Source organism: Thauera linaloolentis 47Lol = DSM 12138 (assembly GCF_000310205.1).
In the GTDB taxonomy this organism is placed as follows: domain Bacteria; phylum Pseudomonadota; class Gammaproteobacteria; order Burkholderiales; family Rhodocyclaceae; genus Thauera; species Thauera linaloolentis.
Window position 1 is genome coordinate 1 of record NZ_AMXE01000023.1, and the last position, 47902, is coordinate 47902.

The 47902-nt window shown below is 66.1% G+C and carries 45 protein-coding genes and 1 pseudogene; 20 read left to right on the forward strand and 26 right to left on the reverse strand.

The genetic code is table 11. The features are described from left to right. The 3 genes from C666_RS20785 to C666_RS08220 all read left to right on the forward strand — a co-directional run. On the forward strand, nt 1–294 hold a 294-nt coding region (locus C666_RS20785), incomplete at its 5' end, for a permuted SH3 domain-containing protein (protein ID WP_004336543.1). Continuing rightward, the gene (locus tag C666_RS08215) at nt 291–2264 is read left to right on the forward strand and encodes a MacB family efflux pump subunit (protein WP_004336544.1); all 1974 of its coding nucleotides are present in this window, start codon (nt 291–293) and stop codon (nt 2262–2264) included. The genes C666_RS20785 and C666_RS08215, both read left to right, overlap by 4 nt. Nucleotides 2265–2365: 101 nt before the next feature. After that, a complete protein-coding gene (locus tag C666_RS08220; RefSeq protein WP_004336547.1) occupies nt 2366–3739 on the forward strand; it encodes an efflux transporter outer membrane subunit in 1374 nt (457 codons plus the stop codon). A gap of 48 nt (nt 3740–3787) precedes the next feature. Here C666_RS08220 and C666_RS08225 read toward each other — a convergent pair whose 3' ends face one another. Next, the gene (locus tag C666_RS08225; protein WP_004336549.1) at nt 3788–4216 is read right to left on the reverse strand and encodes a winged helix-turn-helix transcriptional regulator; all 429 of its coding nucleotides are present in this window, start codon (nt 4214–4216) and stop codon (nt 3788–3790) included. A gap of 110 nt (nt 4217–4326) precedes the next feature. On the opposite strand from C666_RS08225, the gene C666_RS08230 reads away from it, so the two are divergent. The 9 genes from C666_RS08230 to C666_RS08270 all read left to right on the forward strand — a co-directional run bounded on the left by C666_RS08230 (nt 4327) and on the right by C666_RS08270 (nt 15219). After that, nucleotides 4327–5181 (forward strand): SDR family oxidoreductase, encoded by an 855-nt coding sequence (locus C666_RS08230; RefSeq protein WP_004336551.1) that lies wholly within the window; start codon nt 4327–4329, stop codon nt 5179–5181. A gap of 291 nt (nt 5182–5472) precedes the next feature. After that, a complete protein-coding gene (locus C666_RS08235) occupies nt 5473–7806 on the forward strand; it encodes a TonB-dependent receptor domain-containing protein (RefSeq protein ID WP_004336553.1) in 2334 nt (777 codons plus the stop codon). Between the two features lie 296 nt (nt 7807–8102). Further along, nucleotides 8103–10265, forward strand: coding sequence for a TonB-dependent receptor domain-containing protein (locus C666_RS08240; RefSeq protein WP_028792112.1), 2163 nt, complete (start codon nt 8103–8105; stop codon nt 10263–10265). Nucleotides 10266–10597: 332 nt separating this feature from the next. Continuing rightward, nucleotides 10598–11305, forward strand: coding sequence for a PepSY-associated TM helix domain-containing protein (locus C666_RS08245; RefSeq protein WP_004336557.1), 708 nt, complete (start codon nt 10598–10600; stop codon nt 11303–11305). Between the two features lie 19 nt (nt 11306–11324). Beyond that, nucleotides 11325–11837, forward strand: a complete 513-nt coding sequence (locus tag C666_RS08250; protein ID WP_004336559.1) for a DUF2271 domain-containing protein — start codon at nt 11325–11327, stop codon at nt 11835–11837. Between the two features lie 24 nt (nt 11838–11861). Further along, the gene (locus C666_RS08255; protein ID WP_004336561.1) at nt 11862–12665 is read left to right on the forward strand and encodes a DUF4198 domain-containing protein; all 804 of its coding nucleotides are present in this window, start codon (nt 11862–11864) and stop codon (nt 12663–12665) included. Between the two features lie 37 nt (nt 12666–12702). Beyond that, nucleotides 12703–14070 carry a sulfite reductase subunit alpha gene (locus tag C666_RS08260; protein ID WP_004336563.1) on the forward strand — a complete coding sequence of 456 codons (1368 nt, stop codon included), beginning with the start codon at nt 12703–12705 and terminating at the stop codon, nt 14068–14070. A 64-nt stretch (nt 14071–14134) separates the two neighbouring features. Beyond that, the gene (locus tag C666_RS08265; protein ID WP_004336565.1) at nt 14135–14524 is read left to right on the forward strand and encodes a DUF6746 family protein; all 390 of its coding nucleotides are present in this window, start codon (nt 14135–14137) and stop codon (nt 14522–14524) included. A 263-nt stretch (nt 14525–14787) separates the two neighbouring features. Continuing rightward, the gene (locus tag C666_RS08270; RefSeq protein ID WP_004336567.1) at nt 14788–15219 is read left to right on the forward strand and encodes an HMA2 domain-containing protein; all 432 of its coding nucleotides are present in this window, start codon (nt 14788–14790) and stop codon (nt 15217–15219) included. Nucleotides 15220–15234: 15 nt separating this feature from the next. Here C666_RS08270 and C666_RS08275 read toward each other — a convergent pair whose 3' ends face one another. The 19 genes from C666_RS08275 to rpsD form a co-directional block, all read right to left on the reverse strand. Beyond that, a complete protein-coding gene (locus tag C666_RS08275; RefSeq protein ID WP_248637690.1) occupies nt 15235–15870 on the reverse strand; it encodes a hypothetical protein in 636 nt (211 codons plus the stop codon). Next, the gene (locus C666_RS08280; protein ID WP_004336571.1) at nt 15818–16093 is read right to left on the reverse strand and encodes a FeoC-like transcriptional regulator; all 276 of its coding nucleotides are present in this window, start codon (nt 16091–16093) and stop codon (nt 15818–15820) included. Before C666_RS08280 ends, C666_RS08275 begins: the two co-directional genes overlap by 53 nt. Before the next feature lie 10 nt (nt 16094–16103). After that, a complete protein-coding gene (feoB, locus tag C666_RS08285) occupies nt 16104–18431 on the reverse strand; it encodes a Fe(2+) transporter permease subunit FeoB (protein WP_004336573.1) in 2328 nt (775 codons plus the stop codon). Next, nucleotides 18431–18658, reverse strand: a complete 228-nt coding sequence (locus C666_RS08290; protein ID WP_004336575.1) for a FeoA family protein — start codon at nt 18656–18658, stop codon at nt 18431–18433. The genes feoB and C666_RS08290 overlap by 1 nt, the downstream gene beginning before the upstream one ends. A 35-nt stretch (nt 18659–18693) precedes the next feature. After that, nucleotides 18694–18945, reverse strand: coding sequence for a FeoA family protein (locus C666_RS08295; protein ID WP_004336577.1), 252 nt, complete (start codon nt 18943–18945; stop codon nt 18694–18696). Beyond that, nucleotides 18942–21083, reverse strand: a complete 2142-nt coding sequence (locus C666_RS08300) for a heavy metal translocating P-type ATPase (protein ID WP_004336578.1) — start codon at nt 21081–21083, stop codon at nt 18942–18944. Before C666_RS08300 ends, C666_RS08295 begins: the two co-directional genes overlap by 4 nt. After that, entirely contained in the window at nt 21083–21535 is a 453-nt protein-coding gene (locus C666_RS20910; RefSeq protein WP_004336580.1) for a hypothetical protein, read from the reverse strand. The genes C666_RS08300 and C666_RS20910 overlap by 1 nt, the downstream gene beginning before the upstream one ends. Then, on the reverse strand, nt 21528–21854 hold the full coding sequence (locus tag C666_RS08310; RefSeq protein ID WP_004336583.1) for a hypothetical protein: 327 nt from the start codon (nt 21852–21854) through the stop codon (nt 21528–21530). Before C666_RS08310 ends, C666_RS20910 begins: the two co-directional genes overlap by 8 nt. A gap of 11 nt (nt 21855–21865) precedes the next feature. Further along, entirely contained in the window at nt 21866–22231 is a 366-nt protein-coding gene (locus C666_RS08315; RefSeq protein ID WP_004336585.1) for a hypothetical protein, read from the reverse strand. A 1-nt stretch (nt 22232) separates the two neighbouring features. Beyond that, nucleotides 22233–22928, reverse strand: a complete 696-nt coding sequence (locus tag C666_RS08320) for a ferritin-like domain-containing protein (protein ID WP_004336587.1) — start codon at nt 22926–22928, stop codon at nt 22233–22235. After that, nucleotides 22915–23319 carry a heavy-metal-associated domain-containing protein gene (locus tag C666_RS08325; protein WP_245603906.1) on the reverse strand — a complete coding sequence of 135 codons (405 nt, stop codon included), beginning with the start codon at nt 23317–23319 and terminating at the stop codon, nt 22915–22917. Before C666_RS08325 ends, C666_RS08320 begins: the two co-directional genes overlap by 14 nt. A gap of 189 nt (nt 23320–23508) precedes the next feature. Beyond that, nucleotides 23509–24192: a PA4824 family protein gene (locus C666_RS08330; protein WP_004336594.1), complete on the reverse strand. Its 684-nt coding sequence runs from the start codon at nt 24190–24192 to the stop codon at nt 23509–23511. A gap of 138 nt (nt 24193–24330) precedes the next feature. Beyond that, nucleotides 24331–25635 carry an NnrS family protein gene (locus C666_RS08335; protein ID WP_004336597.1) on the reverse strand — a complete coding sequence of 435 codons (1305 nt, stop codon included), beginning with the start codon at nt 25633–25635 and terminating at the stop codon, nt 24331–24333. Between the two features lie 7 nt (nt 25636–25642). Continuing rightward, a complete protein-coding gene (locus C666_RS08340; protein WP_004336601.1) occupies nt 25643–26515 on the reverse strand; it encodes an ABC transporter ATP-binding protein in 873 nt (290 codons plus the stop codon). A 76-nt stretch (nt 26516–26591) separates the two neighbouring features. Next, complete coding sequence (locus tag C666_RS08345; RefSeq protein ID WP_004336605.1) at nt 26592–27383, reverse strand: ABC transporter permease; 792 nt, start codon at nt 27381–27383, stop codon at nt 26592–26594. After that, nucleotides 27380–28414, reverse strand: a complete 1035-nt coding sequence (locus C666_RS08350; protein WP_051019891.1) for an ABC transporter substrate-binding protein — start codon at nt 28412–28414, stop codon at nt 27380–27382. The genes C666_RS08345 and C666_RS08350 overlap by 4 nt, the downstream gene beginning before the upstream one ends. A 1-nt stretch (nt 28415) precedes the next feature. After that, nucleotides 28416–30476: a TonB-dependent receptor plug domain-containing protein gene (locus C666_RS08355; protein WP_004336611.1), complete on the reverse strand. Its 2061-nt coding sequence runs from the start codon at nt 30474–30476 to the stop codon at nt 28416–28418. A gap of 250 nt (nt 30477–30726) precedes the next feature. Continuing rightward, entirely contained in the window at nt 30727–31023 is a 297-nt protein-coding gene (locus C666_RS08360) for a hypothetical protein (RefSeq protein WP_004336614.1), read from the reverse strand. After that, nucleotides 31020–31631 (reverse strand): 30S ribosomal protein S4, encoded by a 612-nt coding sequence (rpsD, locus tag C666_RS08365; RefSeq protein ID WP_004336616.1) that lies wholly within the window; start codon nt 31629–31631, stop codon nt 31020–31022. The genes C666_RS08360 and rpsD overlap by 4 nt, the downstream gene beginning before the upstream one ends. 601 nt (nt 31632–32232) lie before the next feature. On the opposite strand from rpsD, the gene C666_RS08370 reads away from it, so the two are divergent. The 5 genes from C666_RS08370 to C666_RS08390 all read left to right on the forward strand — a co-directional run bounded on the left by C666_RS08370 (nt 32233) and on the right by C666_RS08390 (nt 38989). Beyond that, nucleotides 32233–33381 carry an imelysin family protein gene (locus tag C666_RS08370; protein ID WP_004336619.1) on the forward strand — a complete coding sequence of 383 codons (1149 nt, stop codon included), beginning with the start codon at nt 32233–32235 and terminating at the stop codon, nt 33379–33381. Between the two features lie 100 nt (nt 33382–33481). After that, nucleotides 33482–34942, forward strand: coding sequence for a di-heme oxidoreductase family protein (locus C666_RS08375; protein ID WP_004336622.1), 1461 nt, complete (start codon nt 33482–33484; stop codon nt 34940–34942). Further along, the gene (locus C666_RS08380) at nt 34939–35976 is read left to right on the forward strand and encodes an imelysin family protein (protein ID WP_004336628.1); all 1038 of its coding nucleotides are present in this window, start codon (nt 34939–34941) and stop codon (nt 35974–35976) included. The genes C666_RS08375 and C666_RS08380 overlap by 4 nt, the downstream gene beginning before the upstream one ends. After that, nucleotides 35966–37078 (forward strand): DUF1513 domain-containing protein, encoded by a 1113-nt coding sequence (locus C666_RS08385; protein ID WP_004336631.1) that lies wholly within the window; start codon nt 35966–35968, stop codon nt 37076–37078. Before C666_RS08380 ends, C666_RS08385 begins: the two co-directional genes overlap by 11 nt. Nucleotides 37079–37351: 273 nt before the next feature. Next, entirely contained in the window at nt 37352–38989 is a 1638-nt protein-coding gene (locus C666_RS08390) for an acyl-CoA synthetase (RefSeq protein ID WP_004336634.1), read from the forward strand. A 78-nt stretch (nt 38990–39067) separates the two neighbouring features. On the opposite strand, the gene C666_RS08395 is transcribed toward C666_RS08390, so the two are convergent. From C666_RS08395 to C666_RS08415, 5 genes are all read right to left on the reverse strand, one after another. Continuing rightward, nucleotides 39068–39394: an AzlD domain-containing protein gene (locus C666_RS08395; RefSeq protein ID WP_004336637.1), complete on the reverse strand. Its 327-nt coding sequence runs from the start codon at nt 39392–39394 to the stop codon at nt 39068–39070. Further along, nucleotides 39391–40095 carry an AzlC family ABC transporter permease gene (locus C666_RS08400; RefSeq protein WP_004336641.1) on the reverse strand — a complete coding sequence of 235 codons (705 nt, stop codon included), beginning with the start codon at nt 40093–40095 and terminating at the stop codon, nt 39391–39393. The genes C666_RS08395 and C666_RS08400 overlap by 4 nt, the downstream gene beginning before the upstream one ends. Before the next feature lie 59 nt (nt 40096–40154). Further along, nucleotides 40155–42446: a putative bifunctional diguanylate cyclase/phosphodiesterase gene (locus C666_RS08405; RefSeq protein ID WP_081593404.1), complete on the reverse strand. Its 2292-nt coding sequence runs from the start codon at nt 42444–42446 to the stop codon at nt 40155–40157. A 135-nt stretch (nt 42447–42581) separates the two neighbouring features. Further along, nucleotides 42582–43496: an adenylate/guanylate cyclase domain-containing protein gene (locus C666_RS08410; RefSeq protein WP_028792111.1), complete on the reverse strand. Its 915-nt coding sequence runs from the start codon at nt 43494–43496 to the stop codon at nt 42582–42584. A gap of 183 nt (nt 43497–43679) precedes the next feature. Beyond that, nucleotides 43680–44570, reverse strand: coding sequence for a ribose-phosphate diphosphokinase (locus C666_RS08415; protein WP_004336649.1), 891 nt, complete (start codon nt 44568–44570; stop codon nt 43680–43682). Between the two features lie 486 nt (nt 44571–45056). Between C666_RS08415 and C666_RS21175 the strand changes: the two are divergent. Together C666_RS21175 and C666_RS21180 are read left to right on the forward strand one after the other, a co-directional pair. Continuing rightward, nucleotides 45057–45536: pseudogene (locus C666_RS21175) on the forward strand (methyl-accepting chemotaxis protein); the annotation flags it as partial. Nucleotides 45537–45581: 45 nt separating this feature from the next. Next, a complete protein-coding gene (locus C666_RS21180) occupies nt 45582–45941 on the forward strand; it encodes a CZB domain-containing protein (RefSeq protein WP_245603912.1) in 360 nt (119 codons plus the stop codon). 22 nt (nt 45942–45963) lie between these two features. On the opposite strand, the gene C666_RS08425 is transcribed toward C666_RS21180, so the two are convergent. Continuing rightward, nucleotides 45964–46992, reverse strand: coding sequence for a DUF5924 family protein (locus C666_RS08425; RefSeq protein WP_004336653.1), 1029 nt, complete (start codon nt 46990–46992; stop codon nt 45964–45966). A gap of 220 nt (nt 46993–47212) precedes the next feature. Between C666_RS08425 and C666_RS08430 the strand changes: the two genes are divergently transcribed. After that, nucleotides 47213–47869: an HAD family hydrolase gene (locus C666_RS08430; RefSeq protein WP_028792110.1), complete on the forward strand. Its 657-nt coding sequence runs from the start codon at nt 47213–47215 to the stop codon at nt 47867–47869. The last annotated feature ends 33 nt before the right edge of the window (nt 47870–47902 follow it).

A 47902-nucleotide genomic window follows, 5' to 3' on the forward strand; every position in this document is an offset into this window, starting at 1 on the left:
GGCGAGGCCGGGGCGTGGCGCGCGAGCCGCGCGCCGCGTGAAGGCGGCGGCCCTCCGCGCGAAGGCATGCAGTTCGCGGGCGGTCCGCGCCAGGCCACGGTGAAGGTGCTCAGACCCGACAACACCATCGAAGAACGCGGCATCGCCATCGGCGTCTCCAACCGCGTCGCGGCGCAAGTGCTGTCCGGCCTGGAAGAAGGCGACAAGGTCGTGGCCGGCAGCGCCGCCTCGGGTGGCAGCGGCCAGCCAGGCGCCAACCGTCCGCCGATGATGGGTCCGGGGCCGCGGCTGTGAAGCGCGAAGCCTTCGCGCCCGACGGTGCGCATGCGGCGCAAGCCGCCCAGCCGCTGATCGAGCTGTCCGGCATCACCCGCAGCTTCGTCAACGGCGAGGTCGAAACACGTGTGTTGCATGGCATCGATCTCGTCATCCATCCAGGCGAATTCGTCGCCATCATGGGCGCATCCGGCTCGGGCAAGTCGACGCTGATGAACATCCTCGGCTGCCTCGACCGCCCCACGACCGGCACCTACCGCTTCACGGGCCAGGACGTTTCCCGCCTCGGCCGGGACGAACTCGCCCGCCTGCGGCGCGAAGCCTTCGGCTTCGTGTTCCAGAGCTACAACCTGATCGGTGGCGCCACCGCGCGCGAAAACGTCGAAGTGCCGGCGATCTACTCCGGCATGCCCCCGGTCGAGCGCCATGCCCGCGCGCAAGCCCTGCTCGGCATGCTCGGCCTCGAAGAACGCGGCCACCACCGCCCCAACCAGCTCTCCGGCGGCCAGCAGCAACGCGTTTCGATCGCGCGCGCGCTGATGAACGGCGGGCGCATCATCCTCGCCGACGAACCCACCGGCGCGCTCGACAGCAAGAGCGGCGAAGAAGTGATGAAGCTGCTGCGGCAACTGTCGGCAGAGGGCCACACCATCATCCTCATCACCCACGCCCGCGAAGTGGCGGAGCTAGCCCACCGCATCATCGAAATCCGCGACGGCCGCATCGTCTCCGACCCCGGCCCGCAAGCACCCGAAGGCCCCGAGCCGGACTTCGCCCCGCATGTGGACCGCAGCTCATCCCTGTCCGACATCGTCGAAGCCACCCGCACCGCGCTGCGCGCGCTGCGCGCCAACCTGTTCCGCGCCATCCTGACCCTGCTCGGCATCGTCATCGGCGTCGCCTCGGTGATCGCCATGCTCGCGATCGGCGACGGCGCCAAGCAGAAGGTGGTGGACCAGATCAGCGCCATGGGCACCGACCTGCTCACCATCCGCCCCGGCGCGCCCAACCAGCGCGGGCGCGACACCACCGCCACGCTCGTACCCGAGGATGTGGACGCCATCCGCGAACTGCCCAACATCCGCGCCGCCGTACCCGAGCAGTCGAGCAGCGTCACGCTGCGCCACGGCGGCAACGACCACCGCACCCAGATCAACGGCACCTCGGCGGACTACGTCGTCGCACGCAACTGGGCGGTCGCCACCGGCACCTTCTTCAGCGCCGACGACGTTTCCCGCTACGCCACCGTCGCCGTACTCGGCCAGACCGTCGCCAACGCGCTGTTCGCCGGCGCGGAGCCCATCGGCCAGTACGTGCTCGTCAACAACATCCCTTTCCAGGTCATCGGCACCATGACCGGCAAGGGCGCATCGTCCTTCGGCCAGGACCAGGACGACGTCATTTTCATGCCCCACACCACCGCCAGCCTGCGCATCACCGGCCAGCGCTTTCTGCGCAACGTCACCGTGGCGGTGGAAGACGTCGTCCGCATCGACGACACCCAGGCCGCGGTGCACGGCCTGCTGCTGACGCGCCACGGCGTAGAGGACTTCCAGATCCGCAACATGGCCTCGATCATCGACACCGTGTCGGAAACGCAGAACACGCTCACCATCCTGCTCGGCACGGTCGCGGCCATCTCGCTGCTGGTCGGCGGCATCGGCGTCATGAACATCATGCTGGTCTCGGTCACCGAGCGCACCCGCGAAATCGGCATCCGCATGGCCACAGGGGCGCGCATGAAGAACATCCTGCAGCAATTCCTCATCGAAGCGTTGGTGGTGTCGGCCATCGGCGGGGCCATCGGCGTCGCCGCCGGACTCGGCACCGCGGCCATCATCGCGTTCTTCGGCACCCAGGTGAAATACACCCTCCTGCCGGTCGTGCTCGCCTTCGGCTGCGCCTTTGCCACCGGCCTCATCTTCGGCTACCTTCCAGCGCGCAAGGCCGCACGGCTCGACCCGGTCGTCGCACTGGCCTCGGAATGACAAACGCCTCGCAACACGCCACACTTCGAGACCCCCACACCTCGCCATCCGCCATGCACGTCACCCAGCCGCAACACGCCCCCTGGCCCCGCACCCTCGCAATGGCCGTCGCCACCGCCCTTCTCACCGCCTGCGCCATCACCGAACCGGTCGCACGCCCCGACCTGGCCATGCCCGCCCAATGGAGCGAGGCCACGGAGGCCAGCCGTGCTGCAACGGCGGACATCTCCGACACCTGGTGGCAGAGTTTCGGCTCGCCGCAGCTCGACGCGCTGGTCGCCGAAGCCATGCTCAGTGCGCCGGACCTGCTGATCCAGGCCGAACGCGTCATCCAGGCCGAACTGGCGCTGCGCCAGGCCGGAGCCTCGCTGCTGCCCTCGTTGTCGCTGGGCGGCGGCAGCAGCGTGCAGAACGCCGAAGGCAAGGAATCGGGCTCCACCAACGCCAATCTCAGCGCGCGCTACGAAATCGACCTGTGGGGCCGGCTCGCCGCCACTCGCGACGCCAGCCGCGCCAGTCTTGCCGCAACGCGCTTCGACCGCGATGCAGCGCGCCTGTCGATGACGGCCAGCGTCGCCACCCTCTGGTTCCAGGCCCTGGCGCTCGACGAACGCGCCGACATCGCGCGCCAGAACCTGGCGATCGCCGAACGCGTGCTGAAAGTGGTCCAGGCGCGCTACGACAACGGCGCGGCCTCCGCACTCGAACTCAGCCAGCAGCGCAGCACCGTATTGTCGCAGCGCAAGGCCATCGAACCCCTGGAAATCACGCTGCGCCAGACGCGTTCGGCGCTCGCCATCCTGCTCGGCCGCAACCCGCAGGCCGGCTTCCTGGACGACGAGCGGCTCGCACAACTGCATATCCCCGCCGTCGAGGCCGGACTGCCCTCGGACCTGCTGCTGCGCCGCCCCGATCTCGCATCGAGCGAAGCCCGCCTCGTTGCCGCCTCCGCCAACCTTGCCGCGGCACGCGGCGCGCTGCTCCCCAGCATCAGCCTGTCTGCCGGCGCCAGCGCCGCCAGTGCCGAACTGCTGTCGCTGTCCGGCCACAACAGCGTGCTGTCGCTATCGGCCTCGCTGCTGCAAACCATCTTCGACGGCGGGCGCCTCGCCGCCGACGTCGACATCCAGCGCTCCCGCCAGCGCGAACTGGTCGAAACCCATCGGCAAACGGTGCTGGCCGCGCTGAAGGAAGTCGAGGACGCCCTCTCCAATGCCGTCCGCGACGCCAACCAGGAAACCGCCCAGCGCGAGATCCTGACCGAGGCCCAGCGCAGCCTGCGCCTGGCCGAGCTACGCTATCGCGAAGGCGCCGACAGCCTGCTGACGGTGCTGGATGCGCAGCGCGCCTTGTTCTCGGCTCAAGACCAGTTGGCGCAGTTGCGGCTCACGCGGCTGACGGACGCAGTGACGCTCTACCGCGTCCTGGGCGGCGGCTGGAACATGCCCGAAGCCCCCGCCCCCACGGCCGGCTGAGCCCGGCCGCAGCCGCGCCTCGCGGCTGGAGGCGGACAGGAGGCGAACCTAACGCCTCCCGTCCTCCTGCTGTGCAAGCGCGATCCTGGGCCAGTTGATTTCCACCCAGTCCGCCAGCGCCACCACTTTCTCCGCCGCCTCGCGCCCCAAGGGCGTCAGGCTGTACTCGACATGCGGAGGCACCACCGGGTAGGCCTTGCGCAACACCATGCCGTCGCCCTCGAGCCACTGCAGGGTCTGCGCCAGCATCCGCTCGCTCACGCCGTTGATGGCGTGGCGCAGTTCGCTGAAGCGGCAGGTCTTGCCCGACAGAGCGATCAGCACCAGCACACCCCAGCGGCTGGTCAGGTGGCGCAGCACATCCCGCGACGGACAGGTCGCCGCCATCAGGTTGCCGCGCGCCATCTGCTGTTCCAGCGTAATGCCCCGCAGCGCGGGATCGGCGCCGCCATGCGGTGTCTTGGCCATGTTCTTCATACTTACATCCACGTCAGTACTTACAAATAGTAAGTAAAGAAACTACAGTCCTTGCACGTTCATCCCCGAACGGACATCCACAACCCGACTTCACCGCAAAGGACTCCATCATGACCATCGCTGTCACTGGCGCAACCGGCCAACTGGGCCGCATCGTGGTACAAAAGCTGCTGGGCAAGACCTCGGCCCACGACATCGTCGCACTGGCCCGCGACCCCGCCAAAGCCGCCAACCTGGGCGTCGCCGCCAGAGCCGCAGACTACACCAATCCGCAATCGCTGGCCGCCGCCCTCGCCGGCGTCGACAAACTGCTGCTGATCTCATCCAGCGAGATCGGCCAGCGCGCAACACAGCACCGCAACGTGATCGCTGCCGCCCGGCAAGCGGGCGTCAGCCTGCTGGTCTACACCAGCCTCCTGCACGCGGACCGCTCCACTCTGGATCTGGCCGACGAACACCGGGCCACCGAGGCGGACCTGAAAGCCAGCGGTCTTCCTCATGTGATCCTGCGCAACGGCTGGTACACCGAAAACTACACCGGCTCGATCGGCGGTGCCCTGGTGGGCGGCGCCTTCCTGGGCAGCGCCGGCGACGGACGCATCGCCTCCGCCGCGCGCGCGGACTACGCCGAGGCCGCAGTGGCGGTGCTCACCAGCGCAGCGCACGAAGGCAAGACCTATGAACTCGCGGGCGACCATGCCTACACGCTGACGGACCTGGCCGCCGAAATTTCCAGGCAAACCGGCAAGGACACTCCCTACAAGGACCTGCCCGTGGCCGAATACGCGGCGGTATTGGCTGGCGTGGGCATACCGGAAGGCTTTGCCAAGGCCATCGCAGGCTGGGATGCCGAAGTCGCCAAGGGCGTGCTGTTCGACGACGGCCGCCAGCTTTCGCAACTGATCGGCCGACAAACCACCCCTCTGGCCGACACTGTCGCAGCGGCGCTCAAGGCATTGGTCTGAGCCTGACAGTCATGCAGCAGGTACGGAGCACAAGCTCCGCCCGCTGCATGAATGCCCATCGCGCACACCAAGCTCAATGCGCCCCAAACCCGCCGCATATGTGTCAATTACGCAACACATTTGGACATAAATCCGCCATATGGGCGGATATTGTTTTACAAAACTTGTTACGAATCATTATCATTTTGGAACGTCTTTTTAATAAACCTAGCCAGCCACCTGCTGCATAATTTTCAGTTATGCCTATGACAGGAAGCCAGCCAATCTTCCTGTCATAGAGGATCTTGTTTCATGGCACATACCGCAACGCCACGCCTCCGGCACACTGCCCTGCTGATCAGCCTGGCTTTTCCCGCAAGCACGGCCTTCGCCGATGACCAGCAACTCGGTTCGGTTGTCGTCAGCGCGACCGGCTTCGAACAGAAAGTCACCGATGCACCGGCCTCGATTTCCGTCGTCACCTCGGAAGAACTCGCCAAGAAGCCCTACACGACCCTGATCGATGCGGTTCGTGACCTTGAAGGCGTCGATGTCGGCGAAACCTCGGACAAGACCGGCCAAAAGACCATCAGCATGCGCGGCATGGGCTCGGACTACACCCTGATCCTGATCGACGGCAAACGCCAGAACAACCACGGCGACATCTACCCCAACAGCTTCGGTGGCAACCAGTTCAACCACATCCCGCCACTCGACTCCGTCGAGCGCATCGAAGTCATTCGCGGACCGGCGTCCACGCTGTACGGTGCCGATGCCATGGGCGGCGTGATCAACATCATCACCAAGAAAGACATCACGAAGTGGACCGGCTCGATCACCTACGGCCGCAGCCTGCAGACCAACAACGATTTCGGCGATGACATCACGACGGACTTCGCCGTCCGCGGTCCGATTCTCCCCGGAAAACTGGGCGTGGCCTTGCGCGGCAGCGTCTATGAACGCCAGGCTTCGACACCGGAGTTCAAGTCGACCACCGACCCCGACGGCATCGTGCACACCCGCGCGCTCGCTTTCGGCGGCGGCGGCAAAACGGTCGACAACACCAACAAGGCGTATGGCATCAGCCTGTTCTTCACGCCTACCGAACACCAACGCATCACTTTCGACTACGACGACTCGGTTCAGGAATACGACAACAAGCCTGTCTACGATCCAGCGAGCGGGGAGGTCGCCTATCCGCTGGGCACGGTTGACAGCATCGATACAATTTGGCGCAGGTCGAACTCCGGCGGCGGGCGCGCCGACCCCCGTGTCGGCTACCTCGACGAGCAGGAATTCACACGTGAATCGTGGTCGCTTTCGCACGAAGGAAAATGGGATTTCGGCACGAGCTTCGTTTCACTGTCTTATGTCGAAACCGACAACAACGGCCGCACGATGCCCTTCACCGTGGCTGAACGCAGGCAACTGCTCGAAATGATCGATGGTACGGGTGCCTATGCCGGCATGAGCCTGGCAGACCGCAAAGCTGCGGCCCAAAACACCTTCCTGCCGCGCAAGAAGCGCACGCTGCAGAGCAACCAGTACACGCTGGACGCGAAGCTGGACATTCCGTTGCAGAACCTCGCGGGCGACCATCTGCTGGTGCTTGGCGGCCAGGTCATCGACGGCGAATTGAAGGACGGCGTGTTCGGCATGGAATCCGGTACACCGGGCAAGATCCAGGAAAACAAGATGTGGTCCCTGTTCGTCGAGGACAACTGGATGCCGAACGACGCCTTCACGCTTACCGCGGGCGTGCGTTATGACGACCATGACGTATTCGGTGATCACATCTCACCGCGCCTCTATGGTGTCTACAAGGTCGCGCCGCAATGGACCGTGAAGGGCGGCGTCAGCACCGGCTACAAGACGCCCAAGACCACGCAGCTCTATGACGGCATCGTCGGCTTCGGCGGCCAGGGCACATCGCCGATGTACGGCAACCCCAACCTCGAACCGGAAACCAGCCGCAACACTGAGCTGGCGGTCTACTGGAACCACCCGGCCGGACACAACTTCAACGCCACCGTGTTCCGCAACGACTTCGAAGACAAGATTGCCAACCAGCCTTGCGGTCCCGGCACGCCGCAAGCTTGCGCAAGCGCGGGAGAGTACGCCGACATCGGCTACAACCCGGGCACCAACCGCGCCACGAACATTGACAAGGTCGTGATTCAGGGCGTGGAACTGGCGGGCCGCTGGCAGATCGCGGACAACTGGGCGCTGCGCGGCAACTACACCTATACGGACAGCGAACAGAAGAGCGGCGCACAAAAGGGACTCCCCCTGAACTACACCGCCAAGCACATGTTCAATACCACGCTGGACTGGCAGGCCCTGGACAACCTCAACGTTTTCCTGACCATGGAAGCGCGCTCGAAGCGCTATCGCGGCTTGGTCGACAACAAGGTTTCCCACTACAAGGACTACGAGGTGTTTCACCTGGGCGCAAGCCTGCGGGTGAACGAACACGTCACCATCAACGGTCGTATCAACAACCTGCTTGATGAGGACTTCACGACCTACAAGCACTCGTTTACGTACGATGCAGCCGAAGGTGCGTGGTCGCCCACCTACACCGACGACTACAACAACAAGGACAAGTCCCGCAACTTCTGGGTCAGCGTCAACGCCACCTTCTAAGCAGGACATCCCCATCACGACGGGCCGCGCCGATTTTCGGCGCGGCCCGTTTTTTTCGTCTGGCATCAACAGATCGATCCAACAGCACGCACGGCTCTCCTTCCAACCTCAAAAACCTCAAAGACGACACAGAAAACAGGCTTATCGAAATAATTGTCAACATTGAAACAGTTGATACAAATCATTATCATTATTTTGGATTTAATCGATCTTAGCGAAGCTCCTGCAGGATCATCATGCGGCTCACTTCTGCCAGGACGCCAAGCACCCCTATTGACATACAGGATTCCCCGTTCATGGCACAGACATCCACGCCACGCCTTCGACGCACAGCCCTGCTGTTGGGCCTCGCTTTTTCCACTGGTACAGCGTTCGCTCAAGAACAGGAACTCGGATCGGTGGTTGTTTCCGCCTCCGGCTTCGAACAGGACTTGAAGGAAGCGCCTGCTTCGATTTCGGTCGTTACCCGCGAAGAACTGGAAACGAAGCAGTTCCGCGATCTGGCAGAAGCTCTACAAGACGTCGAAGGCATCGACGTACGGGGCAGTACCGGCAAGACTGGCGGTCTGAACATCAGCATCCGCGGCATGCCAAGCGATTACACACTGATTCTGATCGACGGCCGTCGACAGAACGTTGCTGGTGATGTCACCCCCAACGGCTTTGGCGACGCGCTGACCAGCTTCATCCCTCCGATATCGGCCATCGAGCGCATCGAGGTCATTCGCGGCCCGATGTCTACGCTGTATGGCTCCGATGCCATGGGTGGCGTGGTCAATATCATCACGCGCAAGGTTGCAAAGGAGTGGAACGGCTCACTCGGAGTCGAAGCAGGCATCCCGCAAGACGGCGACTGGGGTGCATCGCAAAAGATCAACCTCTATGCGAATGGCCCTATCGCACAGGATCTACTGGGCATCGCCGTACGCGGCAGCCTGTTCCAGCGGGGCGAAACGGAGCGAATTCGTGATGCCACGGGTAATGCACGGGACCCCGCGCCGGCAAAGACTCGCCAACATAGCATCGGCACCCGCCTGACGCTCACGCCCAACGCAAGTCACGACATCTGGCTCGATATCGACCAAGCGCGCACGTGGTACGACAACGAAGACTGCCGGCTTGGTGGACGCGATTATCTGAACAGCAACTGCGTCACGGCCAACACGACCGTGACCGGCTACAAGGACTACATGCGTCTCGACCGGGAGCAGATTGCGATTGGCCATAGCAGCCGACTGTCGTTCGGCCTGTTCGAATCGAGCCTGATGCGCACGACCACCGAAACCAAAGGGCGCACCATTCCAACCGCCGCACGCCCGGCAGGAAGCCCAGACATCGGCGCGGATCGCGAACTCGAAACCGTCAATGTAGTGTTCGACACGAAACTCGTCGCCCCACTTGGAGAATCGCATGTAGCAACCGTTGGTGGCCAGTGGTGGGATGCCGAACTGACCGACAGCCTGCTGCCCGACGACCATGAACAGACCATGTGGTCGCTGTTCATCGAAGATGAATGGCGTCTCACCGACAGCCTGGCCGCAACCCTGGGCGCACGCTACGACCACCATGACGCCTTCGGCGGCGAGGTCAGCCCGCGTGCCTATCTGGTATGGAATGCCGCATCGAACTGGACAGTGAAAGGCGGCGTCAGCCAGGGCTTCAAAGCCCCCCGCCTGAACCAGCTCATCGACGGCATCAGCGGCATCAGCGGGCAAGGCACCTCGATCAGCATCGGCAATCCCGATCTCAAACCGGAAACCAGTACCAGTACCGAACTCGGCATCCTGTTCGACAACCAGGAAAACTTGAGTGCATCGGCAACCCTGTTCCACAACAAGATCGAAGACAAGATCAGCAGTGGCGGGGACTGCACGGTCAACTTCATCTCCAGTTGCGTCGCCAATCCGGACGCAACCTACTCGATCAACAATGATGAAGCCAAGACCTGGGGTATCGAACTGACATCCCGCATCGTGCTGGCGCCACGTTGGTCCCTGAATCTGAACTACACATGGACTGACAGCGAGGTAAGAGAAAACGGCCAGAAGAACGGCGAACTCAGCGATACCGCCAAACATATTGCTAACGCTCAGCTACGCTGGGATACGACCGATAAGCTGAGCCTGTGGGTGCGTGGAGAGTATCGTGGCGACAGCCGCCGCTTCGATGGCGATCCCGACAGCTTCTCCGGCAACACGCTACGGGAGTACCAGGCTCTCGGCGACCTCAAAGGCTACTCGCTGTTCCATCTGGGCGGCTCGTACAAGGTTGCCAGCAACGTGACGGTCAATGCGAACATTTTCAACCTGTTCGACAAGGACTTCACCAAGTTCAAGACGTGGACGAATGTAGCCGGCGTCGAGCAACTCGGCAGCGAATATTATCGGTCGGCACAATCCACCAAGGGCACGGTAACTGCCGGCCGCACGCTCTGGATCTCCGCGAACGTCAACTTCTGATCCTGCATGGCGGTACGTCGTCCAAGTGCCGCCGCACCACCGATCGCAACGAGTTCGAGCAAGCCACACCGGCCATGCCGGTGTGGCTTTTTTCTCATCCCATACTCATTCACATACGAGCCCGGGCACTTGCACGCCCACATTGCAGACATTGAAGCTCAGCCAGATATTGGCAGCCATGCTTCACAGACGTACAAAAAACTACAACAAATTTTGGAAGTTAGATTGTTGAGAATAATTATCAACATTAGAATGGCGGGCTCATGGTCCCGACATCCAGCGGATATATCCACCGCATCGGGCATTCGAACCGACGGAACCGCGCCTTACCGATGCCGACCTACCCCGAACCACTGAGCCGCCGCACGCCTCCCCCGACAAGCCCAGCGCCGGCATCCAGCCCGCAAGCCGTCGCGCGCCAGCAGGCCCGCCGAGGCAACTGGCTGAAGACGCTCCACCAGTGGCACTGGATCAGTTCCGCGGTTTCGCTGTTCGGCATGCTGATGTTCGCGATCACGGGCATCACGCTCAACCACTCCGGCGCCATCGAGGCCAAGCCCCGCATCGAGACCCGCAGCGCCGCCATGCCCGACACGCTTGCCGAGACGCTGCGCCGGATGGTGGCCGACGAGACGCCGCCGGAAAGCCCCCTGCCTGCCGACGCGGCCGACTGGGTGGCCGAGGCGCTGGGCGTCCAGGTATCGGGCAAGGCGGCGGAATGGTCGGAAGAAGAAATCTACCTTGCCCTGCCCCGCCCCGGCGGCGACGCCTGGCTGCGCCTCGACCTGCAAGGCAGCGAGGCGGAATACGAACTGACCGACCGTGGCTGGATCGCGTGGCTCAACGACCTCCACAAGGGGCGCAACTCCGGTGAAGCCTGGAGCTGGTTCATCGACATCTTCGCCGTGGCCTGTGTGGTGTTTTCGGTAACCGGCCTGCTCATCCTGCAGGTGCATGCCGCCAACCGCGCATCGGTATGGCCGGTCGTCGGCCTGGGCGTGGTGCTGCCGACCCTGCTCATCCTGCTTTTCGTCCATTGATTCATTTCTGGAGCCCTCCATGCACAAACCCCTGCTTCTCGCATTCGGCCTGCTGGCTACCGGCCCGGCGCTCGCCGCCGGCATCGAGGTGGAGATCGAACTGCCACGCATCGACGTGTCGGACTACCGCCGCCCCTACGTCGCCGCCTGGCTGGAACGTCCCGACAACTCGGTCGCCGCCAACCTGGCCGTGTGGTACGACGTCAAGATGCGCAACGCCGAGGGTGCCAAGTGGCTCAAGGACATGCGCCTGTGGTGGCGCCGCACCGGGCGCGACCTGGAGCAGCCGGTCGACGGCGTGACCAGCGCCACCCGCAACCCCGGCGTGCACAAGCTGAGCTTTACCGAAGGCCAGGTGCCGCTCGGCAAGCTGGCTGCCGGTGAATACCGCCTCGTCGTCGAGGCCTCGCGCGAACATGGCGGCCGTGAGGTGGTGACCGTGCCACTGCAGTGGCCGCCTGCCTCGGCGACGCGCAACGAAGCGCGCGGCGAGCACGAAATCGGCACCGTTGCCGTACAACTCAAGCCCTGACCCATCCGACCTGAGGAGATACCGATGAAACTGAACAAGCACCTCGCCGCGGCCGCCCTTGGCCTTGCCATCGCCGCACCGGCCGCGCAGGCACATGAGTTCTGGCTGCTGCCGTCTTCCACCGTGCTGTCCAGCCCAGGCTACATCACCGTGGACGCTGCCGTTTCCAACGACATCTTCTACTTCAACTACCGCCCGCTGGGCATCCGCGACAACCTGGTCATCTCGGCCCCCGACGGCAGCACGGTGGCCCCCGAGAGCCTGACTCAGGGCAAGCTGCGCACGGTGTTCGACGCCAATCTCCAAGCCACCGGCACCTACCGCCTGGCCATCGCCAACTCCAGCCTGATGGCGAGCTGGAAGGAAAACGGCGAAACCAAGCGCTGGCGCGGCACGCACGCCGAAATGGCGGAGAAGGTTCCGGCCAATGCCCAGGATCTGGTGGTGCGCGAAGGCATCTCGCGCCTGGAGACCTTCGTCACGGTCGGCCGCCCGAGCGAAATCAAGCCCACGGGCAAGGGCCTGGAACTGCTGCCGGTCACCCACCCCAACGACCTGTACGAAGGTTCGCCGGCGGTGTTCACCTTCGTCGTCGACGGCAAGCCCGCCGCCGGGGTCGAGGTGGAGATGATCCGTGCCGGCACCCGCTACCGCGACCAGTTGGAGAAGATCACCCTCGTCACCAATGCGGACGGGCAGGTGTCCTACACTTGGAAGGAGCCGGGCATGTACTACGTGAAGACCGGCGTCACAGGCAAGAGCGACACGATGGAGAACGTGGAGCGCCGCCTGTCCTACGTCACCACGCTGGAAGTCCTGGCGCAATGATCGCTGCCGGCCCGTCCGACGGGCGGCCTGACAGCCGATGATCAGCCTGGAGCTTTCCCGCGTCGGCCCGGCCGCCGGGGTGGTCGCCGCCTATGCGGCGTTCTGCCTGCGGATCTGGGCCGCGCACCGCAAACGCGCCGCCGCGCATAGCGCGACCGGCGCCGATGCCGTGCTCGTGGCCTATGCCAGCCAGAGCGGTTTTGGCCGAGAACTCTCGGAGGAAGCCGCCAAGGCGCTGGAGTCGACGGGCATCGGCGTGCGCCTGTGCCCGCTCGACGCACTCGATGCCGACGGCTTGAAGGCCTGTCGCCAGGCCTTGTTCGTCGTCAGCACCTGCGGCGAAGGCGACGCCCCCGACAACGCCGCAGGCTTCGTCAGGCGTGTGATGGAGCATGCGCCATCACTGCACGGCTTGCACTACGGCGTCCTTGCCCTGGGCGACAGCAGCTATACGCACTACTGCGGCTTTGGCCGCCGCCTGGATGCGTGGCTTGGAGCATGCGGGGCGACACCGATGTTCCCCCGCATCGACATGGACCGCGCCGACGGCAGCGCGCTGGCCACCTGGCGCCACCGCCTTGCCGCCTTCGCCGGCCTCGCGGAGCTGCCGGAAAGCGATCTGCCCACGCTCGGCTTCTGGCGTGTGCGCAGCCACCGCCACCTCAACCCCGGCAGTGCCGGCGAACCGGCCTGGCATGTCGAACTCGAGGCGCTGGACGGCGATGGCCCGGACGCGCGTTCCGTTCCCCTGCCAGACTGGCAGGCGGGTGATCTGCTGCAGTTGTATCCGCCGGGCGACGCCAGCTCGCCCCGGGACTATTCGATCGCCTCGCTCCCCGGAGACGACACGGTCCAGTTGCTGGTACGCCGGGCACGGGGGCAGGATGGTTCGCCGGGCGTGATGTCTTCGCTGCTGACCAGCCCGGCCGGCCTGGGTGCCGTCCTGCATGGACGCATCCGCCCGCACCCCAATTTCCGTATCGGCGACAACGCTGACCGGCCCTTGCTGCTCATCGGCAACGGCACCGGCCTTGCCGGGCTGCTCGCCCATCTGCGGCAGCGCGTCCGCTACGGCGACGGCCGCAACTGGCTGGTGTTCGGAGAGCGCAACAAGGCGCATGACGATTTCCACGGCGCCGAAATCGAGGCGCTCGAAGAACAGGACCTGCTGGCCCGCTGCGATCGGGTCTATTCGCGCGACGACCCCGCCGAATACGTGCAGGACCGCCTCGCGCGCGCGGCCGACACCGTGCGCGACTGGGTCGCTGGCGACGCCGCGATCTACGTCTGCGGCAACGCCGTGGGCATGGGGCCTGCGGTACATGAAACCCTTGCCGCGATCCTCGGGTCCGACACCCTGGAACGGCTCGCGCAGGAAGGCCGCTACCGCCGCGACATCTACTGAACATGACCGGCCATCCCGGCCGTCATGCGACCGGTTCCGCTCCACTCTCTACAAGGAAGAAAGCATGATGAAGAAGAGCCTTGCCATTCTCGCCCTCGGCACCGTCGGCGCCCTGAGCCACGTGCCCGCGTTCGCCGCCGACCCCGCGCCCGAGCGCGTGTCGCACTACGAGGCCCAGAAGGGCGAGTCGATCGAACAGACCATTGCCATCCTGCTGGAAACGAACGCCAAGCTGAAGGAGCTGCTGGCCGGCGAAATGGGCGAGTACGACATCCACGACATCCACAGCCTGAGCTACACGCTCGAAGACTCACTGATGGCCATTGCGAATGAAGTGAAGCAGTTGCACGGCACCGTCGCCGACATGCACTTCGCCAGCGAAGGCCAGGACCGCGACGCCGTCATCGACTATGGCAAAGCCTATCTGAGCGGCGTCGAGAAAATCATCAAGTAAGCCGCCCCATGCCACCGGGCGTGCGCGCCGCATGCCCGGTGGCCGTGCCCTCGCGGCCCGCGGGGGCTGTGCGCCGGTCGCAACCCGGGCGGCACGAATGGGCAGTCTGGAACAAGACCGATTCTCATCATTGGGCTATAGTTGGCGGTTTCGATCCCTGCCAGGCCTGCCTCTCCCATGCCCTCTTTGTCCCCATCCTGTCACCGCTGCCTGCCTGCGGCCCGCCGCCAGGACGAAATGCCCTGCCGCAGTGGAGCGCGCCGATGAGCCGCGTCGTTTCGTCGCTCCCCGGCCGCATCCGCATCCGCGACAAGGCGCTGCGCAACCGCGCCCGCCTCGCCGAAATCGAAAGCGCGCTCAGGCGCCTTGATGGCGTGGTCGTCGTGGAGCCGAACGTTTCGGCGGGCAGCATCGTGCTGCACTACGCGCCGGACAAGACCGATCCGCTCCGCCTCGAAAACGAGGTCGACACCGTGATCGACACTGCGCTGGCGGCCCCGCAGCGCCCTGCCGGCTCTCGATCGCTGCGCATGCAGGTGAATCGCTGCGCCAAGATCGGCATGATGGGCAGTCTCGCCACGTCACTCGCGCTCGCCGCTACCGGCAACAAACGCTGGCATGCGATATCGGGCGGGCTGTTCGTCGCCTGCCTGGGCATCCATCTCGGTGTCCATCGCCGCCATCTGCTGCGCTGAGGCAGGAGAGCCCGCTCAAGGCGCGCGCTCGGCCGCCTCGCCCCGGTACGCAATACAGCCCGCCGCGAGCCTGATCAGGCGCCTCGCCAACGCGACGGCGCCTGGTTGTGCCGGGCCATCGCCGGGCAAGTAGATCTCGATGCAGAGGTAAAGAAAGGACGGGTTGTGCCAGATCCGCTCCGGAATCGCGGTGTGCGTACGGACGGCATCCGGGGCGCCGAGCACGATGATGCGCGCACTTGCAGGCTCCGCCCGTGCCAGCACGGTTTTCAGGTGCGCGCCCAGCACCGCATCGCCGCAGATGAGATCGGCGCTGGGGCCGTTCTCGTCGAAGCCGGTATGGAGGTCGATCAGCAACTGGTGATGGCTGCGCATGTGAGGCAGCAGTTGAAGATACAGTGCCTCGTGCACCATGTCGTAGCGGAAGCTCTGGTCCGGCCGCGGCCTGCGCCCCGACAGGCCGTCGGGAATCTCGAGCACGTCGACCTCGCCTGCCCGCAGGCCGTCGACCACCTCGCGGCCGAAACTAAGCTCTTCGCGATGGATGCCGATCACGACGAGCGCGGGGGCGGAACTGATGGCCACCTTGGTCCGCTCCTCAGGCTGGCGGTCTCCCGGCCAGCCCTTCTGCCGCACCCGCAGCCGCTTCACTGCCGGCCCACTCGTACACCACCAGCGTTTCCGGATCGCACTTGCAGCACGTCGTGCCACAGCCCGAGGCGGCACCGACGATGCGCCGGACGCGCCCCTTGCGTTCGAGCGTGCCCAGCATCGGCCCGAGGGCCTCGGGTGTGCTTTCGAGCGCATGCGCCATGTCGGCCACGCTTGCCCGGCGGCGTTCGCGCAGATAGGCGCTGAGACGGGACAAGATCATCACGGCCTCCTCAAACCTGCTGCGGCAGCGGGAGACGGTCGCCGTCCCCCCGCGCACCATAGCGCCGCAGCGACCAGAGCGCCAGCGCGAAGCACGCAACGACGCCGCCGATCCAGGCAAGCGACGAGGCCGGATGCTGCGCCCAAGTCGCGGCCTGGTAGAACAGGGTCGCGAGGCCATAGCCCAGCCCCGTCGTCCATGCGACGACGAAGACCGTCCACCGCGCCCCCGATTCCTGAAAGACGGCCGCCGTCGCCGCCGTGCAGGGGAAGTACAGCAGAATGAACAACAGATAGGCGAACGCGCCCGCCGCGCCATCGAAACGCGCCACCATGGCGCCGAAGGTGCCCGTCGACACTTCCTGGTCCTCGGCCACCGCCCACTGGTCGCTCAGGTCGCCGACGTCGAGGCCGATCGGATCGGCCCAGGCGCCCAGCGCCTCGACGAGATTCTCGGGAATGGTGGCAAAGGCTGCGGCGATGCTCTCGCGCAGATCGAAGGCTTCTTCCTCGTCCGCCTCGCCGCCCGCGTCCTGGACCGCGAGCGCCGAGTAGGCAGCGTCGAGCGTGCCCACCACGGCCTCCTTGGCCAGCACGCCGGTGAAGATGCCGACCGCGGCCGGCCAGTTTGCCTCGGTCAGCCCCATCGGCGCGAACGCGGGCGTGATGCTGCGCCCGACCGCGGCCAGCACCGAGGCATCGCTGTCCTCGTTGCCATAGCTGCCGTCGGTACCGACGGAGTTGAGCACGTTCAGCACCAACACCATCGGCACGATGACGCGCCCGGCGCGGATGATGAACCCCTTCAGGCGGTCCCAGGCATGGCGCAGTACGCCCTTGACCGTCGGCAGATGGTAGGGCGGCAGTTCCATGATGAAGGGCGTCGGCTCGCCCTTCAGCAGCGTGTTGCGCAGTACCAGCCCGGTGAGCACCGCCACCGCGATGCCGATCAGGTAGAGCGCGAAGACGACGTTCTGCCCGCCGGTGGGGAAGAACGCGGCGGCAAACAGGACATAGACCGGCAGGCGCGCGCCGCAGGACATGAAGGGCGCCATCGCGATCGTCATCAGGCGGTCGCGGCGATGTTCCAGCGTGCGCGTCGCCATGATGGCCGGCACCGTGCACCCGAAACCGACGATCAGGGGCACGAAGGATTTGCCCGGCAGGCCCACCCAGCGCATGAAGCGGTCCATGACGAAGGCCGCGCGCGCCATGTAGCCCGAATCCTCGAGCACCGACAGGAACAGGAACAGGAAGCCGATCACCGGGATGAAGGTGGCGACGACCTGGATGCCGCCGCCGATGCCCTGCGCCAGCAGCACCGTCAGCCATGCGGGCGAGCCCAGGCCGTCCAGCAGTTCGGCGAGGCCATCGACCACCAGCGCCCCGGTGAACTGGTCGAAGAAGTCGATGAAGGCACCGCCGATGTTGATGGTGAACAGGAACATCAGGTACATCATCAACAGGAAGATCGGGATGCCCAGCGCGCGGTTGAGGACGACGCGGTCGATGCGGTCCGTCATGTCGCGGCCGACACGGCCGCTGACCTCCACCGCTTGTCCGGCGACGCGGTTGGCGAGCCCGTAGCGGGCATCGGCGACCATGATGTCGATGTCCTCGCCCAGCGCGGCGCCATGCGCCTGCGCCTCGGCGGCGAGCGGAGCGCCAGCGGCGGCGCGCGCCAGATCGTCGCCTTCGAGCAGCCTGACCGCGAGCCAGCGCGGCGACGTGCCGACGGTCTGCGCGGCGGCTTCGAGCCGGGGCACGAGCATGCCGAGCGCCTTTTCGAGTTCGGGCTGGTACTCGACCTGCGCCGTCGCCGGCCTGCGCGCCTGCACCGCATCGCGGATCGCCGCTTTCAGCGCATCAATCCCCTCGCCCTCCGAGGCCACGACCGGAATCACCGGACAGCCCAGATTGCGCGACAGCGCTTCGACGTCGATGCGCAGCCCCTTGTCGCGGGCGACATCGACCATGTTGAGCACGACCAGCAGCGGCACCCGCATCTCGGCGAGCTGGGTGGTGAGGTAGAGGTTGCGCTCGAGGTTGGCGGCATCGACGATGTTGACGATCAGCCCCGCCTCTGCGGCATGCACGTAATCGCGCGCCACGCTTTCATCGAGCGAAACCTCGCGGTCGACGACGTCCAGCGAGTAGGTTCCCGGCAGGTCGACGACCTCGAAACGCAGGCCATCCTGGCGGTACTCGCCGCTTTTCTTCTCGACCGTTACGCCGGGCCAGTTGCCGACGCGCTGGCGCGATCCGGTCAGTGCGTTGAACAGCGTGGTCTTGCCGCAGTTCGGGTTGCCCACCAGGGCGATGACGTATTCGTTATTCATCACAGTTTCTCGACAGTCAGTGCGTCCGCCTCACCCTTGCGCAGGGTCAGCGCGAAACCGCGCACCCGGATCTCGACCGGATCGCCCATCGGCGCGACCCGCATCACCAGCAGCTCGGCCCCTGGCGTCAAGCCCATCGACAGGAGCTTGCGGCGGTAAGGCCCTCCCGTGTCCGCAAAACCGCACACCTTGGCGCGGTCCCCTACTGCAAGTTGCTTGAGCATCATCTGGCGTACTCCAATCGAATCGGGGGTGGCGCGGCTCAGTCCTGAAGCCGCGCCACCAGGATCTTGTGTGCCATGCCGCCGCCCAGCGCGAAACGCATCTCGCCGCGCCCGACGACCAGGCCGGCTCCCTGGCGCTGGCGCACGACCAGTTCGCTGCCGACGTTGAGGCCCAGCTCCGCGACGCGCAGGGCCATGCCCGTCCCGCCGAGGATGGAGACGACGCGGACGGTTTCTCCTTCGCCCGCCATGGAAAGCGGGAAGGCGGCAGAGGGGCTCGGGGCAGTCATGCGGATACCTTCTTCTGGTGTATGGCTGGCGCCTTTCTCGCACGGCGCCCGCGCGGCAACCCGGCGCCCGCGAGCGCACGCAGCAGGATGGCGATGGTGCTGCCGTTGTGCAGCGCAGACGCGGCAACCGGCGTCAGCCAGCCGAAGGCGGCGGCCGACAGGATCGTCGTGTTGAGGCCGACGGTAAGCTTGAAATTGCTGTCGATCAGCCGGCGCGTCGCCATCGACAGCGCCTTCGCATCCGCCACGCGCGCGATGTCGTCCTCCAGCAGCGCGACGTCCGAGGCAAGCCGCGCGATGTCGGCGCCGTTGTGCATCGAGATGCCGACATGCGCGCCGCTCAGCGCGGGCGCATCGTTGACACCGTCGCCGACGAAGGCGATGCGCGCGCCCTGCGCCGCCAGTTCCTGCAGGATGCGGGCCTTGTCCTGCGGCATCAGCCCGGCATGGAACTCGTCCAGCCCCAGTTCTCCGGCCATCACGCGCGCGCGCTCGGGATGGTCCCCGGTGAGCATCAGCACCCGTTTCACGCCGAGCCGCCGCAGGCGCCGTACGGTGGCGGCACTGTTGGCACGCAGGCCGTCGCGCAGGGCGATGACACCGAGCAGTTCGCCGCCGAAGCCGATGTAGAGCAGGGTCTTGCCGTCGAGATGCAGGCGCTCGATGATCTCGCGCTGCTTCCAGGTGGAAATCCCTTCGTCGTCCTCGATGAAGTGGCGCGAGCCGACGACGATGCGCCGCCCCTCGATGACGCTGGCGACGCCATGGGCAACGATGAATTCGACCTCTTTGTGGTCGAAGTGATGCGGATTGTCCAGGCGCCGCGAGGCCTCGACGACCGCCAGGGCCAGCGGATGGAAATAGTGCTCTTCCACCGAGGCGGCCAGGTTGATGAGGTCTTCCGGCGAGTAGCCGGCCTTGAAGGCGATCGAGTCGGTCACCTCCAGCTTGCCGGTGCTCAGGGTGCCGGTCTTGTCGAACACGAAGGTGTCGGCCTCCGCCAGGCGTTCGAGCGCCTTCGCCCCCTTGACCAGCATGCCCGATTTGCCGGCCTCGTACATCGCGGCCTTGAAGGCGACCGGCGTCGACAGCTTGAGCGCGCAAGAATAGTCGGCCTGCAGCACCGCCGCCACCCGTTCCCAGTCGCGCGACACCAGCCAGGTGGCACCGGCCAGGCCCAGCACCATCGGCACCAGGCGATCCGCCATGCGCGAGGCTTCGAGCTGGGTGGCACTCTTCGCCGCCAGCGAATGCTCGACGAAATCCGCGATCCGCGCGGCCGCAGCCTGGGCGCCGACCCTTTCGGCATAGATGCGCAGGCGGCCCTCCTCGACCAGCGTGCCGGACAGCACGGCATCGCCGCGCCGGCGCGCGACCGGCACGCTTTCGCCGGTCATCGTCGCTTCGTTGACCATGGCCTCGCCGCCAAGCACGGTGCCATCGACCGGAATCACCCGCCCGGTGGCGGCGATGACGGTATCGCCCACCCTGACCTCGGCGGCATCCAGCTGTATTTCGGCGCCATCGCGCTCGACCCAGATCTCGCCCACGTCCGGCTTCAGCAGATGCTTGAGCAAGTCGTCGGAACGGCGCTCGATCGAGGCTTCCAGATACTCGCCCAGGGCAAGCAGGAAGGACGTCATGTTCGCCGCGAGATAGTCTTTGCGTCCGATCGAGATCGCGACCGCCATCGCTTCGAGCACGTGCGAGGTGACGCCTTTCTCGAGGAAATCGTCGACCGCCTCGCCCAGCAGCGGAATCGCCGTGCCCAGCGCGACCGGCGCCTGCAGCCCAGGCTGCAGCGAGCGTGTGGCGAGCAGCGTCGCCGCGCTCAGCGCCACCGGGGCGGCACTGGGCTCGCCGTCACGCATGGCGCTTTTCTGCCCCTGCATGGGCGCCATGCGCAGGATGTCGATTGCGAGGCGCTCGGCTGTCGTGGCCGCAGCATCGAATTCGACCACCAACGAACGGGCAGCCGGATTGACCCGCGCCTTGTCCACGCCGGCAATGACCACCACCGCCCGTTCGATGGCACGCGCGTCCAGCGGCGCGCCAGGGTGGCAGGTGTAGCGCCAGCGCGCACGGCCACGGGTGGCATGGATGGGTTCGAGCGCGGACACCCAGCCGGCGGTACTCATCATGCGTCTCCGTGACGCTCCGCCTCGACTTCGGCGCGGATGTCGGCCATCTGCTCCTTCATTTCCTCGAAGCCGCCCGCCACGCCGGTGTACAGCTTCATCGCCGACTTGACGATCTTGCCGCGCAGTTCCTCGTCGCTCAGCACCCAGGCCGCCGCCGCGCCGATCAGCGCACCAAGCAGGAACTGCTCGGTGTTGCCCGTGCGCAGGAAGGCCGGCATGCCCTGCAACAAACCGCCATCGAGCCCGGCCGGCTGCTGCGGCGGAACGGCAGTGCCATAGGCATTCTGCCCCATGCCTTGCGCAAAGCCCTGCGCGAACCCGGCGTCGGCCGCCATGCCGCCCATCGTTCCATACTGCGCATAGGGCGACGGGCCGCCCGGCGCCTGGTATGCGCCGTCCTGGGTTGCCCTGCCGCCGTTTCCGCGATGTTTCCTGTGCTTCTTAGCCATCTTCCCTCTCCTGTTCGGCCTGCGCCGGATCGCGCAGCAATCGTTCTATGAGCAGCACGCCCGCGGCACCGGCTGCAGCCACGGCCAGCATCCTTGTGTAGTCCTGCCGGCGGAAGGCGGAGGCGGCCTGGCTTCCCGCCGCCAGCGCCGCGCCGCCCTGCAATGCATGGCGCAGCACGCGCTTCATTTCCGCTGGCGACGCGGGCGAAGGGCGGTCCTGGAATGCCGACAGGCAGCCTGCCGCGACGAAACCCTGGGCAAAAGCTCCGCTCGTGGCCCGCAGCGGCAGGCCGGCCGGCGCCTGGGGGGCATAGGACATGATCGGGTTTCTCATGATTCGGCTTCCCTGCCATCCGCCGCCGGCGCGGCCGCAGGTTTGGCCTTCCTGGCCCTCGGGGCGCGCTTCCTGGGCGCGGAGGCCGGTTTCTCTGCCTGCGCCGGCTCATTCTGCACAGTGTCATCACCCGCCGTTCGGGTGTCGGCCGCTACCTCTGCAGCCGCTTCGCCGGTATCCGCCGCGAGGTGCTTGCGCGCACGCGCCGATGCGCTCTCGATGGCTTCGAGGCTGGACACCGTGACGCCGCGCAGCGTGTCCTGGGCCTTCTCCAGGCCAGCCTTGGTCTTGTCGGTCTTGAGCAGGCGGAGCGCGACTGCGCCAGTCAGCACCCCTGCGACAAAGGGAAACAGCGGGAACATGTCAGTTCTCCTTGTGATGGCGGCCGATCCTGCCTTTCAACAGGTAGACGCCTGCGCCGCCCGCGACCATGCCGGCCAGCATGGCGGGGTGTGCTTGGCGCAGAAGCGGACTGATGACACCGAGCGGCCCGACATACGGCCCGAGCTGCGAGAAGGCGCTTTCGAGAAAGTCGGACAGCGGGCCGTGGCGGACGTAAGCCTGCTGGGACGGAATGCCGTGTGCGGCGTGATAGGTTTCCTGCGCCTGCGCCGCAACGGCCGCCTGGCGGAAAGCCGGCAGATGATTCTGCAATGCCGCGGCCTGCAGGTTCTGGAACACCCTGCGCACCTCGGGTTCGGCGACTTGCGTCAGCAGGTAGGCATACAGTTGCACATTGGCGATCTCGCCCACCACGGCACGCTGGCAGTTCGCCAACCAGGTCGGCTCGACCGTGGTCTCCCGTGCAAAGGGGTCGAGCGGCCGCGGAATGCCGAAGCGCTCGCACAGCCCGAGCAAGGCGGCCACATGCTGCTCTTCCGAGCGCAGGATGTTGGTGAACGGCGGACGTTCGCCGAAGGCCTCGATCACCCGCGCGTAGAAACTGCGGGCCGCATATTCGTCATAGAGTGCGATCCGGACCGCCTGGTGTGCAGCGGGAAACGGCGCAGCGGGATCGACACGCTGCGTGCGCAGGATCAGTTCGTCATAGTTTTGCATTGCCGATCTCCAGATAGGTATCGCGCAAGATGCGTTCGAGGATCTCAGCCGCATCCGAGGCGATACCGCCCAGCAGGTCAGCCCATGCCCGCTCCGGGATGACGATGGGGTCGTAATGCACGGTGCAGGAGCGTGCCAGCAGGTTTACCTGGACAGAATCGATACCGGGAGCCCGGTCGAGCAGAGACTGGAATGCACGCGCCTGCGCACGGGGCACATCGACGGATACGGCCCGGCTTTCGAGCTTGAGCCGAATGCGCCCACGAATGTGGTGGGCAATGCACACATCGTCCAGAAAGCTGCGTAACTTTTCAAAATCAGGCATCGGATTCTCCAGCTCGGCCTTCCCCGCGAGTTCCCCGGAAAGCAATGCAGACGGCCAGCGCTTCACCCCGGGAGAATCCCGAAGGTGGTTCCTGGCTGGCAAACTCGGCTGGCTACACGAACCGACTCGAACGGAACGAAACAGGCATCCGCCTTTTCATGCGCGGGAAAGCTGCCTTCCTTAGCGTATGTCATCACTATACTCCGACCTCTCAATCACCGATCTGACGCACGTCAAGCTTTGCTACGGCGTCGTTCAGAACTCCCACGCCACTCCCACGTTGGCAATGCTGCGGCCATTTCCCCGGCCTGCCGCAGCCGACACCTTCAACCCGTCGATGATCGCGTAGCGCAACCCCACCTGGCGGTCGGGCCCCGCGTGTTCCTCGCCGAAAGTCTCGATCGCGAACTCGATCTGCCGGGTGAGCGGAAAGTCTGCCGCCACCCCCCAGAAATCCGCGTGGCTCTCGCCACGGCACCACTCTCGGCCCAGGTTCAGATGCACCCGTGGCCCCGCCTCGAAGGCCCAGGTCGCGAGACCGGCCAGGGCGTTGGCATGCGCGGCGTCCTCCCCGCTCTCGCGCTCCCGCCCGTATTCGTACTTCAAGCCAGCGGAAAGCCCGCTCTCCGATTGCAACGGCACCCACTTGACCGCCGCGCCCACGGCGCGCACCGTGACATCGGGCGCGGCGTCCCGGTCCTTCACCCGGGCATAGGCGATCTCCATCTCGACATTGTCCACGGGACCATAGCCGACCGCCCCTTCGACGCCCTTCAGGGTGCCGTCCTTGCTCCAGCCGAACTCGACCTTGGCACCGCCGCGCTCCAGCGTTCCCGCATCATCGACCGCCATCGGGCGCTCGGCACAAGCCGGCATGCCGATGATGGCGAGCAGGGAGGCAATGGCAGCCAGACCCGCTTGGCCACGGTTCGCTTTCATGATCCAACTCCACGGGGAGGCAATCATGAAAAGGGGGTGCCGGCTCCCCGGCGGCAACACTCCTGCGAGACTCGGGCGATGCAACATAATCGCCTTGCATCAGCCTACGCCCCCCTGTCGCCACCGTTCTGACGCACGTCAAGCTTTGGCGTCCACGTCCTCCATCACCTCCTCACACCCCGTTCCCGCATCCGGTCTCGCGCGCACGAACACCGCACCAAGGAAGACCGCCGCCAGGCCATAGCCGATCGCCCACGCAACCACGCTCATCGCCTGCAGCCCGGCAGCGGCCGCTCCGGGCAGGCCGGATGCCGCGCGTACCAGCGCGGCAACACCGATTGCCACGGCGGCAATTTGTACCCACGGCCGCGTGTCCAGTGCGTAGCCGGCATGCGTCCGTCCGGCGATGCACAGCACACCGAAGATCGATACGCCCATGGCACCGACCGTCAGCAGGTGCAAACCCGCGCTGGGCGCCACCGGCACGCCGAGCAAGGACAGGCCGATGAGCGCATAGCCAAGCGCCATCGACCAATACACCGTGTAGAGCATCAAGGCCCAGCGCGACAGCAGCGCACGCCCGACGTGCCAGTCGTTGAGCAGGTTCAGCACTGCCGCGGCCGCGGCAAGCGCAATCCAGCCGGAAATCGCCGAACCTGGCAGCGCGAGCGCCACCGCGGTGTACAGCGCCACGCCGAAGATGGCGAGATTGCGCCGTGGTGGCCGAGCCCGGTAGTCGAGCAGTTCGTCGTCGTCTTCGTCAGGGCGGCGGGACAGTCCGCCAGTGCGGCCATCCGTATATTGTGCGGCGCGGCGCAGACGCTCGGCCTCGAGCGCGTCATTGACGATACGCATCGAAACCCGGCTCAGCGCCACGATGATGAGCACCATCATCATGCCCACGCCGGCCAGCACCCAAGGCATCGGATACACGCCCCGCAGCACGTCGGCATGGAAACCGGTCACGGCCAGCCACATCGCGGCCAGCCCCCACAGGAAGGACAGGTGGCGCCGCTCCGGGTCATGCCACAGGCGGGGCGCCACCAGCACGACGAGCGCCGCCATGAAGCCGCTGTTGAGCAGCGCGGCAAGCATCTCGCCCATGCTGCCCATCGCGCCGGACAACCAGAACGCAAGCCTTGCCCCCGCCCACAGCAGCAACATGGCGATGGTCACGCGCCGCCCGAATGCCGCGGTCGAGGTGAACTCGGGGACTGCGGTCAGCACGAAGCCCGCGACGGCCGCGAGCCCGAAACCGAATACCAACTCGTGCGCATGCCAGACGATGGGGCCGCCCGGCACTGCCGGCACACCCACCCCGGCAGCAAGAAAACCGAGCCAGCCGAGCAGCAGGGCAACCCCATAGATCGCGGTGACGAGGAAGAAGGGCCGGAAACTGCACATGAAGAGGGGTTTCGCAGCCAACCGATCGAACACGTTCATCTGCCGATCATCCCCCACAGCGGCTACCACCACGTGCAGCAGGCACAGGCTCGGCCGGCACCACCAGCCGCAGCGCGGACACCGGCCGCGCCGGCGCCGGCGCCTCCGCTCCCCGCTCTCCGGCCCCGGGCATCGCGGGCGGCAAACCGAAGCTCTCGCGCACCGCCGCCGTCTGCAGCAATTCCGCCGTATGGCGGTAGACCCAGGCGTCGTCCCGCCGAGCGGCAGGCACGCTCAGTTCGAAGCGGCACACGATGCGCCCCGGCTCGGGCGCCATCACCAGAATGGCGTCCGATAGGCGCACGGCCTCCATCAGGTCGTGCGTGATCATCAGCACCCCCATCTCACGGTCAGCCTGGTGGTCCAGCAGCAGGCGGTAGAGCTCTTCCTTCAAGCCCACATCCAGCGCCGAGAAGGGTTCGTCGAGCAAGAGCAGGTCGGGTGCCAGCACCAGCGCGCGCGCCAACGCCACCCGGCTCTGCATGCCGCCGGACAATTGGTGCGGGAACTTGTCGAGATCCCGATGGGCAAGACCGAGCCTCAAGGCGATGTCGTGCGCACGATAATGGCGTTCGTCGCACTTCATGCCGGCGGCCTTGAGACCAAGCGCGATATTGTCGAGCGCGCTCTGCCACGGCAGCAGGCGCGGCTGCTGGAACATGAAGGCGGTGGTGGCGAAGGTGTTGGACACCCGGCCCTGCTGCACCGTCAACAAACCCGCGGCCAGGTGCAGCAAGGTGGTCTTGCCACACCCCGAGGGACCGACCAGCGCCGCCACCTCCCCCGCGGGCAGGCGAAAGCCGATGCCGGCCAGCACTTCGTCGCGGCCGAAAGCATGGCTCAAGCCATCAACGCGAAGCTCACGCGGCGGCGCACTCATTGCACTCCCCTCCGACCACACGGCATGCTTCCCGAGGGAACACGCCTCCTCTCTTCCGACTGGCGAACGGGGGCGCTCATGCTCCGTGCTCCCGCCAGCGCTCCACCTCACGCTTGATAGGCTCCAGCACAAGGTATTCGACCGCGAGCAGCAAGCCAACCACGGCTGCGATCCAGGCCATCGTCGCGGCGGTGTCCAGATGCGAGCGCGAAACCGCGAGCGCCGCGCCGACCCCGTCCTGGGTCGCCAGCAGTTCGGCCATCACCACCACTTTCCACGACGTACCGAGTGCGGCAATCCAGGCCGGGAACAGGTAGGACACAACATGCGGCAGATACACGTCGGTAAACATCATTCGCGGTGGCAGGCGAAAGGCTTCCGCCATGCCGCGCAGCTGGTTGTCCAGAGTCCGCGTGCCCTGCAGGGCGCCGATGAAGATCACCGGAAAGGCCGCGACGAACACCGTGAACACCGGCGTACCATCACTCGCCCCGAACCACAGCATCGCCAGTACCAGCCAGGCGATCGGCGGCGTCCCCATCAGCACGGTGACCAGCGGGCGCGACATCATCGAGGCGGTCATCGACAGTCCGGCCAACAGCCCGAGCAGGCTGCCTGCGGCGACCGACAAGGCATAGCCCGTCAGGGCCCGGCGCGCGGTGGCGGCAAGCTCCGGCCAGGCCGCGCCGCTTTCGACAAGGCCCAGCAGAGTTCCGAAGGCAGAGCGCGGATCCGGCATCACCAGCGGGCCGTAGACGAGGCTGACTGCCTCCCACGCGGCAAAGAACAGCAACAGGCTGGCGATTGCGCCCCAGCCGCTCCACAGGTAGGCGGGCAAGCCGGCCGCCCAGGCGCGCAGCAGCCTCATTGCATCACGGCCGCGCCGGTGTAGAAGCCATCGTCGGGCAGTTTCCCGCCGAGCAAAGCTGGATTCTTGCGCAGCAGATGGTCGAACATGAACTCGAGTTCGGCACGGGCATCGCCGATGGACACAGCCTCCAACTGGCTGACGGCGATCGAATCCGTCACCGCCTCGGGGCTCAGCATGTCGATGCGGGCGGCAACCGCCCTTCCACAGGACGCTGCATTGCTGCGACACCAGGCCAGCGAGCGCACGTATTCGGCTTCGATACGGGCAACGAGATCGGGCCGCTCACGCAACGCCCCCATGACCGCGATGCCGGCCTGCGGGATGCGGGCCGCACGCTTGAATACCCGCCCCCACTCCTGCTGCAGGTCCACGCTGCGATGCAGTTCGGGCGCCACCATGCTCAGCGGGAAGGAGCCGGTCTTGCGCAGAGCCATCGACACCGCAGGCTCCGCCAGCAGGGCATGATCGACGCGGCGCATCACCAGCAACTGCATGGCGTCGATCGGGCTGGCGACATAACGCAGCGTCAGGTCCTTGCGCACCTCCAGGCCCTGCTGCTCGGCCAGCAGCTGGAAGACGATGTCCGGCATGTCGCCGCGGAAGGGCATCGCCAGCTCCTTGCCGCGCAGGTCGGCGAGCGATTTCAGCGTCGGATCGCGCGACACCAGCCACAGCACGCCCCATGTCGATACGTTGAGCATCCTCAGCTTCGCACCGCGATTATAGAGGTTGGCCGCGACATTGGTCGGCATCGCGAGTACGTCGGCGCGGCCGTCGAGCGCCATCACGCGCAACTGGTCGGGATCGCGCCAAGGAACGAACTCGACCACCTCCGCGACATCGGCCAGCGCGCCCGAATCGACCATGTGGATCAGCGGATTGGAAACCGCCGCCGACGGGCCGGCAAGCGTCAGCTTCGGCAGCTTCTGCGCATCGGCAGTGCCGGTCACGATCAGGAATGCGAGCACCACGCAGGCGTGCAACAGTATCCGGCTCCAGCCGGGCAATTGGGGGCGTGGTGCTCGCATGTCAGAAACTCCCGGAAAGACTCAATGTGATACCCCGGCCAGGCGCGGCCAGTTCCTGGCCGGAAACGCCGTCGGCCAGGTGCTCGTGGTAGCGCTTGTCCGCAAGGTTGTGCAGGCCGACGGCCACCGCTGCGCCATCGAAGAAACCGACGCTACCGAAGCGCCAGCCCAGCTCGGCATCGGCGGTAACGAAACCGGAAGTGGCGTCTTCGGTGCCGTTGGAGAAGCGCGTCGCCACGCGGTCCTGCTCGGCAACCGCGCGCAGTTGCGCCCGCCAGTAGAAGCCGCGCTCGGCAGGCTGGCCGATGCCCAGCCTCAGTTCCGGCGCCGGCATCTGGTACAGCGGCTCGTCATCCTGGTGGTTCTTGCCGCGCAGCCAGGTAAAGCCGGCATCGGCCACATAGGCGCCGACGGGCACGCTGGCACTACCCTCGACACCGTAGATGGTGACCTTGTCGAGGTTCTCGGTACGCTTGAGCGGCAGGCCCGAACCCGGGTGTGTCGCCCCGGTGACACGACCGGCGACGTAGTCGTCGATGCGCGTATAGAAGGCCGCCAACTGATACCTGAAGCCCTGTGCCGAACTCTTCAGGCCGGCCTCAAAGCTGGTCGACACTTCGGGATCGAGTTGCGGATTGCCTGTGTGGTAATAACCGTCGCCCCGTGCGGAGTCCTCGAAACGTTCGCGCATGTCGGCAGCGCGATAGGCACGCCCGACGTTGGCGTAAGCGTTGAGCGTCTCCGTCAGCGGGTGAATGGCGCCCAGCGACCAGGACAGGTTGTTGTCGGTGCTGTCGAGTCCGCTCGTCTGGGCTGCCGGCCCCCAGCCTTTCTGCTTCGCATCGCCGCTGACACGGTCATAGCGCGCGCCGGCAACGATACGGGTGCGACCCAGTTCGAACTCGTCCTGCACGAAGAGGCCTGTCGCCTCGACCTCGCCATCGGCAAACGGGTCATTGCGCTGATTGTTGTTGAAGAAGGGTGCGTTGTTGTCCATGTAGCGCTCGGGATCTCCCCTCATGCGCCAGGTTTCGGCACCGACCGTCAGCAGGTGCCCTTCGCCGACCGGAAACACATACTTTGCGCGCAGCCCGTCGGTCGTGAAGGTAACGTCGTTGCGCACGTAGTCGCGCCCGAGGTTTTGCGCGTGAGCGCGAATCTGGCGGAATACCTCCTGCCGATATACCTCCGCCGACAACTGCCCGTCACCGAGCTTGGCATCAATGCCCAGTTCGTAGAGTTCGCGGCGCTGCTCGGGAGAATGGATCGTGGCGACGCCGAGCGGCGGCGGGATGCCCGCGCCACTGCGTGCAGAGCCCGGATACCACACATCCTTGTCCTCGTGCCGTTGCAGGTTGACGCGCAGACTGATGTCCTCGGTGAGACGATGACGGTATTTGGCCAGCAGCGTATTGGATTCGTAGCCGGTGCGATCCTCGCGTCCATCCGGGCTGCGGTAGTCATCCACATCACGACCGGCCACGCCCAGTACCAGGGCATGCTCCGCGTTCGAGTGCTGCACCAGCAAGGCGCCAGCAACGCCTTTATCCACGCTGCTGAAACGCACGCCGGCACGTCCACTCGTACGGTCGCCCGCGCTGAAGGCGGCCTCGGGGGTCAGCATATTGACCACGCCGCCCATCGCCCCGCTACCGTGCAGGACCGACCCCGGCCCTTTGACGACTTCCACGCGATCGAGCAGGCCGAGATCCATGAAGGAGGCGATCGCCCCTTGAGGCTGGGCCGAATTGACACGCAAGCCATCGACCATGACGACCACGCTTTCCTTCTTCAGCCCGCGGAGAACGGGATTCTGCCCCCAGGCGCCATCGGACTGGGTGGCCAGGCCGGGCTCGCCACGCAACAGATCGCCGAGGACATTGGCGCCAGCCGTAGCCGGCCGCAGCACCTCGATGGCCTGCGGTGTTTCCTGGGCATCGCCCGCGTAACCTTTGGCGGTGACGACCTGCTGACCGAGTACCGTCTCGGCATTCGCTGCGCCAAACGGAACAACGGACAGGCTCAGCATGGCCAAGGCCAGCGTGCGCAAGTGCAACTCCATGTGCGACTCCATCGGGGTGAAGAGCTGACTGGCGAAAACCGGCCAGTTCGGAATGACTAAAGGATCAACTGGATGGAACAATAGTTAAATGGTAATCACTATCGTTTGATCCCGGTCAATTCCGTACATTCAATGCCCGACTGCACTACTTTTTCGATTTCGGACAACCCTTGCAGGGCTTGTCCTTGTTGCAGCACTTCTTGCCCATTGCCTTGCTCCTGAAAACCTCAGGCTGCACGAGGACGTTCGATCAATGCGTCAGCGAACCCGGCGTCGGAGCGGGGGATGATTCGCTGAGCAGGGCGTACGCACGCCAGTCGCCGACCAGCTTCGCAGCACACTCGCGCACGCAGCCGGCCATTCGCACATCGCTGCCGATCACCTCCAGGTGATCGGCGATGGCTTTCGCCACCGCCGGCGACTGCCGCGCCGGAAAGCGCGACAGCAGGTGCAGTACCGCGGCAAGAGCCAGTTCGGGCTGGTTGGGATACGCCAGCCCTTCTTCCGGCGCAGCCGCCGCGCCGCGGCGGGGTGCGAGGGAGCTCACAGTCGCACCGCATAGTATTCGACGACCTGCTGGACGTCGACCGGGAACGGCACTTCGTCCGGCGATGGCGTACGCGTCACGCTTGCCGTAAAGGCGGACTCATCGACATTCAACCATTCGGGACGCGTCAGCGAGGGCTCGGCGAGCGACTCGACGACAACCGGGATGCGGCGCCCACGTTCGGTCAGCTGGATGCGGTCGCCCGGCTTGATGCGGATCGACGGGATATTGACCGAGCGGCCATTCAGCAGCACATGCTTGTGACGCACCAATTGCCGCGCAGCCACCGTGGTGGGGGCAAAGCCGGCGCGGAACACGAAGTTGTCCAGGCGGCGCTCAAGCAGCTCGAGCAGCTTTTCGCCGGTCGGGCCGCGGTCGCGCTTGGCTTCGCGGAACAAGCGCTGGATCTGCTTCTCGGTCAGGCCATAGTTGAAACGCAGCTTCTGCTTTTCGATCAGTTGCACGCCAAAGCCCGACTTGCGCTTGGGACGCTGGCCATGCTGACCGGGCGGGTAGTTGCGCTCGCCGAGCGATTTGCGCGACAGGCCGGGCAGTTCGGTGCCAAGCGCACGCATCACTTTCAGTCGGGGGCCGGTATAACGGGACAAGATGATCTCCTTCGATCAGTTCGGGAATGAAACGGTTGTAACGAAAGCACGTGAGTGAGACCGATTCGAAGTCGATGCATCACTGCTGGCGCTGGCACCACCCAGGTGCCGGGGATGGGATATCGCCTGGTCGAGTTGTTCGCACGATGTCATCAGTTCCTGATCTATGGTGCTGGCGTCAAGGCAGCGCAGCAGGAGTCCTGCCTGGTGTGCAGCGCGAGGACAGCCCGTCTCGAGATAGCGCGAAACGTGCGTCAACACGCCGGCAAGCAGACGAGTCTGCTCGAGGGTCGAATCCCTTGCCATGAGACACCTCTCTTTTTTGCGAATAATTCTTAATATCATTCAATCAAGGCAGTATGTCAAGGTCTTGCAGCCCACCACCGGCGATCAGGCGACCAGTTTCACGGTAAGCGGAATTTACACGGCACGTCAAACATAAGATAATAGCAGTAGTTCTCATTCGCGTAATTAATCAGAAAAAATTTCCTGCCAGCAGAATCGGCCGGACATTCCCTCGACGGCCCCTCCCCCGGCAACGACAGACTCAAGGCCCCGGGGGCATGCCGTTGCACCGCAGCCCCTTTCCGGAGATCGACCAATGCGCCTGAAACTCCTCATCGCCGGCCTTGCCGCCGCAACCTTCGCCCTGCCTGCCGCCGCGCAAAAAACCGTCGCGCCGCAAGACGTGCTGAACCACTACGGACAGCTCGTACATGCCAGCTACGCCGACTCCGCATCCACCGCGCGCACGCTGAAAAAGGCCGTCGATGCCTTCGTCGAGGCACCGTCGGAAGCCGGGCTGATCGAAGCCCGCAAGCGCTGGCTGGAGGCGCGCGAATGGTACGGCCAGACCGAGGCCTTCCGCTTCTACGGCGGCCCGATCGACGGCGAAGACGGCCCGGAGGGCCGCATCAACGCCTGGCCGATGGACGAGGCCTATGTGGACAGCGTGGAAGGCAACCCGGACACGGGAATCATCAACGACCGCAGCGTGAAGCTCGACGCGGAGACGCTCGCCGGCCTCAACGAGAAGGATGGCGAAGAGAACATCTCGACCGGCTGGCACGCGATCGAATTCCTGCTGTGGGGGCAGGACCTGAGCGCCGATGGCCCGGGCAACCGGGCCTGGACCGACTTCGTCGACGGCAAGGCCCCCAACGCGGACCGCCGGCGCGCCTACCTGCAGATCGTCACCGATCTGCTGATCGAGGATCTCGACGGCCTCGTCCAGTCTTGGGCGCCGGGCGGGCAGAACTACCGTGCAAGCTTCTTGGCCGACCCGGCCAGCCTCACCAAGGTGATCTCCGCGCTCGGCATCCTGAGCCGTGCCGAACTCGCCGGCGAGCGCATCGAAGTCGCTCTCGACTCGCAGAGCCAGGAAGACGAACACTCCTGCTTCTCCGACAATACCCATCGCGATGCGGTCGCCAATGCGCTCGGCATCCGCAACGTCTGGCGCGGCGAGTTCGTGCGCGCCGATGGCTCGCTGCTGAAAGGGCCTTCGCTCAATGCGCTGGTGGCCAGCAAGGACAAGGCGCTTGCGGGCGAGGTCGATGCACGCATGAGCGCGAGCCTGAAAGCCGCCGAAGCCATTCCGGCCCCCTTCGATCAGGCTATTCTGGCCGGCAACCCGGGACGACCGAAAGTCGAGGCCACGGTCACCAGCCTGAAGAGCCAGACCGAAACCCTGGTGCAGGCAGCCGAGGTGCTGGGCATCAAGCGCCTGAACACCGCGCTGCCCGAGTAAGCCTGGCCCCCGAGGGGGCGTGCCGGCATCCGGCACGCCCCCCGATGATGCACAGGCGCAGCGAGGCCACCGCCCCTTGCGCACAGAGAACGGACGATCGATGCAATTCAAATACAGCCTGCGTGCCGCGACGATCGCGGCGGCCGCGATGACGATGGCCCTGAGCCTGCCGGCCACCGGCGGCACCGCAGATTTCGAACCTGGCGAGGACCTGCCCGGCGGAGACACCACGACGGGCGACCAGGGCCGCAATGCCTTCTCCCACCCGGCAGCCAACCTGTCGGTCGACCGGCAGACCCCGTTCTTCATCGGCAATTCGTTCTTCAAGAAAAACTGGGTCGAGGCTCCTGCCTCCACCACGGGGCGCGACGGACTGGGCCCCCATTTCATCGCCCGTTCCTGTGCGGGCTGCCATATCCTCGATGGCAGAGGCTCGCCGCCTCCAGTCCAGGACGGCATCAATATCGAACAGCCCGTCAGCCTGTTGTTCCGCCTGTCCATTCCGGCCAGTGCTGCTCGCCCCGCCGGCAAGGACGGCGTGGTGCCGGAGCCTGCCTACGGTACCCAGTTCAACAACGCGGGGGTAACGGGCGTCCAGCCCGAAGGCGCGGTCGAGATCCGTTATGTCGAACAACCGGGCCAGTTTGCCGACGGCACCCCCTATTCGCTGCGCAAGCCGCTCTACCGGCTGCACGATCTGGCCTACGGCCCACTGCATCCAGACACGCAGATCTCGCCGCGCATCGCTCCGGTGGTGATCGGCCTCGGCCTGCTGGAAGCGATTCCCGAAGCCGACCTGCGTGCGATCGGGGCACGGCAGGCGGAGGAAGGCCTCGGCATATCGGGCCGTCTGAACCGCGTCTGGGACGCTGGCAGGCAGGAATGGATGGCCGGCCGCTTCGGCTGGAAGGCGAACGTCGCCACGGTCCGGCACCAGACTGCGGGGGCCTTCCACGGCGACATGGGCATCACGAGCACGCTGTTCCCGCGCGAGGAGTGCATGCCTGCCCAGGCCGACTGTATTGCGCGCCAGCAGCGCGAAGCCGAGTGGCGCAGCGAGCGCGGCGAAGCCGATGTCGATGTCGACGACCGCGCGCTCGAACGCACGGTCTTCTATACGACGACGCTCGCCGTCCCTTCGCGCCCCGACGCCCGGAACCCGCAGGTCCTGGCCGGCAAGCGCCTGTTCCACGAAGCCCGATGTGCAAGCTGCCACGTTCCCCGGCACGTGACGGGTGAACTGCCGGGCTACCCCGAACTATCCAAGCAGACCATCTACCCGTATACCGACCTCCTGCTGCACGACATGGGCGAAGGACTCGCCGACGGCCGCCCCGACTTCGAGGCCGACGGGCGAGAATGGCGCACGCCGCCGTTGTGGGGAATCGGCCGCGTGAAGACGGTCAACGGCCACACCACCTTCCTCCACGACGGCCGCGCCCGCAATCTGCTGGAAGCCATCCTGTGGCACGGTGGCGAGGCGGAGGCCGCCAAGGCACGGGTACTCGGCCTCTCGAAAACCGAGCGAGACGCCCTGATCCGCTTTCTGGAGTCGCTATGAGTCCCCGCTCTTCCCTGTCGGCCGCACCCTTCCTTGCCGCCGCACTGCTGTCGGCAAGCGCCATCGCTGCGGCGCCCGCACCATTCGTCGCCCCTTCCGCGTGGATGTCCGCGCTCGGACAGCAGGTCCTCGCCCCCGGATATGCCGAACTCGCCCGCTCCTCGGCCGCGCTTGCCCAGGGCATCGGCGCGGCATGCGATGCGCCGGGCGACGGCACGCTCGACGCGGCACGCGCCGCATGGCGGCAGACGGCGCTCGAACTCCGCCGCCTGGCTGCGCTGCCCTTCGGGCCGGCCCTGGAAAGCCGCATCCTGCGCCGGCTCGACTTCTGGCCGACGCGCCCCCCTCAGATCGAATCCTCGCTGCGCGGCCGCGCCGCCGGCACGCTGCAGGATGAGCGTATCGGCGTCACCGCCAAGGGTATGCCTGCACTGGAATATCTGCTGTTCGACCCGGCCAGGGCCCCCCTCGGCTCCGATCCCACAGCCTGCCGCTACGCGGCCTGGCTAGCCGACGACGCCGCCCGCGAACTGGATGCGATCCAGTCCACCTGGTCGCCCTGGGTCGACAGCCTGGGCGAAACCGACCCGGAAACCGAAGCCGCGCTGCTGAGCGACAGCGTGAATATCCTGATCGGCGGCTTCGATACGCTGCGCGTCAAGTACCTGGAGAAACCTGCCCGCAAGCCAACCGACAGAACGGGTTTCGACGCCTGGCGCAGTGGCGGCGAACGCGCTCACCTGCTCGCGCTGTTCGACGGCCTTCGCCTTGGCCTGCAGGGCCGCGAAGGACTGCCCGGGTTGACCGCCATCCTGCGCGGCCGCGGCCTGCTCGCGCTTGCCGACCGGCTCGACGCCCAGACGGAGGCCGTCGCCGGCGCCTTGCAGGGCTTGCCACCCAGCCCGGGCGAGGACGGCGGAGCCGCCATCGCCCGGACCGTCGAGGCGCTGGCCGTGCTGCAGGGGCTGCTGGCCCACGACGTGGCGGAAAAGCTCAAGGTCCGGGTCGGATTCGGAGACAACGATGGCGATTGACCTGCCGCGCCGCCGCCTGCTGAAGACGCTGGCAGCCCTGTCCTGCGGAACACCCGCGACCCAGGCGTGGACGGCCGTGTGCGCCGATACCGCCCCCCCCAGCCTGCTGACCTGCTGGAGCGACTCGCCCACACGCCCATCCGAATTCCATGCCGGCCTGCTCGGCGTGCAATCACCGGCACTCGCGCTGCCAGCCCGCGGCCACGACATCGCCTGGCACCCATCGGCGGACGGCAGCGCGGTGGTCGTGGCCCGCCGCCCCGGAGACTTCCTCGTGCGCTGGCATGTACCGACCGGCGTGGAAGTGGCGCGTTTCGAAGCCGACGACGAGTCGCGTTTCGAGGGGCATATCGCATTCCGGCCGGACGGCCGCGTACTCTACGCCACGGAAACGGACCTCATCACCGGCGACGGGCGGATCGGCGTGTTCGACGCCCTCAGCCTCGAACGTCTCGATGCCTGGCCCTGCGGCGGCGTCGGCCCCCACGCCGTCGAATGGATGGCTGATGGCCGGCTGGCGGTAGCCGTCGGCGGCATCCTGACCCTGCCGGAAACCGGCCGCGTAAAGCGAAACCTCGCCAGCATGGACCCTTCGCTGACCTTTCTCGATCCCGGCGACGGGCAGTTGCTGTCCCAGCACAGGCTGCCGGATGCCTTCATGAGCGTGCGCCACATCGCGCAGGACGCCGGCGGCGGCGTCGCGGTCTCGCTGCAAAACGAGGGCAGGACCGCCCGCCCCCTGTTCGCTCTGCTCGACGGCCGGCAGCTGCGGTACGGCGAAGCCGACGCGGACCTGATCGAACGCTGCGGCGATTACGCGGGCGACATCATCGCCTCGAACGGCGGCTTCGCGGTGAGCTGCACGCGCGCGGGCGTGACCGCGACCTGGAGCGCGGACGGCAAGGCGCAGGCCGTCTTCGCCACGCGCAGGGTATGCGCAATGGCCGAGTACGAAAAACGGCTCGTGGTCACCGGCGACGAAGGCGACCTCTGGCAGCTCGGCATCGCCAACGCTGCCCGCAATGAGCAATGCGACAGACACTGGCAGTTGCCTGTGGCACTGGACAACCACGCCTGCGGTCCAGCAACTGCGCATGCTTGAGTACCGCGCCGGGCACGGGCATGCGCAGGGTCCCCACCGCCCCATACGCTTGCGTATCTTCTAGCCCCCATACCCATTCCTGCTCCCCCCGGAAAAACGTATCATCACTTTGCTCGCCCCCGCATGGGCCAGAGCGGAGCATGACCCAGCGACCTCCTGCGAGACCGGGGGTCTTGTTTCGCCATGCTCGTGCACGGGAGAGCACCGGAAACGGGAACCGCGCTGCTCACCCCTGATCAATAACCCGTTTCTAAAGATGGGAGAGGAAATAGAATGTCGAATGCCTACGCAACCGGACTGGACAAGAATCCGGCCAACTACGTCCCGCTGTCGCCGCTGAGCTTCATCGAGCGCACCGCAACGGTGTACCCCACCCGCACCAGCGTCGTGCACGGCACGCGCAGCTACACCTGGGGCGAGACCTACGCCCGCTGCCGTCGCCTGGCAAGCGCGCTCGTTGCCCACGGCGTCGGCCGCGGCGACACCGTCGCGGTCATGCTGCCCAACGTGCCGCCGATGTTCGAGGCACACTTCGGCGTACCGATGACGGGCGCAGTGCTCAACACGCTGAACACCCGCCTGGACGCCGAAGCCCTCGCCTTCATGCTCAAGCACGGCGAAGCCAAGGTCCTGATCACCGACCCCGAGTTCGCCAGCGTGATCCGCGGCGCACTCGAATTGCTGGAAGGCGACAAGCCGCTGGTCATCGACGCGCTCGATGACGAGTATCCCGGCACCGAGCGCGTCGGCACGCAGTTGTACGAGGACTTCATCGCCGGCGGCAACCCCGACTACAAGTGGAGCCTGCCGAACGACGAATGGGACGCAATCGCGCTCAACTATACCTCCGGCACCACCGGCAACCCGAAGGGGGTGGTCTACCATCACCGCGGCGCCTATCTCAATGCCGCCTCCAACATCATCAGCTGGGGCATGCCGCAGCATTCCGTCTATCTGTGGACGCTGCCGATGTTCCACTGCAACGGCTGGTGCTTCCCGTGGACCATGGCGGCCAATGCCGGCGTCAACGTCTGCCTGCGCAGGGTCGACCCGGCACTGATCTTCGAGCTGATCCGCAGCCAGAAGGTCAGCCACATGTGCGGCGCGCCAATCGTCTACGGCATGCTGATCAACGCCCCCGACCAGCTGCGCGCCGGCATCGAGCACAGCGTCGCCGGCCTCATCGCCGGTGCCGCGCCTCCGGCCGCGATCATCGAGGGCGCCGAGCGCATCGGCTTCGACATCACCCACGTCTATGGCCTGACCGAAACCTACGGCCCGGCTTCGGTCTGCGCCAAACACCCCGAATGGAACGCGCTGCCCATCGACCGCCGCGCCGAACGCAACGGTCGCCAGGGCGTGCGCTACCACATGCAGGAAGCGATCACCGTACTCGATCCGATGACGATGGAGCCGGTGCCCGCCGACGGCGAGACCATGGGCGAGATCATGTTCCGCGGCAACCTCGTCATGAAGGGCTACCTGAAGAACGAGAAGGCCACCGACGAAGCCTTCGCCGGCGGCTGGTTCCACACCGGCGACCTGGCGGTGATGCACCCGGACGGCTATGTGAAGATCAAGGACCGCTCGAAGGACGTGATCATTTCCGGTGGTGAGAACATTTCGTCGCTCGAAGTCGAGGAAGTGCTGTACCGCCACCCCGCGGTGCTGACCGCCGCCGTGGTCGCCAAGCCCGACGAAAAGTGGGGCGAGGTGCCCGCCGCCTACATCGAGGTGAAGGACGGCGCCGGCGTCACCGCCGACGACATCATCGCCCACTGCCGCGAACACCTGGCGCGCTACAAGGTGCCCAAGTTCATCGAGTTCTGCGTCCTGCCCAAGACCTCGACCGGCAAGATCCAGAAGTTCGCGCTGCGCGAAATGGCGAAGTCCTCGTCGGCGATCGAGTAAGGTCTGTGCCCACCATGCCATGGCGGGCAAAGCCGCCACGGCATGGCCCCGGCAAGGGGCTGGCGCCGGTAGCCGAGGCTACCAGCCCAGCCCCTTTCTCATCAGCAGCAGCACCGCCATGCCAAGCAGGAAGGGCAGCCAGGGATTGCGCCAGCGCAGGGCCACGGCGATCACGACCAGACCGGCCAGCAGCTTGGGATTGAAGAGCGTCACTTCGCCGCCGTCGATCAGCAGGTCCGGTACCACCAGCGCCGACAGCGCGGCGGCCGGCGCATAACGCAGGGTGCGCTGCAGCGCCGGCGGCAGACGCCCCTTTTCCCCCAGCAGGATGAAGCTGCCACGCGTCCCCACCGTGGTCATCGACATCAGTACGAGCGTCACCCACAACCACACACCGTCGATCATGCCGCCTCCCCGCGCAGCAGCCAGCGCTCTGCGGCAAACCCCGCCGCGATCCCGATCACGATACCGGCCACCACGCCCAGGCGCAGCGGCAGCCCGCGCAGCAACACCGCCCCCAGCCCGCCCGCCAGCGCGGCGATCAGCATCGGGCGATTGCGCACCATCGGCAGCATCATGACCATGAGCGCAATCGTCACCATGAACTCGAGCGACCAATCGCGCGGAACGAATTCGGCGCCGAAGATGCCGAGCGCGGTACAGCTCTGCCACACGCACCAGTTGAATACCGAAGGCACGATGTAATAACCCCAGCGCCACTGCGGATCATCCGCCTTCAGCAACTTCTCGGCGCCGACCGCGAACACGCCGTCGACGAGCAGATAGCTCGACGCCAGCCGCCGGGCGAACGGCTGCCCATGGAAAATCGGTGCGATCGCGGCACTGAAAATGATGAACCGCAGGTTCAGCGCCAGCGCCGTCAGCATGATCAGCCACAACGGCGCCCCGGCGGCGATCAGCGGCAAGGAGCCCAACTGGGCGGTGCCGGCATAGACCAGCAGGTTCATGCCCAAGGCCTCGATCTCGGACAGGCCGATCGAGCGCATCGCGATGCCGGTCACCACCGCCCAGGGCAGCAGGCCCACCGAAACCGGCAGGAAATCACGCAGCCCTTCGCGGGCGCCGCGGCGAAAAGCAGATTCCATCTTGGGCAATCTCGCAAAACGCCAAAGCATAGCAGCCGGCAGCGCGATTCCGGACCCGCCTAGCGCTCCCGGGCCTTCAGCGCGGAATCGAGGTAGGCGGCAAAGTCGGCGCCAGGCATCGGCCGTGCGAACAGATAGCCCTGCACCTCGTTGCAGCCGCGCGCGCCCAGGAAGGCAAGCTGCTCGGGGTCCTCGACCCCCTCGGCAATCGTTTTCAGCTTCAGGATGCGGCCAAGGTCGACGATCAGGTTCACGATCGCCGCATCCTCGGGGTCACAGGCGATGTCGCGCACGAAGGCGCGGTCGATCTTCAGCTTGTCGATCGGGAAACGGCGCAGGTAGGCAAGACTGGAATAGCCGGTGCCGAAATCATCGATCGCGATGCGCAGGCCGAGCGCCTTCAAGCGCCGCAAGGTCTCCAGTGTCGCGCCGGCGCCGTCCTGCACCAGCAGCGACTCGGTCAGTTCCAGTTCCAGGCATTCGGCGGGCAAACCCGTCTCGGACAGGATGCGGCCGACCATTTCCACCGGATCGCTGCGATGGAACTGCAAGGCCGAAACATTGACCGCCATCACCATCGGCCCCAGCCCCTGCTCGCGCCACTGCTGGGCCTGGCGGCAGGCCTCGCGCAGCACCCATTCACCGATCGGAATGATCAGCCCGCTTTCTTCCGCCAGCGGAATGAAACGCGCCGGCGGCACCGTGCCGAGCACGGCGGAGTGCCACCGCAGCAGGGCCTCGGCGCCGGAGACATGGCCCGTGACGAGATCGATCTGGGGCTGGTAGTGCAATTCGAACTCGCCCTGCTGGATGGCATGGCGCAGGTGGTTCTGCATCGCCAGGCGCTCATGCACGTCGGCGTTCATCTGCGCGGTGAAGAAGCGGAACGCATTGCGCCCGCTGGCCTTGGCCTGGTACATCGCGGTATCCGCCCGCAGCAGCAGGCTGTCGAAATCCCCGCCGTCTTCCGGATAGAGGGCGATGCCGATCGAGCACGAACAGGTCAACGCATGGTCGCCGATGCTGAAGGTGGTCTGCATCGCCTCGATGATCTTTTGCGCAACCGCCGCGACGGCGCCGCGATCGTGCAGGCCCGGCAACACCACCAGAAACTCGTCGCCGCCCTGGCGGCTGACGGTGTCGCTGTCGCGCAGGCAGGACGCCAGCCGCTGACTGACCTCTTGCAGGAAGCGGTCGCCCACGCCATGCCCGAGGGTGTCGTTGATGATCTTGAAATGATCGAGGTCGATGAACATCAGTGCCACGAGGGCCTGCTCCCGCACGGCGAAGGCCAGCGCCTGGTCGACGCGGTCGCGCACCAACAAGCGGTTCGGCAGGCCGGTGAGCGGATCATGCGTCGCCGCGCGCAGCAACTGCGCCTGTGCCTCCTTCAACGCACGCAGGTCGACGTCTACGCAGTACAGCTCCGGTTCGCCATGCTCGTTGTTCAGCAGACTGTGGCTGGAGAACACCGAAACCGCCTTGCCATCGCGGTTGCGCAGTTCGAATTCGGCGGCGGGGATCGGCCTGTCATGCTCGATCCAGTCGCGATGCAAGCGCCTCATCTCGTCCCGGCTGGCGGGCGGGATGATCAGATCGTCGATCGTGTTGCCCAGGACCTCGTCACGCGAGTAGCCGTACAGCGCCTCGCTCGCCGCATTCCAGAACACCACCCGGCGCTCCGTGTCGTAGCCCTGCACGGCGATGTTCTGCAGGTCCTCGAAGAGGCGGCGGAAACGCTGTTCGCTGGCCTTCAGGGCGGTGATGTCGCGCACGATCGCGATCGCGCCGGCGAACACCCCGTCGTCATCGATCATCGGCGACAGCTTGGCACTGAACCAGCGCCTCCCGTGAGGCAGGTCGAGCGCGTATTCCATCGACTGTACCGAACGCTCCTCGCGCACACGCCGCAGCGCATGGCCGACTTCCTCGGGCAGCCCCACATCCTCGGCCCGGCGCCCCATGAAACGCTCGGGCGGCATCAGCAGTTCCGCGGCGTCAGGGCAGTACACATCCGAAAAGTGCAGCTCGCCATCGAGCACGAACACCAGATCGTCGAGCGACTTCAGCATCCACTGCAGACGCGCGGCGAGATCGCGCGCCTTGGTCCGCGATGCCCCGAGACGCACGAACTGGCGGCGCGTGACGATGTAAAGGAGAAAGGCGGTGACGAATACGAAGACCCCGCCCTTCCACGTCTGCAGCGTGACGTAGGCACCGGGATCGGGCGCGAGCCATAGCGCCATGCTGTCGGACAATGTAATCCACAGCCCCGCCACGATCATGTAGGGCACGACAATCCGCAAGGCGCGCCCAGTGGGGGAGTCGGTGCTCGACCATTTACCGTTCATGTTCTGCAAGCCATTGAATCAGCGCCCAGCTTGACGGCTAATCTGGCCCGCGTCGCGGTAACAACGCACGAAGCGTCCGGGATCGGCAAGGCACCGCAGCAGATCGCCCGGCCGGCGCATGCAACGCGGTGTCGCTCAGCCTTCGTCGATGACGTGGAAGGCGAGCGTGGGCGCGGTGAAGTCGTCCAACTGGGCGCCGAGGCCGATCTCGCCTTCGCCGTACAACGCACAGCTGTCGCGGCGCAGCACGACGGGCGCAGCCGAGCCGACGAAGCGGACCCAGCTGCCATTGCTGCTGAAATCGGTGAAGGAGCACTGTCCACCCGACCATTCGACACGCGCATGCCGGCGCGACACGCGCGGATCGTCGATCGAGAACCCTGCCCCTTCGCCACGCCCGATGATCAGCGGGCCATCGCCCGAATGCAGCACCACATGCTGGTCGAGCCGGCGAATATCGAGCCGCTGAACCGGGAGATGGTCTTCCAGCAACTGGTTGAAATCGAACATCGCGGTCACGGTGGACTCGGCAGTGCGTGCCCAATCCACGCGCCACACCCGCATCGGCTCGGCCTTGCCCTTGATCGTGATGCGGTCCAGGCTCTGGCACGCCAGCCGCTGGGCCTCGGGCAGCCCGCCGAAGGCGGCCTCGCCGATCAGCGTCTCACCCGCCTGCGCCCGATCGCTGAGGCGGGCAGCAACATTCACGGCATCGCCATAGCAATCGCCGTCGTGCTCGACGATCGGACCGCGCTCGACGCCGGTCTTGATGCCGAGCGCGCCGCCCTGCGGCAGGCCGGGCACCTGCTCCCTCAACACCTCTTGCATGCGCGAGGCAGCCTCGACCGCGGCGAGCGTGTTGTCGAACAACACCAGCACGCCATCGCCCAGATACTTCACGAGCTGCCCGCCCGCGAGCACGAGATGGCGGCCGATCGTCTGCGTGCAACGGGTGACGATCCGCGTGGCAACGACATTGCCCGCCGATTCAAAAAGACCGGTACTACCCGTCAGGTCGGCAAATACCACGGTCCTTACCGATTGCTTCACGCCTCTCCCCGCTATGGATCATCGAATCCGCGCAAGGCAGGGTCTTCCTCGCCGGCGCGACGAGGGTCCCTGCCTGTGCCGGAAGACGCGATGCTAGCATCAAGCCTCCTGATCGTCATCGCCCAGCGCAGGCAAAACCCTGCGGCCATCCGCATTCGGTGACGGGAAAGCACGGAAAAAGACTCAGCTCGCGTGAATGGTGTGCAGGGCTTCGGCCAGCCGGGGCGCGACGCATACCGCGTTGCTCGGATGGGTGATGCAGTCGGTGCTCCAGATCTGGTCGACGCCGGCGTCGCGCAGCAGGGCGAGCGCGCCGCCGGCGAATACCGCGTGCGTCACGGCCACATCGACGCTTGCCGCGCCGGCGGCACGCAGTCCCCGCGCCGCCTGGGCCAGCGTATGGCCGGAGCTGGCGACGTCGTCGAGCAGCACAACGTTTCTCCCCGCCACATCCAGCCCCTCGGGCAGCGCGATCTCCACCTCGCAATCGCCATGGCGGACCTTGCTGCATACCGCATGGTCGAGGCCATGGGATGCGGCAGCGGCCTGCACCCACTGCGCCGACTCCGCATCCGGGCCCACCAGCAGCGCGCCCGGGCGCTGCGCGGCAACGATGTCGGCAAGCAACGGCGCGCCGGACAGCGCGACCGCATGCGGCACGGGCACCGCCTCCGCCAACGAGGCGACGCGGTGCAGATGGGGGTCCACCGTGAGCACCGCATCGAACAGGCCGGCAAGGAATTCGCCGACGATGCCCTGGCTGACCGCCTCGCCGGGCGTGAACTCGACGTCCTGCCGCATATAGGCCAGATAGGGCGCCACCAGCGTCAGGTGCTCGGCACCGAGGCGGCCCGCGGTACGCACCACCAGAAGCAATTCGAGCAGTTTCTCGTTGGGGCGGTGCAGGCTGCGGTAAACGACCACCTGGCGCGGCAGGGCCTGGGGCAGACGCAGGTGAAGCTCGTCATCGGGAAAGCGGTGCCGCTCGATGACCGCACGTTCGACGCCGGCAGCCCGCGCGAGGCGCTCCGCCTCCACGGTCTCGTCGTCGAAGTGCAACAACAGGGTATCCATCAAGACTCCACGAACAAATGCAGTAGCACAGCAGCCGCACCGGCTCCACGAAACAGTGGAATGCGGCGATGCATGGCGGGCGAATGAAGGCTACACGCACGCTTCCATGGATTGAAGGATCAAATGGCGCGCGGCGAGAAACACGCCACGCTCCGCATTTCCTGGCGCCGTTAAAGTCCATGACGACAACGTCGTTATCGACCGTATCGACGCCAGATTCCAAAACACACAAGGGCGCAGGATTCGGCGCCCATCTCCCCCTTGCAACGCGGAGCATCACTCATGGCCTGGTGGAACAACAACAATGAAACCAACGCCCTGCGCCACAAGCTGGCCGACAGCGAACGGGAACTGGCCGACGCGCGCGCCCGGCTTGCTCATCTGGAGGGCGAACTGGCGCGGCAGCAGACCGAATGCGCCGAAGTACGCAGGCGTGATGCGCTGAACGAGGCGCTATTCACCAACCTGCGCACCTACGCCGAAACCATGGGTTCGGTACAGCACTCGTTCTCCCACCTGGCCGGACAGCTTGCCACCCAGGAGTCCGCCGCGGCCGACTCGACCCGCGCCGCGGACGACAGCAGCAAGGCCATCGCCAGCGTGTCGGACCACCTCGGCACGCTGGCCGCCGAAACGGGCAAGACCACCGACTCGGTACGGCAATTGACCGCACGTGCCGCCCAGATCGATGGCATCGTCCAGTTGATCCGGGAAATCGCCGACCAGACCAACCTGCTCGCGCTCAACGCGGCCATCGAGGCCGCACGCGCCGGCGAACAGGGGCGTGGCTTCGCGGTGGTGGCGGACGAGGTGCGCAAGCTCGCCGAACGCACCGCAGGCGCCACGAACGAGATTTCCGAACTGGTCGGCGCCATCCAGAGCGAAACAGGCCAGGCCGAGCGGGTCATCCGCGACCTGTCGGACAAGGCCGCCAACGCGGCCAGCGAAGGCGGCACCGCACGCATCAGCATGGACGAACTGTGCGGCCTGGCAAGAGGCATGGCGGACACCATGAAGCATGCCGCCCTGCGCAGCTTCGCCGAGCTCGCGAAACTGGACCATCTGGTCTTCAAGCTCGACGTCTATCAGGCGCTGACCGGCCATTCGGGCATCTCGGCCGAATCCCTGTCCACCCACACCACGTGCCGGCTCGGCCACTGGTATCAGGACGAGGGGAGGCAGTTCGCCCACCTGCCCGGCTACCGTCAGCTCGACGCGCCGCACGCGCGGGTGCACCAGAGCGGCAGAGCGGCCCTCGAACGCGTCGCCGGAGGAGACATCGCCGGTGCGGTCGGCGCCATCGCGGACATGGAGGCAGCCAGCATCCAGGTGCTGGACAACCTGCAGCGGATCGCCGACGCCGCCGGCTAGGCCGGGCCGGCGAGGCGTCGCCTCACCCGCCGGCCTCTTCGCCGCGCACACGAAAGCGCAAGGTCCCGATCATCTGCTCATCGCCCGTCAACACCCTGACCTGCCAGCGCCCGGCGGGATCCGGCGGAAAATTCTGCTTGCGGGTCCAGGCGCGATAGCCCTCCTCGCGCCCGCCGCGGATGTCCAGTGCAATACGGTCGATCTCGCGCCCTTCGTGGAGCCAGACATGCTGGATGCGCTCCTGCAGGCCCAATGGGGCGCGGATCGCGGTGTAGGCATAGAGCCCTTGAGCGGCAAGCCGGGCGGCATCGATCTCGACCAGGCTGCCTGCAGGCGCGCGGTTCGCATCGTCGACCTCGATGGCCAGCGCCATGTCGGCAAGGCGCAGCGTGGCAGGGGGAACCCACAAGCGCGCCAGCCATCCCGCCGCCGCGAGCGCCAGCATCAGGCCCACGACGAGCACGCCGCGCCACCAGCGCGGCACCGTGATCGAACCCAGCAGGCTGGGAAAGGCGAGCAGCACCGCAATGCCCAATGCCAGTTCGTAGCTGCGCGCGGTCGGCACCTGCAGAATCAGCGGCATCGCCACCAGCAGCACCGCGAACAGGGTCACCGTGTGATAGGTCAGGAACAGCCAGCGCCGGGGAGCAAGCCGCCGGTAGTAGATCGGATCGATCAGCGCCACCAGCGCCGCCGCGATCAGACCGCTGGTGAACACCGCCTGCCCGCTGTTCCATGAGGTACTCGCAAGGAAGAAGGGCAGCGCGAAGAACAGGCTCTCCTGGTGGATCATCTGCGTCGCGTAGCGCAGCAAGGGCGGCGGCAGGCGCAGACCGAAGCGCTCGTGCAGCATCTCGCTCAACACGCGCTCGAGGACCAGCCAGACCCAGCCAAGCAGCATCGCCACCGCGATGATGCGGGCAAAACCCTCGTGACGCTCGACCAGGAAGAAGCTCGCCACGCCCGAAACGAAACCGAAGCCCGCGATCACGCCCGGATAGCGCTGGGCGAGGGCGACGAGATGCAGCAGGCTAAGCTTGAGATCGGGCATCGGCAAGAAAGGCGAGGAAAGACCGGGGAACAGGAAAGTACAGCATCGCCCCGGCGGTGGAACAGACTGTGAGGAATTCTTGCCATTGTCGGCCACAGGGCGCCGCCCGCGAGCGCATGCGTCCGAAAGGCGGAGAAGAACGCCGTGCACGGCGGCAAGCCGCGGCAGGACGGGAAGAACACCGTAGAATGTGCCGCCTCTGCTCACCCGCGATACCGCCATGCCAGCCTGCCGGCACGTCCTGTTCGATCTCGACGGCACCCTGATCGACTCCGCCCCCGCCATCCTTGCCAGCTATCGCGAGGCTTTCGCCGGTGCCGGTCTCGCGCCCGCGCGTGCGATCGACGCATCCATCGTCGGCCCCCCGCTGGCCGAAACCCTGCAGATGCTGGCCGGCAGCGGCGACCCCGCCCTGCTCACCGTCCTGGCGGAACGCTTCAAGGCCAGCTACGACACCACCGGCTACCTGCAGACTGCCGCTTATGCGGGCATCGGCGACATGCTGGCGCGGCTGGCCGCAAGCGGGCTCCGCCTCGCCATCGCCACCAACAAACGCCTCCATCCCACGCGGCTGATCCTGCAGCATCTCGGCTGGGCGCATCATTTCGAGGCGGTCTATGCGCTGGATATGTGCGAACCCCGGTTGCCCGACAAGGCGGCGATGATCGCGCGCCTGCTCGCCGACCGCGGCATCGCGCACGAGGACGCCGTCTATGTCGGCGACCGCGTGGAAGACGGCCGCTCCGCCGACACCAATCGGCTGCCCTTCATTGCCGCCACCTGGGGCTATGGCAGCCTGGACGCCGGCGACATGGCACCGCACTGGCACGCCGCCGCAAGCCCCGCGGCGCTCGCGGCACGCCTCGCCGGGGCCTGAGCCCGGCGGGCCAGCGCGTGCTCAGGCCCCGCC

Excerpts from the sequence above, each read along its gene's own strand:
- C666_RS08315 (WP_004336585.1), bottom strand. The coding sequence starts at position 22,231 with ATGTTCCCGCTGTTTCCCTTTGTCGCAGGGGTGCTGACTGGCGCAGTC.
- C666_RS08390 (WP_004336634.1), top strand. The coding sequence starts at position 37,352 with ATGTCGAATGCCTACGCAACCGGACTGGACAAGAATCCGGCCAACTAC.
- C666_RS08415 (WP_004336649.1), bottom strand. The coding sequence starts at position 44,570 with ATGGATACCCTGTTGTTGCACTTCGACGACGAGACCGTGGAGGCGGAG.
- C666_RS08235 (WP_004336553.1), top strand. The coding sequence starts at position 5,473 with ATGGCACATACCGCAACGCCACGCCTCCGGCACACTGCCCTGCTGATC.
- C666_RS08240 (WP_028792112.1), top strand. The coding sequence starts at position 8,103 with ATGGCACAGACATCCACGCCACGCCTTCGACGCACAGCCCTGCTGTTG.
- C666_RS21180 (WP_245603912.1), top strand. The coding sequence starts at position 45,582 with ATGAAGCATGCCGCCCTGCGCAGCTTCGCCGAGCTCGCGAAACTGGAC.
- C666_RS08340 (WP_004336601.1), bottom strand. The coding sequence starts at position 26,515 with ATGAGTGCGCCGCCGCGTGAGCTTCGCGTTGATGGCTTGAGCCATGCT.
- C666_RS08370 (WP_004336619.1), top strand. The coding sequence starts at position 32,233 with ATGCGCCTGAAACTCCTCATCGCCGGCCTTGCCGCCGCAACCTTCGCC.
- C666_RS08265 (WP_004336565.1), top strand. The coding sequence starts at position 14,135 with ATGATGAAGAAGAGCCTTGCCATTCTCGCCCTCGGCACCGTCGGCGCC.
- C666_RS08375 (WP_004336622.1), top strand. The coding sequence starts at position 33,482 with ATGCAATTCAAATACAGCCTGCGTGCCGCGACGATCGCGGCGGCCGCG.
- C666_RS08350 (WP_051019891.1), bottom strand. The coding sequence starts at position 28,414 with ATGCGAGCACCACGCCCCCAATTGCCCGGCTGGAGCCGGATACTGTTG.
- C666_RS08270 (WP_004336567.1), top strand. The coding sequence starts at position 14,788 with ATGAGCCGCGTCGTTTCGTCGCTCCCCGGCCGCATCCGCATCCGCGAC.
- C666_RS08310 (WP_004336583.1), bottom strand. The coding sequence starts at position 21,854 with ATGTCCTATGCCCCCCAGGCGCCGGCCGGCCTGCCGCTGCGGGCCACG.
- C666_RS08225 (WP_004336549.1), bottom strand. The coding sequence starts at position 4,216 with ATGAAGAACATGGCCAAGACACCGCATGGCGGCGCCGATCCCGCGCTG.
- C666_RS08300 (WP_004336578.1), bottom strand. The coding sequence starts at position 21,083 with ATGAGTACCGCCGGCTGGGTGTCCGCGCTCGAACCCATCCATGCCACC.
- C666_RS08255 (WP_004336561.1), top strand. The coding sequence starts at position 11,862 with ATGAAACTGAACAAGCACCTCGCCGCGGCCGCCCTTGGCCTTGCCATC.
- feoB (WP_004336573.1), bottom strand. The coding sequence starts at position 18,431 with ATGAATAACGAATACGTCATCGCCCTGGTGGGCAACCCGAACTGCGGC.
- C666_RS08395 (WP_004336637.1), bottom strand. The coding sequence starts at position 39,394 with ATGATCGACGGTGTGTGGTTGTGGGTGACGCTCGTACTGATGTCGATG.
- C666_RS08345 (WP_004336605.1), bottom strand. The coding sequence starts at position 27,383 with ATGAGGCTGCTGCGCGCCTGGGCGGCCGGCTTGCCCGCCTACCTGTGG.
- C666_RS08380 (WP_004336628.1), top strand. The coding sequence starts at position 34,939 with ATGAGTCCCCGCTCTTCCCTGTCGGCCGCACCCTTCCTTGCCGCCGCA.
- C666_RS08335 (WP_004336597.1), bottom strand. The coding sequence starts at position 25,635 with ATGAACGTGTTCGATCGGTTGGCTGCGAAACCCCTCTTCATGTGCAGT.
- C666_RS08405 (WP_081593404.1), bottom strand. The coding sequence starts at position 42,446 with ATGAACGGTAAATGGTCGAGCACCGACTCCCCCACTGGGCGCGCCTTG.
- C666_RS08290 (WP_004336575.1), bottom strand. The coding sequence starts at position 18,658 with ATGATGCTCAAGCAACTTGCAGTAGGGGACCGCGCCAAGGTGTGCGGT.
- C666_RS08430 (WP_028792110.1), top strand. The coding sequence starts at position 47,213 with ATGCCAGCCTGCCGGCACGTCCTGTTCGATCTCGACGGCACCCTGATC.
- C666_RS08425 (WP_004336653.1), bottom strand. The coding sequence starts at position 46,992 with ATGCCCGATCTCAAGCTTAGCCTGCTGCATCTCGTCGCCCTCGCCCAG.
- C666_RS08230 (WP_004336551.1), top strand. The coding sequence starts at position 4,327 with ATGACCATCGCTGTCACTGGCGCAACCGGCCAACTGGGCCGCATCGTG.
- C666_RS08220 (WP_004336547.1), top strand. The coding sequence starts at position 2,366 with ATGGCCGTCGCCACCGCCCTTCTCACCGCCTGCGCCATCACCGAACCG.
- C666_RS08250 (WP_004336559.1), top strand. The coding sequence starts at position 11,325 with ATGCACAAACCCCTGCTTCTCGCATTCGGCCTGCTGGCTACCGGCCCG.
- C666_RS08355 (WP_004336611.1), bottom strand. The coding sequence starts at position 30,476 with ATGGAGTTGCACTTGCGCACGCTGGCCTTGGCCATGCTGAGCCTGTCC.
- C666_RS08280 (WP_004336571.1), bottom strand. The coding sequence starts at position 16,093 with ATGATCTTGTCCCGTCTCAGCGCCTATCTGCGCGAACGCCGCCGGGCA.
- C666_RS08320 (WP_004336587.1), bottom strand. The coding sequence starts at position 22,928 with ATGCAAAACTATGACGAACTGATCCTGCGCACGCAGCGTGTCGATCCC.
- C666_RS08385 (WP_004336631.1), top strand. The coding sequence starts at position 35,966 with ATGGCGATTGACCTGCCGCGCCGCCGCCTGCTGAAGACGCTGGCAGCC.
- C666_RS08260 (WP_004336563.1), top strand. The coding sequence starts at position 12,703 with ATGATCAGCCTGGAGCTTTCCCGCGTCGGCCCGGCCGCCGGGGTGGTC.
- C666_RS08400 (WP_004336641.1), bottom strand. The coding sequence starts at position 40,095 with ATGGAATCTGCTTTTCGCCGCGGCGCCCGCGAAGGGCTGCGTGATTTC.
- C666_RS08330 (WP_004336594.1), bottom strand. The coding sequence starts at position 24,192 with ATGAAAGCGAACCGTGGCCAAGCGGGTCTGGCTGCCATTGCCTCCCTG.
- C666_RS20910 (WP_004336580.1), bottom strand. The coding sequence starts at position 21,535 with ATGGCTAAGAAGCACAGGAAACATCGCGGAAACGGCGGCAGGGCAACC.
- C666_RS08245 (WP_004336557.1), top strand. The coding sequence starts at position 10,598 with ATGCCGACCTACCCCGAACCACTGAGCCGCCGCACGCCTCCCCCGACA.
- C666_RS08295 (WP_004336577.1), bottom strand. The coding sequence starts at position 18,945 with ATGACTGCCCCGAGCCCCTCTGCCGCCTTCCCGCTTTCCATGGCGGGC.